Raw genomic sequence first — 57,671 nt, 5'->3', positions numbered from 1 at the left:
AGACGCTGAAGCCCGTACCCTGGACCCGCACCCTTACCTTGGACCCGGCCTGGATGACGTTGGGCAGGATCAGGTCGTGGATGAGGATCGGCTGGGCGGCGTTCATGGGCCTTTGGGTGGTGGAACCCGGGGGGACCTCCCTGACGTAGGCACCGGGGTCCTGTTCGTAGCGCACATTGGCCAGCGTAACGTCCTCCGGGCCCAGCAGGTGACGGGCTGGCAGGGGTTGCCGTGCCGTGAGGGCGGGGCCGGTGAGCTGAACCTGATAGGTGAGATACAGGGACCACGTGGCCGGGGCAATGCATTTCATGCCCAGCGACCCTCCGCTCCACAGGCGTGCGCCCGCGGGCAGGAAGAACCTGGCCTCCGCGCAGGGGCCAAGTCGCAGCCGGCTGTCCAGGGGGCCCAGCTCAACCCGGGCCAGGGCGTCGGGAAAGGCCTGTTCCACCTGCCGGGCCAGCCAGGCGCCTGCGTCCTGGCGCCAGGCCTGGACAGGCTTGCCTTCGGCCTGGGCGGGGGGCATGGCCAGCAACGCCAAAAATGAGAACAGCCAGAGGGGGGGGCGGGTATCAGGAAGGGGCATGGGGCGAGGAGTGGCTATGGCGCATATGGGTACAAGACGCTTAAATTGCGACAAAGTTTACCGAGACTGCCATGGACAGGCCTACCCAACCCGCCGAAATCGCCCGAGAAGCCATCCGCCTGCTGGCCTCCCGCCGCAAGCCGCCCACGCCGGAAAATTTCCAGCGTGCCTACCGGGAAGTGGCGGGCGCGGAGGCGGAAGTCACGGTAGATGACATCGACGGGACGGAAACCAGGCCCGAGGCCAACTGGGCGACGCTGATGCGCGGGCTGGTCAAGCAATGGGATAGCCGTCAGGCGGGCCTGACCCAGACCCGCAAGCGGGAAATGCTGGAGCGGGTACTGATCAACTTCGGCAACAACAGTCCGCTGCTGCATGAAAAACTCACGGCCCTGACCCACTCCTGGGCAGGCAGTGGCACGGCGGAAAACCTGTTTGATGACGCGGTGCCCGAACCGCCGGACGCAGCAGCTGGGCCCGTCGAGGCCGGGGCTCCCGCTTCGGACGCCCCGGCCCTGGTCAGCACCCTGGCCGACCACCTGCGGCAACTGGCGGACACCTGTGACCCCATCTGGCCCGAACTGGCCCAGCGGGCCGGCGCCCTGTCGCGATCCCTGTCCGGACTGAGCGCACTCTCGCCCGAGCAGTTCGAGTCCTGGTCTGCCCTGTGGCGGGAGATCCTCATGCGGGCCGAGGATGACCACGAGTTGTCCGCAGGACTGAAGCGCCTGGTGGGCCTGCTGTTTCTGAACATCGGCGAACTGGTGGGAGACGAGGCCTGGCTCTCGGGCCAACTGGCCGCCATGCAGAACGTCATGGCGGGTGACCTCCAGGCCGAGGCATTGCTGGAGGCGGAACGCAGCCTGCGGGAACTGGCCTACAAGCAGGGGGTGATCAAGGGCAGCCTGGACGAGGCCAAGGCCAAGCTGAAGACCCTCATCACCACCTTCATCGACCACATCGGCGAAATGAGCCGCAGCACCGACGGCTACCATGCCCGCATCGGAGAGTATTCGGAAAGGATCAGCCAGGCCTCGGACATCACCGAGCTGGGGGATGTGGTGGAAGGCCTGTCCGCCGATGTGACCAGCCTGAGGGATGCCCTGGGCAAGAGCCACGCGGAACTGGTGGCCGCCCGGGGGCAGGCGGAAGACGCCCAGGCCCGGGTCCACGAACTCGAACTGGAACTCGCCCAGGTCTCCAACCTCCTGCGGGAAGACCAGCTCACTGGCGCCCTGAACCGTCGCGGCATGGAAGAGGCTCTGGCGCGGGAACTGGCCCGGTCCGAGCGGATGGATGCCCGCCTCTCCGTCGGCCTGCTGGACATCGACCACTTCAAGAAGCTCAACGACACCCTGGGCCACCAGGCCGGCGACGAGGCCCTGCGCCATCTGGCCCAGGTGGTGAAGGCCCTGTTGCGGCCCACGGATACCCTGGCCCGTTACGGCGGCGAGGAGTTTCTCATCCTACTTCCCAATACGGGCTTGGAAGAGGCAGCGGAAGTGCTCAAGCGCGTGCAACGGGCCCTGACCAAGCAATTCTTCCTGCATGACAACGAACGGGTGCTCATCACCTTCAGCGCCGGCGTCGCGGAGCGCCAGGGGGAGGAGGGCAGCACCGCCATCGTCGCCCGGGCCGATGCGGCCATGTACCGCGCCAAGCAATCCGGCCGCAACCGGGTGGAGATGGGGTAGGTGTTTGGTAAGTAGGAAGTAGGAAGTAGGAAGTAGGGGGAGGCTGCTGGGCGAATACGCTTTTCCCCATCCCCCATCCCCCATCCCCCATCCCCGTTCGCCACTCGCCACTCGCCACTCGCCACTCGCCACTACCCGGCAACTTTTGCCGCACCGGGCACGACTTGCCGGGCACGCATGCCGGTTTTCCTGTAAGGGCATTCGCATCCAATATAAATCAATGTGATAGCGCGTATTCTTGCGCTGGCACGCCAATTGCTCACCCAGGCTTAGTACTACGCTGCCAATTCTTGGCCCGGAGCCCGGATGCTGAACAAGATCGACAAGGAAATCGCCTTCGTGCAGTCCGCCCTGAACCTCAGGGCGCGGCGGCAGGAGATGCTTGCGTCCAACCTGGCCAATGCCGATACACCCAACTACAAGGCCCGGGACCTTGATTTCGCCTCCGCCCTGCGCAGTGCCATGGGTGCCGCCGGCGGCCTGGGCGGTCCACTGGCCATGCAGCGCAGCCATGCGGGCCATCTCGACGGCGCCGGGGCTGGCAGCAGCGCGGCTGCCGGCATGAAGTACCGTTCCGCGGTGCAGCCCAGCCTGGATGGCAACACCGTGGACCTGGACGTGGAACGGGCCCATTTCGCCGACAACGCCCTGCATTACCAGTTCCTGCTGGATCGTGCCGCAGCCGCCTTCAGCACCATGAAGCTGGCCGTGGGGTCGGAAAGATAGTCCTGAGGGAGCCCGCTGAATGAGCATGACCAACGTCTTCCACATCGCCGCCTCGGCCCTCACGGCCCAGTCCATGCGGCTCAACGCGGTGGCTTCCAATCTGGCCAACGCGGATTCCGCCCATGCCTCCACGGGGGAAGGCTACAAGGCCAAGCAGGTGTTGTTCCAGGCCGTGCCCATGAGTGGCAGCGCCCCCTGGGCCCAGGGCGTGCGCATGAAGGAAGTGATCGAGGACCCCGCGCCGCCGCGACTGGTGTACGACCCCAAGCATCCCCTGGCGGATGCCAAGGGTTATGTGGCCTACCCCAACGTGGACCCGGTGGAGGAGATGGTGAACATGCTCTCCGCCTCCCGTTCCTACCAGACCAATACCGAAGTGATGAGCACGGCCAAGTCCCTGATGCAGCGGACCCTGGCCGTAGCCCAACCCTGATGTGGCCGAGGAATAAGACATGACCGTTGCTGCGACCCAAGCCAACTATTCAGCCGAAGCGGCTGCCGCCATCAACGGCAATGCCGTCGGGGGCTCCACATCCAGCGTGCAGGAGATGAGCGACCGGTTCCTCAAGCTCCTGGTGACCCAGCTCAAGAACCAGGATCCCATGAACCCCATGGAGAACGCCGAGCTCACCACGCAGCTGGCCCAGATGTCCACGGTGGAAGGCGTGAACAAGCTGAACGACAGCCTGGATGCCCTCAACGCCCAGTTCCGCGCATCCCAGGTCATCCAGGGGGCCAGCCTGGTGGGCCACCAGGTGCTGGCTGAAGGCGACTACCTGCCCATGGCCAACGGCGCTGCGGTGGGCGGCGTATCCCTGGACGGCAAGGCGGACAGCGTCAAGGTGGACATCTTCGATGCCAACGGCAACCTTGTGAAAACCCTGGACCTGGGCAAGCAGGACGAGGGCCTGGTTCGCTTCGTCTGGGATGGCAAGGACACCGGAGGCAACCCGCTGGCAAATGGTGACTACAGCTTCCAGGTGGCTGCCACGGCGGGCGGCAAGGACGTGGCCGCCACCAGTTATGCACTGGGCCAGGTCATGAGCGTGGCCCTGAAGGACGGCACCATGGAGGTGGAGGTGTCAGGCCTTGGCAACATGGACATGGGTCAGATCAGGCAGATTTTCTAATACCCCCAGCCCCCCCGAGGGGGTGATGAACAAGCTCGGGGCGGCCTTTCGTTAAACAGAGGAGAGAGAGATGGGATTTCAACAAGGCTTGAGCGGGCTCAACGGGGCGGCCAAGAACCTGGATGTCATCGGCAACAACATCGCCAACGCGTCCACGGTAGGCTTCAAGTCCTCGGCAACCCAGTTCGCCGATGTCTATGCCACCTCCCTCTACGGGGCAGGCGGCCTTCAGGTGGGCATCGGCTCCAAGGTGGCCGACGTGGCCCAGCAGTTCAACCAGGGCAACATCAGCACCACCAACAACCCCCTGGACCTGGCCATCAGCGGCGAGGGCTTCTTCCTGATGAACCAGGGCGGGGCCACCGCCTACACCCGCAACGGCCAGTTCCACCTGGACAAGCCGGACGCCAACGGCCTCAGCTACATCATCAACAACCAGGGCCAGCAGCTAATGGGCTACGGCGTGGACGCCAACGGCAACATCGTCACCGCCAGTCCCGGGCCCTTGCAGATCACCTTTGCCGACATCGCGCCCAGCGCTACCCAGAATGTCTTTCTGGTGGCCAACGTCGATTCCACCGAGGCCCAGCCCGCGGGAGCCTTTTCCACGGCGAATGCCGCCACCTACAACGCCGCCACCTCGGTGACGGTGTATGACTCCCTGGGCAATTCCCACGCCCTTACGCTGTATTTCGTCAAGACGGCGGTGGCGAACGTCTGGGAGATGTATGGGGACATAGACGGCACCGGTATCGCCAACGTCGACTTCGACGGCGCCGCTTCGGTTGTCCTCGCGGCGGGCGACCCCTTGACGCTGACCTTCGACGCCACGGGCGCCCTGCAGACCGCCATGCCCATCGCGGGCATGGAAGTGGCCGTGAGCACGGGCGCCAACGACCCGCTGGCCTTCGACCTGGACCTGACGGGCACCACCCAGTTTGGCAGCCAGTTCGGCGTCAACTCCGTTTCGCAGGACGGCTTTTCCTCAGGGCGCCTGGCAGGTCTATCCGTGGCCGATGACGGCACCATCGAGGGCCGCTACACCAACAGCCAGTCCAAGACCCTGGGCCAGGTGGCCATGGCCTATTTCGCCAACACCCAGGGCCTGCAGCCCATCGGCGACAACCTGTGGGTGGATTCCGCCGAGGCGGGCCAGGCCGTCATCGGCGCACCTGGCAGCGGCGTGCTGGGGGGCATCCAGTCCGGCGCGGTGGAGGAATCCAACGTGGACCTCACCGCCGAACTGGTGAACCTCATCGTGGCCCAGCGCATGTACCAGGCCAACGCCCAGACCGTGCGGGCCCAGGACCAGATCCTGCAGACCCTGGTCAACCTCAGGTAAGCGGTGAATGGCTAGCGCTAAGCGGAGCACAGCATGGATCGCGTGATCTACATCGCCATGACCGGGGCGCGGGAGGTTACCCGCCAGCAGGCGGCTGTATCCAACAACCTGGCCAACGTCTCCACCCACGGTTTCAAGCAGGAACTGAACGTGTTCCGCGCCCTGCCGGTGGTGGGGGAGGGGGCGAAGACCCGGGCCTTCGTGCTGGAAACCACCCCCCGCAGCGACTTTACCAGCGGCGCCATCCAGGAGACTGGCCGGTCCCTGGACGTCGCGGTAAGGGGCGAGGGCTGGATCGCCGTCCAGGACGCCAAGGGCCAGGAGGCCTACACCCGCATGGGTCATCTGCAGGTAAGCGTCAACGGCCTGCTGCAGACCACCAACGGCTACAACCTGCTGGGTGAGGGCGCGCCCATCGCCGTGCCGCCCGAGCAGGACGTACTCATCGGCAAGGACGGCACCATTTCCACCGTGCCCGTGAGCCAGAACCGGAATGCGGTGACGATCGCCGGGCGCATGAAGCTGGTGAATCCACCCGAGGCCGACCTGGTGCGGGGCGAGGACGGTCTGTTCCGCACCAAGGACGGCCAGCCCGCCCTGGCCGACGCCAACGTCCAGGTCGTCTCCGGCGCCCTGGAGACCTCCAACGTGAACCCCGCCGAGGCCCTGGTTTCCATGGTCAGCCTGGCGCGGCAGTTCGAGATGAACATGCGCGTCCTGCGCGCCGCCGATGAAAACCACCGCAGCGCCGACAAGGTGCTCTCCATGAACGGCTGATAGGAATACCCAATGCTGCGTTCCCTGCACATCGCCCGCACCGGACTGGAGGCCCAGCAGACCCAGCTGGACGTGATCTCCAACAACCTGGCCAACGTCTCCACCACGGGCTTCAAGCGCGGGCGGGCCATCTTCGAGGACCTGCTGTACCAGACAATCCGCGGGGCGGGTGCCAATTCCAGCCAGCAGACCCTGCTGCCCTCCGGGTTCCAGCTCGGTGTCGGCGTACGCCCCGTGGCCACCGAGCGCATCCACACCCAGGGCAGCCTGCAGCAGACGGGCAACGCCCTGGACGTGGCCATCAACGGCCGGGGCTTCTTCCAGATCCAGATGCCCGACGGGTCCGTCGCCTACACCCGGGACGGCTCCTTCCAGGTGAACGACCAGGGCACCCTGGTCACCGCCAGCGGATACATCCTCCAGCCCCAGATGCAGATACCCCAGGACGCCCTGCTGGTCACCATCGCCCGGGACGGCGTCGTGTCGGCCACCCAGCCCGGCAACCCCAACACCATCACCCAGCTGGGCCAGATCCAGCTGGCCACCTTCATCAACCCCACTGGCCTGCACAGCGTTGGCGAGAATCTCTACCAGGAGACGGCCGCCTCCGGCCCGCCCCAGGTGGACAACCCGGGCAACAACGGCATCGGCGTGCTCAACCAGAGCTTCGTCGAGACATCCAATGTGAACGTGGCGGAGGAACTGGTGAACATGATCGTCACCCAGCGGGCCTATGAACTTAATTCCCGCGCCATCACCACTTCGGACCAGATGCTGCAGCGTCTGACCCAAATCTGAGGGCGTGGGGTGAGGAGCACGTCATGAGAGCCATCGCCCTGCTTGCCGCCACCATCCTGCTTGCCGGCTGTGCCGCCACGCCCGAAACTCAGATCAGAACCCCCCTCACGGCCCGTCCCCAGCCGGCCGCCCCGCGGGCGGACAGCAACGGCGCCATCTTCCAGGCTGCCGCCAGCCAGGCCAGGCCGGGCATGGGCCTGTTCGAGGACCGCAGGGCCAAGCGGGTGGGCGACATCCTCACCGTGAACCTGGTAGAAAAGACGGAAGCCAAGCGCAAGTCCGAAACGACTGACGAACGCAAGGCCAACGGCAGCATCGACATCCCCTCACCCACGGTGCTGGGACGTTCCTCGAGCCTGCTGGGGGCCACTAGCTGGGACCCCTCGGCGTCCAACAAGATCGAGCTGAAGGACAACGAGACCAACACCAACGAAGTGAAGGGCTCCATCACCGTCACCGTGGTGGAGGTGCTGGCCAACGGCAACCTGCTGGTGGCGGGGGAAAAGCAGGTGCGCGTGAACCAGGACACGGAGTACATCCGCCTGGCCGGCGTGGTGAACCCCAACCAGATCACGGCCGGCAACACCGTCAACTCCACCCAGATGGCGGACGTGCAGCTGGAGTCCACCAATTCCCAGAAATTCGACAAGAGCCAGATGGCGGGGATGCTCGCACGCTTCTTCCTGACCATCCTGCCGTTCTGAGGAGGCTGACATGAAAGACATCTTCGTCCTCCTGATCGCCGCGGCATCCTTGCTTGCGGGTACGCCGGCACTGGCAGAGCGCATCAAGGACATCGCCAACATCGACGGCGTGCGCGCCAACCAGCTGGTGGGCTATGGCATCGTCGTGGGCCTGGACGGCACTGGCGACACCTCCCCGCTGACCAACCAGGGCCTGGCCAACCTCATGGGCAACCTGGGCATGACCACCGGACAGAACCTGGCCACCAAGAATGCGGCCTCCGTGATGGTGACCACCCAGCTGCCCCCCTTCGTCAAGCCCGGCCAGACCATCGATGTCACCGTTTCCTCCCTGGGCGGTGCCAAGAGCCTGAGGGGAGGCACACTGCTCATGACCTCCCTGAAGGGCGCGGACGGGCAGATCTACGCCATGGCCCAGGGCAGCCTGCTGGTAGGGGGCGCGGGCGCCTCTGCCGGCGGCTCATCCACCACGGTGAATCATCTTTCAGCCGGGCGCATTCCGGCCGGCGCCACCGTGGAACGGGCCGTGCCCAGCCGGGTGGGGCAGGGCGATTTCATCCACCTGGAACTGAGGGAGATGGACTTCACCACCGCCAACCGGGTGAGCGAGGCCATCCAGCGCCAGTTCGGGCGGGGCAGCGCAACCCCCCTGGACGGCAGGGTCATCCAGGTGAAGGCGCCCGCCGACCCGGGCCAGCGGGTGGCATTCCTGTCCCAGCTGGAAAACCTGAACCTGAACCCGGGCACGCCCACCCCCAGGGTCATCATCAATGCCCGTACCGGCTCCATCGTCATGAACCAGCTGGTGAGCGTGGAGAAGTGCGCCATCGCCCATGGCAACCTGTCGGTGACGGTCACTGCCGAGCCCCAGGTATCCCAGCCCAATCCCCTGGCAGGCGGCCAGACGGTGGTGACGGAAAAGGCCGACATCCAGGTCAAGACCGACAAGGGCGAGCTCATGGTGCTGCCTGCCTCCGCCTCCCTCAACGAGGTGGTGAAGGCCCTCAACGCCGTGGGCGCCACGCCCCAGGACCTGCTGGCCATCCTCCAGGCCATGAAGGCCGCCGGCGCCCTGAAGGCCGAGCTGGAGATCATATGAGCCAGTTGATAGGGACAAGGGGCAAGGGGCAAGGGACAAGGAAAGCCGTTGGTTTTCGCCGTTCCTTGGCCCTTGCAGGCGCGCGGCGCCGTCCTTGCCCCTTGCCCCTGCCCATGGGGAAGGGCGCCTCAAAATGATGTCCGCCGGTTTTGTCCCCGATCGCCTGGCGGTGGACGTGGCCGATGCCCAGGCCCTGCGCCTGAAGGCCGCCAATGGCGACCGCGAGGCCCTGGTGGGGGCTGCCAGGCAGTTCGAGTCCCTGCTCGTGTCCCAGATGCTGAAGGCCATGCGCCAGACCCGGTTCAGCGATGAGGACGATCCCATGAGCGGGGGCGAAGGCATGAAGCTCTACCAGGATCTCCTGGACCAGCAGTGGGCCACCCAGATGGCCAAGGGCAGGGGACTGGGCTTCGCGGACATGATGGTGAAGGCCCTCGAAAAGCACTCGGCAGCGGTCGGTGGGCAGTCGATGGCCGGTGGTGGGTTGTCGGCGACGGGAGTGGGCCAGCCGGGAGTGGGCCAGCCAGGAGTTGGTCAGCCATTGGGCGCAAGCGATGCGCCGGCTGTGGGCGAATCAGGGTTGGTGACATCGGCGCCCTCGCCGAAGGCCTCTCCGGGGATGCAACCGCCAACTGCCAACCCGGATATTAAGGCTGGTTTCATCGCCCGCATGCGACCCCACGCCGAAGCCGCGGCTGCCGCCACGGGCGTGCCGGCGGACTTCATCCTGGCCCATGCGGCCCTGGAGTCCGGTTGGGGCCGCCACGAGATCAAGGATGGTGCAGGCAAGTCCAGCCACAACCTGTTCGGTATCAAGGCAGGCCGTAGCTGGGATGGTGCCGTGGCGGAAACCCTGACCACGGAATACCGGCAGGGCCTGCCCATGAAGATGACCCAGCGGTTCCGCGCCTACGCGGATTACGACAGCGCCTTCGGGGATTACGCGAACCTGCTCAAGACCCGTTACGGCGATGCCCTGGAGGCCGGCGCAGACGCGTCTGCCTTCGCCAGGGGTTTGGTGGCCGGAGGCTATGCCACCGACCCGGCCTATGGAAGCAAATTGCAGTCTGTCATCGCCAGGGTGGCGATGAGCGGAGTTTGAGCTGTGACAGAACGTCACTTCGAAGGTAACAGGAGGTTGCCATGCCATCAGGGATACTAGGCGTTGCGTTGACGGGCCTGAATGCGGCCCAGGTGGGCATACGCACCACGGAACACAACATCGCCAACGTCAACACCGCCGGCTACCGGCGCCAGGAGGCGGTATTCGCCGCCACCAAGGCCCAGTACTCGCCCACCGGGTATATCGGCACGGGTACCAGCACCACTTCGGTTCGCCAGCTCTACAGCCGCTTCCTGGACAACGAGGTGCTGCAGAACCAGGCCCAGCTCAGCCGCCATGAGACCTATGGCGCCCAGGCCAGCCAGATCGACAAGATGCTGGGGGATGCGGGCAGCGGTCTTTCCACGGCCCTGGACAATTACTTCGCGGCCATCAACGAGGTGGCCAACGACCCCACGTCCAACGCCGCGCGGCAGAACCTGCTCTCCGCCGGCAACAACCTGGCGGGGCGCGTCAACACCCTGGACAACAAGCTGAAGTCCATGCGTGCCGCCACCAACTCGGACATCGAGGCCATCGCCCGGCAGGTGAATGCCCTCTCAGCCCAGATCGCCGGCCTCAACAACACCATTGCCCGGGACGAAGGCGTGAACGGGCGAACGGCCAACGACCTGCGCGACCAGCGGCAACAACTCGTCTCGGACCTGAACAAGCTGGTCAACGTATCCACCATCGAACAGTCGGACGGCAGCCTCAACCTCTTCATCGGCAGCGGCCAGCCCCTGGTGGTGGGAACCCTGGCCTACGGCCTGTCCGCCGTGACCGACCCAAGCGACAGCACCCTGAAGGTGCCGGCCCTGACCCTGGGGGCCAGCACCATCACCCTGGATTCCAGCCTGATCTCCGGTGGCCAGCTGGGCGGCGTGCTGGCCCAGCGGGAGGACATCCTCCTGCCCGCCCTGGACGATCTCAACGTCATCTCCATGGCCGTGGCCAGCAGCGTGAACACGCTGCATCGCGGCGGCCTGGACTACAACTTGAACGCTGGCGTGGACTTCTTCACCAACCCGGTGGTGGCCCAGGGGGCCACGGTGGGTGAGCTCAACATGACCATCACCAACGACCTGCTGCTGGACCGGGTTGGATACCGGATCGACTTCAACGGCCCGGACTATGACGTGACCGTGCTATCCACGGGCGTGACCACGAACTACGCCAACCTCGCGGCCGTCAATGCCGCCGGACTGGGATTCACCGTGGCCGCCGGCGTGCCGGCGCCCGCTGCGGGGGAGAGCTGGCTGATCGGCGACTATGCCGGCCAGATGAGCATGGAGCTGACCAGTACCAGCCAGGTGGCGGCAGCCGGCGCGGCGGCCATCGGACCGGGGGACAACAGCAACATGCTGGCCATGGCCGACCTGAGGACCAGCCAGGTCCTCAACAACGGCACCCGCAGCTTTTCCGAAGCCTACGACGAGTCCGTCAGCCGCACGGCAAGCCTGACGGCAGAGGCGGACCTGTCCCAATCGGCCTTTTCGGCCTTGGTGGAGCAGGCCACGGCGTCCCAGCAGGAGATATCCGGCGTGAACCTGGACGAGGAAGCGGTGAACCTGATCCGCTACCAGCAGGCTTATCAGGCCGCTGCCCGGGCCATGCAGATCGCCTCGAGCCTGTTCGATGAAGTGCTCGGCATCGTCCGGTAAAGGAGAGCACCATGCGTATTGACAGTTTTTCCTACTTCAACTCGAGCCTGCCTGGCATCCGCGAGAACCAGCAGGCCATCTCCCGGCTCAACCAGCAGATCGCGACGGGCAAGGCGTTCCTCGCCCCCAAGGACGATCCCCTGGCGACGGAAAAGATCCTGCAGTTGTCCAACAGGGTGGCGGTGCGATCCCAGTTCGCCTCCAACCAGGACCGGGCCACCATCGGCCTGAGTTATGAAAGCACCGTGCTGGCGGAGATGCGCAAGACCCTGGAGGACGCCCATGACCTGATCTCCGGCGTCAGTCCTTCCCACGACAGCGGATTGCGGGACACGATCTCCCAGCAGTTGCGCAGCGTGACCCGGCACCTGCTCAGCCTGGCGAACACCCAGGACCCCCAGGGCAACTACATATTCGCCGGCGAGGCCACCACCACGGTGCCCTACGCCCACCCCCTGGACGGCACCGCCGTGGCCACCACCTACAACGGCAGCCCGTTGCTGCCCAATGCGGCGGCGCCGGATGGCCAGACAGGTCCTGGTGGTTCCCGCTGGCTCGAGGTGGACACGGGACGCTACGTCCGCGTCAACGACAACGTGGATTCGGTTTTCCAGACCGGGACCGCCAACGACCTGCTGCAGCAACTGGACGACGCCGTCGCCACCATACCGGGCGCCGCCCTCACCGTGGCCGACATCGCTGGTTGGACGTCCCTGCTCAACAGCGCCCTCACCAACCTGGACAACATCAGTCATCGGGTGGCGGCGGCCTATGGCGAGGTGGAAGACGTCCGCACCACCACCAATGCGCTCCTGCTGCTGGAAAAGAACGCCTTGGGGGACATCCAGCAGGTGGACCAGGCCTCGGCCATCGTCGAGCTGCAGTTGCGACAGACTTCCCTGGAGGCCGCCGAGCGCGCCTATGCCCGTACGGCGGGGCTGACCCTGTTCAACTTCCTGGGCTAGTAAAGGACTCCAGCAGGGCTGCCCGGACCTGGAGATCCGGACCCGAGCCGGGCAGGGCGCGGCCGCCGCCGCTACCGTATTCCCCGGGCTTCCCGAACAGATAGCCCTGGCCGTGAGAAAAGCCCAGGCGCACCACCTTGTCCAGCAATGTCTGGCTTTCGATGCCCTCGGCCACCAGGTCGTAGCCCGCGGCGATGACCATGCGGGCAATCTCCTCGATCATGAGCTGTTGCCGCGCGTTGCCGGACTCCAGCATGCGCACCATGGAGATATCGAATTTCACCAGGTCCACGGGCATGGAAGCCAGGTAGCGCAGGGAAGAATAGCCGCTGCCGAAGTCGTCCAGGGCCACGAGGGCGCCGACAGACCTGAGCCTCTGGATGTTCGCCGTGGCGGTTTCCATCTGCGTGATCAGGGCTGTCTCCGTGATTTCCACCACGATCTTGCGGCGTTGTTCCGCCTCCAGCAGGGCCACCATGGCATCCACGACCTTGGCGTTGACGATGCCCTGGGCGGAGATGTTGATGGAAACCCCCTTGCCTGGCGGCAGGGTTTCGGTGTCCATGTCGCGGTTGATGGCCCGGATGATGGCCATGTCGAATTCCGCGTCCAGGTTGCGGTCCTGGATGATGGGGAAGATGTCCCCCGGAAAGATCAGCTGGCCCTCGAAGCGGATGCGGGTCAGGGCCTCCGAGTATTCCTGCTCGATGCCCGGCAGGCGAACCACCGCCTGGTAGGCGATCTCGATGAGGTCCGGATCCTGGATGGCCCGGAACACGGCGTTGATGGAGCGGTTGGCCACCAGGGACTCCACGCTGCCGATGTCCGGCGTGTAGAACACGATCTTCTGGCCACCGGGGCGCTTGGCGGCGTACATGGCCAGGTCAGCGCGCTTTTGCAGTTCCGTGAGGGTGATGCGTTGACCTTTGCCAAGGCCGTCATCGGACACGGCCACGCCGATGCTGATGGTGACGGGCTCGGACAGTCCATGCTGGCGGAAGTCGTGGGCAAATATGTGCTCCAGGCAACGCTCGGCCACGCTCTGGGCATGGCGCGCGTCCGTATCGGTGATGAGGGTGGCGAACTCGTCGCCGCCCAGGCGATAAAGGCGGTCATCGGCCCGCAAGGCCTGTTGCAGGCATGCGGCGATGGCCTGGATCACGGCGTCGCCCACGTTGTGCCCGTAGGTGTCGTTGATGGCCTTGAAATGGTCGCAGTCGAAGAGGATCAGGGCCATGTTGTCCAGGCGCCGGTCCAGAATGCCTTCGCGCCAGTCCTCGTCGAAGGCGCGACGGTTGAAGGCGCCGGTGAGGGCGTCATGGCGTGCCTGGTCGAAGAAATCCTGGCTGGTCTGCTCCAGGTCCTGGTGCAGGTCCGCCAGCCTGGCCTGGTAGTCGTTGAAGGAGCGGCGAACATTCTCCAGTTCCAGCACGGGCAGGCTTTCCAGTCGCTGCGCCGTTATGTCGACGCCGGCATCCCGCATGGTGTCTATCTCCTCCGACAGTCGGCGCAGGGGACGGACGACCAGTCGGTTGACCAGCAACGCCGCCAGCGCCAGGGTGAGCAGCAATGCCAGGGCCAGGCGGGTCAGGCTGTTTTCGAGCAGGCGCTGGAATTCCAGCAGCTCGGGGTTGGGCTGGGCCTGGACCTGCAGATATTCCAGCGCGGAGGACGCATCCACCGCGCTGTTGGGGTCCATGCTCACCCTCAGCGTCGCCATGTCCGCATAACGGTAGGCCCGGGCATGGGTCAGTTCCACCACGAGGTCGAATTTCAGTCCCAGGTAACCCAACAGGACACCCTTGGCCGGGTCGGCGAAGACCGGGGTGTATTGATACAGGTGGTCATGCCCCGCATCACGGCGAAACAGCGTGAGGGGCGGGGAGCCCGGCAGCTTCAGCGGCATGGGGTCCGGGCTGTCGGAGTTCATCAGGATGTTGCCCGCCTTGTCGTAGAGGGCGACGCTGTCCACGGTGGGGGGAACGATGCCCACATCCCGTACCCGGTTGTCCCGCCACAGCGTGTAGTACTCGGGGAAAACCAGTTGCTGCTTGGTCTCGTCCCAATTGGCCAGGGCGCTGGAAATCTCGGTCATGCGCTTGCGCACATCGCCGATGGCCTCCGCAAGCTCGGATTTGGCCGCCTGGGTCTCGTGCAGGTGGAGCTGATGGGTGGTCTCCTCGATCTCGCGCCAGAAATAGGTCGCAATGGCCAGCAGCAGCACTGCCGAGAGTGCCAGATACAGCAGGGCCAGCCTGCTGATGCTGAGGGGCTTCAATGAGATCGGGGCCATTGCAGGCTCAGAGGGCCCTCAGTTCATCCAGGAAACGGTCCAGCAGGTCGAACTCGTACTGGCCGTCCATGAAGTGGTTGGCGCCCTCGATGACGATGACCTTGGCCCTGGTGCGCTTGAGCCGGTCCAGCCAGCCTGCCCCCAGCCGGTCATCCCGGCTGCCCATGATCATGGTGACGGGTATGCCGGTCTTGTCGACGGCATTCAGGATCTTGTCCGGCCCCCATTCCATGTAACTGAGCAGGCCTTCGGGCGTGGAGACGTACTTCTGGCAAAAGGAGAACTGGCCTTCCACGACCTTCCTGTTGCCTTTGTGCACGGACTTGCGCAGCTTGCGCACCATGCCGGCCCTGGAGGACTCGCCGTCCTTCAGGCGCCCTTCGACGATGCTGATTCCCACGAACTTGCTCACCGACCGGTCCGGGAAGTTGGATAGGTATGCCAGGTTGTAGACGTTGCCCAGGCTGTGTCCCGCCAGGATGATGGGGCGGGGATTCTTTGCCTTGAGCCACCTGATCCAGGCGCTGATCTCCTCGGTGCCGCTGGTCACGGTGTGGGTGTGGATCGACTCGCAGGCCAGGCTGCGGATCCGGTGGGGCACGCCCAGGGAAAGGGTGGGAGCCAGCACGGAATAGCCTTCCTCGGCCAGGGATTCCACCAACCTGTTGATGGTATGGAAGTTGTGGGTCTGGAGAAAGCCATGGACCAGCAGCACCGCTGGCTTGGAAGAATTTCCCTCCCGGTATTCCGCCTTCACCACCACGCGATTGGGCAGGGTCAACTCCACCAGTTCCCCCCGTGCTCCTGCGCTGAAGCAGGCGAAAAGGCAGAGAATCAGCCATCGGATCAAGGTATTCATGCTCCTCTCCATATTGTTCTGTTAAGGCCGCTAAACTCCTGCCATGAAGTTGGACGAATTTTTTTCCAGCCAGGGCCCCCTGGCCCAGACCATCACCTGTTATCGGCACAGAGCCCAGCAACTTGAGTTGAGCGGCGCAATCATGGCCGCCCTGGAGGATCGGGCGCGTCTGGTGGTGGAAGCCGGCACGGGCACGGGCAAGACCCTGGCCTATCTGGTGCCCATCATGCTGTTCGGCGGCAAGGTGATCCTGTCCACGGGCACGAAAACGCTCCAGGACCAGCTCTTCCAGCGGGACATACCCGCCGTGCGGGAAGCCCTGCGGCGGCCCATCACCGTGGCCCTGCTTAAGGGGAGGGCCAACTACGTCTGTCACTATCACCTGGAGCGGGGCCTGCTGGATGCGCGCCTGAAGAGTCGCGAGGAGGTCCAGCATCTGCAGCACATCGCCCGCTTCGCATCGGTCACCGATAGCGGCGACCGCATGGCCTGCACCGACGTGCCCGAGGACTCGCCGGCCTGGGGCTGGGCCACTTCCACCCGGGACAACTGCCTGGGGGGCGAATGTCCCCGGCACAAGGAATGCTTCGTGCTCAAGGCCCGCAAGAAGGCCCTGGAGGCGGACCTGGTGGTGGTCAATCACCACCTGTTCTTCGCCGACGTATGGCTCAAGGACGAAGGGGCCGGGGAACTGCTGCCTGCCAGCAATGCCGTCATCTTCGATGAGGCCCACCAGTTGCCCCAGACCGCCAGCCTGTTTTTCGGCGAGACCGTGACCACCGGGATGCTGGTGGACCTGTGCCGGGACGTGCGGGCCGAGTCCGCCATCTCCGCTCCGGATTTCCCGGACCTGCCCGTGGCCGCCGGCGACCTGGAAACAGCCGCCCGCCAGGTGAGGCTGGGCCTGGGCCCCAACCTGGCCAGGCTGCCGGCGGCCAAGGCCCTGGAGCGGACCGCGTTCCAGGACGCCGTGGATGTCATGGTCCAGCGCCTGGCCAGGCTGGACACCCTGGTGGAAAGCCAGGCGGAGCGGGCCGAGGCCCTGGCGCGCCTGCACGAGCGTTGCAGGGAAGCCTCCGACAGGCTGGCGCGGTGGCTTGCAAGTCAACCGCCGGGCCACCCCGGGGTTGACTCGGCCCCCTTGTCGGAGGCGGGCATGGTGCGCTGGCTGGAGGCCACCGCCCATGCCGTGCTGTTTCATGCCACGCCCCTCAACGCGGGCGAGCTTTTCGCCCGCCAGATCGAGGACGACCCCCGGGCCTGGATCTTCACGTCCGCCACCCTGTCGGTGCGCGGGGACTTCTCCCACTACCTCTCGGAGGTCGGCCTGGCGGAAGCCCAGACGGGCGTCTGGGACAGCCCCTTCGATTACCCCAGCCAGGCGCTGCTGTATGTGCCGGAGGGCATGCCGGACCCCAATTCCCCGGGCTACACCGAGGCCGTGGTGGAGGCTACCTGGCCTGTGCTGCAGGCCAGCGGCGGCCGGGCCTTCCTGCTGTTCACCAGCCTGCGGGCCATGAACGAGGCCCACCGCCTTGTCCAGGCCCGCATGACCGGGGCGGGCGAGTCGTACCCCCTGCTCCTGCAGGGGGAGAAAAGCCGCAGCGAATTGCTGGACGAGTTCCGCCGCCTGGGCAATGCCGTGTTGCTGGGCAGCCAGAGCTTCTGGGAGGGCGTGGACGTGGCCGGCGAGGCCCTGTCCCTGGTGGTCATCGACAGGCTGCCGTTCCAGCCCCCGGACGACCCCGTCCTGGCCGCCCGGGTGGACGCCCTGAAGCGGGCGGGAAAGAACCCCTTCTTCGACTACCAGCTGCCCCACGCAGTCATCAGCCTGAAGCAGGGAGCGGGGCGCCTCATCCGCCGGGAGTCGGACCGGGGCGTGCTCATGATCTGCGACCCCCGCCTGGTGGAAAAGCCCTACGGCCGCCGCATCTGGCAGGCCCTGCCGCCCATGCGCCGCAGCCGCAAGAGGGAAGACGCCATGGGTTTCTTTTCAGCCAAGGCGGAATGAAGGGGGCCCCGACATTGTTGCCAGTCCACCCGGGCGGGCAGGGTGAGGCCAGCGTCTCGAGCGGCTGCCTTGCCATGGCCTGTTCGATAGCCCTGATCTTCATGCCCATCGACCGAGCCATCGCCTTCGACAAGGTGGCCCAAATTCTCCAGACCTCCCCCGTGGCCGGGTTCCAGCATTACGCCGGCGCGGCCTTGTTCCCCTTGATGCGGCAGGGGGATGTCCTGGTGCTCAGCCGGGAACCCGACAACCCCCATGACCCCCGCGCCGTGCGCGTGTTCTGGCACGGGGTGCAGATCGGCTATGCCCCTCGGCTGGACAACGCGGACCTGGCACGGATCATGGATCGTGGCGTGGGGGTGGAGGGACGCATCCTCCACCTGCAGATCTCCCGGGATCCCTGGAAGCGTGTTCTGATGGAGATCGTCATCCCGGACCAATAGGCAAACCCCGTAGCCCCTCCGTTAAAATTCCGCCGTTCTACCCTTCACCCTTCATCCCCATGCGCCTCATCGCTTTCGACACCGCCACCGAATGGTGCACCGCCGCCCTTTGGCTGGATGGCGAGGTGGCCGTGCGCGAAGAAAGGGCAGGGCAACGCCATTCGGACCTGCTGGTGCCCATGGTCATGGACCTGCTTTCTGAAGCTGGCCTGAGCTTGCGCCAGCTGGACGGCCTGGCCTACGGCATGGGCCCGGGCTCCTTCACCGGCCTGCGCATCGCCTGCGGCGTGGCCCAGGGGCTCGCCCTGGGGGCAGGCGTTCCGGTGTTGGGCGTATCGACCCTGGAGGCCCTGGCCGAGGAGATCTGGGCGGCCCGGGGCGCGGATCGCGTGCTGGCCTGCCTGGACGCCCGCATGAACGAGGTCTACGCCGGGCTCTACCAGCGTCGAGATGATGAGTGGAGCTGCCTCATGGGCCCGGTGGTGTGCCCTCCTGATGCCGTCGCCATGCCCTCAGAGGCCGGGGTCACGGGCGGTGGCCCGGGATTTCAGGCCTATCCCGCACTGAAGGAAAGGGCAGAGAGGCACCTGCAAGCCCTGGAAGGCGATGCAATCCCCCATGCCCGCTCCGTCGCAAGGCTGGCCGCTCCCCGTTTCGCCCGCGGCGAAGGCTTGCCCCCGGAGGCTGCCGAACCGCTGTACATCCGCGACAAGGTGGCCCTCAAGATATGCGAACGTTGAGACGGGCATGAGCGCCGTATTGAAGCCCCTGGCCATGCAGTTCCGCCCCATGCGGGAGGAGGACCTGGACGAACTCCTGCGCATCGAGCGGGCCGTCTACCCCTATCCCTGGACCATGGGCAACTTCCGCGATTGCCTCGGCGCGGGCTATTCCTGCTGGGTAGGAGAGATCGAGGGACGCCTGGCTGGCTACTGGCTGATGATGTCCGTGGTGGACGAGGGCCACATCCTCAACTGCTGCATCGCCCCCCACTGGCAGCGCCAGGGGTACGGCCGGCAACTCATGGCCCATCTTTTCCAGGTGGCCCAGGACCACAACAGCCATAGCCTCTACCTGGAGGTGCGGGTTTCCAACGAAGCCGCCAAACGCCTCTACGCCAGCCTGGGCTTCGAGTTCATCGGCCAGCGCAGGAACTACTACCCCACGGACAATGGCCGCGAGGACGCCCTGGTGATGAGGCGGGTGCTGTGAGGACTACATCGTGAGCCTGGGACGGGAAGACCGCCTGCGGGAACTGGGCCTGTGGCCGGCATGGCGTCTCAAGGATGGCCGACAGCCCGCGGTGGGCACTGGGCAGCCGGACGAGCACCAAGCTCCCGAACCGTCCTCTGCGGATGCCCCATGCCCCGTTTCCCGGTCCCCACTTCCCACTGTCGACCTGGAAGATTGGGATACCCTGGCGGCCGCCGTAGCCGCCTGCACCCGATGCGACCTGCACAAGACCCGCACCCAGGGCGTCCTGGGGGTGGGGGACCGCAATGCCGACTGGCTGGTGGTGGGGGAGGCCCCGGGCGCGGAGGAGGATCGCCTGGGCCAGCCCTTCGTGGGCCAGGCGGGCAAGCTGCTGGACGCCATGCTTGCGGCCATCGGCCAGGCCCGGGGCCGCAACGTCTACATCGCCAACGTGCTCAAGTCCCGGCCCCCGGGCAACCGGGACCCCAGGCCGGATGAAGTGGCCGCCTGCGTGCCCTATCTTGAGCGCCAGATCGACCTGATCCGGCCGAAGATCATCCTGGCCCTGGGACGCTTCGCCGCCCAGAGCCTGCTGCTCACCGACACCCCCATCGGCCGCCTGCGGGGCAAGGTGCACGAATACCGGGGCGTGCCCCTGGTGGTGACCTATCACCCCGCCTACCTGCTGCGCAATCCGGCCGACAAGGCCAAGGTTTGGGAAGATTTGTTGCTGGCCCAGCGGACGCTGCGCGCTTTGTGAGGAGCAAGGAGCAAGGTCGGCGCTTCGCGCCTGCAAGTCACAAGGAAAACCTAGACTTGCCCCTTGCCCCTTGCCCCTTGTTACAGATCGCCGTTGGCGGCGGCCTGCATCATGTCGTCCATGCGGGCGTTCAGGTCGATGGCGCCCTTGACCAGCTCCGGCGTCAGGCCCAGCTGGCGCTCGAAGCCCTTCACCCAGTCCAGGCTCCAGTCCAGCATCATGACCCAGATGTCCTTGTTGGCGTCTTCCATGACGACGATGCGGCAGGGCAGGAAGACCACGAATTCCGGGCTGATCTTGAGCAGGTCGCGGCCCACGGAGATGTCGCAGAAGGAATAGACCTCGATGCGGGGGGCGTCCTTGTCGTCCAGCACCGCCTTGAAGTCCATCCACATCAGGTTCTCGCCCACCTTCTTCACGTTGTTAACGTTGGCCCGCAGGAACAGGGAGTCCCGCACGTCCTCGAAGGTGAGGCCCTTCTTCGCCTTGTACTTGCGGGCGAAGTAGTTCATGGAGTCGGCCATCTGCATGCCCATGAGGTTGGTCATCATGGGCATGGCCATCTGCATCATCTGTATCTTTTCCTGCTGGGTAACCACACGTCGCATGGTATAGGGCTTGGCGGGTGCCCCAGGGGCGGCCTGGGGCTGCAGGATGCTCAGGGGGTTGAAGGGGAAGGTGGGGGGCGGGGTGTACTGCAGGTAGGGATTGCTGGCGGGGTTGGCGCTCGTCACCAGGACCGGGGGGTTGCTGGGCACATAGCCCGGTGCCGGCTGGGGCGCGGCCTGCTGGGCTTGGGCAGGGAAGCTAAGAACCAGCAGGATAAGGGCCGATTTCAGGGTGCGCATCATTGTTGTCTCCTGTCTGTATGGGTAATGAAAAAAGGGGGCCGAAGCCCCCTTGCCTGATGCGAATTACGCGAGCAACTGTTTCAGGACGTAGGGCAGGATGCCGCCCGCCTGGAAATACTCGATCTCGATGGGGGTGTCCAGCCTGAGCTTGACGGGAACATTCTGACTGGGACCGTCGCTCCGTTTGATGACCAGGGTCAAATCCTGCTGCGGCGTGATGCCGTTTTCCAGGCCCACCAGGTCAAAGCTTTCGTCCCCTTTCAGGCCCAGGCTGGCGGCATCGGTGCCGTCCTTGAACTGGATGGGCAGCACGCCCATGCCCGCCAGGTTGGAGCGGTGGATGCGCTCGAAACTCTTGGCGATCACCGCCTTCACCCCCAGAAGCTGGGTGCCCTTGGCGGCCCAGTCCCGGCTGGAACCGGTACCGTACTCCTCGCCCGCGAACACCACCAGGGGCGTGCCCTCGGCCTGGTAGGCCATGGCGGCGTCGTAGATGGAGGTCCGTTCGCCTTTGTGCAGGGTCACGCCGCCTTCGCTGCCGGGGATCATCAGGTTCTTGATGCGCACGTTGGCAAAGGTGCCCCGCATCATCACCTCGTGGTTGCCCCGGCGAGCGCCGTAGCTGTTGAAGTCCTTCTGGGCTACGCCGTGGTCCACCAGGTACTTGCCGGCGGGGGCGGCGGGCTTGATGCCGCCGGCGGGGGAGATGTGGTCGGTGGTGACCGAGTCGCCGAAGATGGCCAGGGCGCGGGCGCCGCGGATCACGGCGTTGGGCTTGGCGGCCAGCTTGAAGAAGGGAGGCTCTTGTATATAGGTGGAGGCTTCGTCCCAGGCATAGACCTGGCCGGCGGGGGCGGGCACCGCGTCCCACAGGGGGTTGTCGGCGCCCACGTTCCTGTAGGACTTGTACACACCGGCATCGGCGGCGAAGGGCAGGGCGGCGGACACTTCCTCGTTGGAAGGCCACAGGTCCTTCAGGAACACCGGACCGTTGGCGCCCTGGCCGATGGGCTCACTGGCCACGTCGATGTCCACCCGGCCCGCCAGGGCCAGGGCCACAACCAGGGGCGGGGACATGAGGAAATTGGCCTTCACGTTCTGGTGCACCCGGGCCTCGAAGTTGCGGTTGCCGGACAGCACGGAACAGGCCACCAGATCCTTGTCCAGGATTTCTTTTTCGATGGTTTCCGGCAGGGGCCCTGAGTTGCCGATGCAGGTGGTGCAGCCGTAGCCCACCACGTTGAAGCCCAGTTGCTCCAGATAGCCCAGCAGGCCTGCGGCCTTCAGGTATTCGGTGACGGCGCGGGAGCCGGGGCCCAGGGAGGTTTTCACGTGGGCCGGGGTCTTCAGCCCCAGTTCCACCGCCTTCTTCGCCACCAGGCCGGCGGCCAGCATGACGCCCGGGTTGGAGGTGTTGGTGCAGGAGGTGATGGCGGCAATCACCACGTCGCCATGCCGCAACCCTTCCCCCTTCCCCCTTCCCCCTTCACTCTTCCCGTACCCCCCCTGGTCCTTCGGCAACTCCAGCAGGGTCTCGAAGCTTTCCTTCAGCGCGTACAGGTTGATGCGGTCCTGGGGCCGCTTGGGTCCCGCCACGGAGGGCTTCACCGTGGACAGGTCCAGCTGCATGACCTGGCTGTAGTCGCACTGGCCGGCGGCGGGAATGCCGAACAGGCCCTGGGCCTGGTAGTAGGCCCGCATGGCGTCCACCTTGGCCTTGTCCCGGCCCGTGGCCAGGTAGTACTGGCAGGTGGCCTCGTCCACGGGGAAGAAGCCCATGGTGGCGCCGTATTCTGGCGCCATGTTGGCGATGGTGGCCCGGTCGGTGACGGGCAGGGCGGCGGCGCCCGCGCCGAAGAACTCCACGAACTTGCCCACCACCTTGGCGCGGCGCAGCATTTCCGTGATGGTCAGCACGATGTCCGTGGCGGTGATGCCGGCCGTGGCCTGGCCCACCAGCTCCACGCCCACCACGTCCGGGGTCAGGAAGTACACGGGCTGGCCCAGCATGCCGGCCTCCGCCTCGATGCCGCCCACGCCCCAGCCGACCACGCCCAGGCCGTTGATCATGGTGGTGTGGCTGTCGGTGCCCACCAGGGTGTCCGGGTAATAGACCCCGTCCTTCTCCATCACGCCCCGGGCCAGGTATTCCATGTTCACCTGGTGCACGATGCCCACGCCGGGGGGCACCACCTTGAAGGTGTCAAACGCCTGCATGCCCCACTTCATGAACTGGTAGCGCTCCCGGTTGCGCTGGAACTCGATCTCCATGTTCTGCTGGAGGGCGTCGGCCTTGCCGAACACGTCCACCTGCACGGAGTGGTCCACCACCAGTTCCACCGGCGCCAGGGGTTCCACCTTCTTGGGGTCCTTGCCTTCCCGGGCGGCGGCGGAGCGCATGGCGGCCAGGTCGGCCAGCAGGGGCACGCCGGTGAAGTCCTGCAGCAGGATGCGGGCCACCACGAAGGGGATCTCTTCCGTGCGATGGGCGTTGGGCTGCCAGCCCGCCAGTTCGCGCACGTGCTGCTCGGTGATCTTCACGCCGTCGCAGTTGCGCAGCACGGACTCCAGCACCACGCGGATCGACACCGGCAGGCGTGAGATGGCGCCCAGGCCGGCCTTTTCCAGCTGGGGCAGGGAGTAGAAGGTACCGATGGTGCCGTGGCCGGCGTCGAAGGTCTGGCGGGAGTCGAATGGGCTATGCATGGCGGTGGGGCTGTTGATGAAAGACATTAAATTTTAACCAAGCAGCCGGGGCGGCGCATGGTTAGGTTGTAGGCGTCATTGCGAGGAATCGGGGCCGATGCGGCAATCTGCCTCGAGAACCTGTCTGTTTTTTTGCATTGCAGCAATATAAACTCCGGCCACGGGCGCCCTCGCGATGGCCTATAAAGGGCGCTGCCACCTGACAAACCGCCATCCAGAGGAAGACATGAGCGACCTGAAGCAACGCGCCCTCGACTACCACGAGTTCCCCCGTCCCGGAAAAATCTCCGTGGAATCCTCCAAGCCCTGCGCCACCCAGGCCGAGCTCTCCCTGGCCTACACCCCCGGCGTGGCCGAGCCCGTACGGGCCATCGCCGAGAACCCGGAGAACGCCTACAGGTACACCGCCAAGGGCAACCTGGTGGCGGTCATCACCGACGGCACCGCCATCCTGGGCCTGGGCAACCTGGGCCCCCTGGCCAGCAAGCCGGTCATGGAAGGCAAGGGCATCCTGTTCAAGCGCTTCGCCGGCATCGACGTGTTCGACATCGAGGTGCAGGCCCCCAGCGTGGAAAGCTTCATCGAAACCGTGGTGAACATCTCCCCCACCTTCGGCGGCATCAACCTGGAAGACATCGCCGCCCCCCACTGCTTCGAGATCGAGGAAGCCCTGAAGGCAAGGCTGGACATCCCCGTGTTCCACGACGACCAGCACGGCACCGCCGTGGTCATGTGCGCCGGCCTCATCAACGCCCTGGAAGTCCAGGGCAAGCAGCTTTCCGACATCAGGCTCACCTGCCTGGGCGCCGGCGCCGCCGGCCTGGCCTGCATGCGCCTGCTCATCGCCATGGGCGGCAGGAAGGAGAACATGACCCTGGTGGACAGCAAGGGCGTCATCCACAGCGGCCGCGCCGACCTCAACGCCCACAAACAGGAATTCGCCAAGACCACCGACATGCGCACCCTGGCCGACGCCATGGCAGGCGCCGACGTCTTCATCGGCGTCTCCGGTCCCAACCTGGTGAGCCAGGACATGGTGAAAAGCATGGCCCCCAGGCCCATCCTCTTTGCCATGGCCAATCCGGACCCGGAAATCACCCCCGGAGAGGTCCACGCCTGCCGGGACGACGCCCTCATGGCCACCGGCCGCTCCGACTACCCCAACCAGGTCAACAACGTCCTGGGCTTCCCCTACATCTTCAAGGGCACCTTCGACGCCCGCGCCAAGGCCATCACCCAGCCCATGATGATCGCCGCTGCCAAGGCCCTGGCCGGCCTGGCCCGGGAACCCGTCCCGGCGGAAGTGCTTGAAGCCTACAAGCTGGACAAGCTGGAATTCGGCCGCGACTACATCATCCCCAAGCCCTTCGACCACCGCCTCATCGAACGGATACCCAAGGCCGTGGCGGAAGCTGCACAGGAGTAGAGCAGCGAACTTTCACAGGTTCACGCTTGAATGCTCGCCTAGAAATGCAGCCGTCTCGATGACGACCCTCACCCCCGCCAATAACCCCAGGAAGCGTGGCAACTGCATCAAATCAATGGGTTCTTGGTTGTGGGGTTTCAAGCAATGACCTCCTTGAAAGAGCTTGCTCATACAGGTTGGCCGGCCATTATTGGCTTGCTACTCGGCTTGTCTTGTATTCGTGTTGGATGGGCCGCGCCGCCTGCGCCCGGAACCATCCAGCAACAGGCCATTCCTCCCAGGCCCTTGCCAGCCATACCCGGCCAAGTGCTGGATCTGCCCCAGGATGCACCCCCGGGCCCCCAGGCCAGCGTCAGTCTCAAGCTCACCCGCATCCAGGTGGAAGGCAATGTCCTGATCGACGAGGCGGAACTCGTGCCCCTCCTGCGGTCTTACCAGGGCCGCACCGTGACCCTGGGGGACCTGCATGAGGCCACCCGTCGCATCACGGACCACTACCGCGAGCGGGGCTATCTCCTCGCCTATGCCTATCTGCCGCCTCAGACCATTCGGGACGGGGTGGTGCGCATCGCGGTGGTGGAGCCCCGCTATGACCGCATCGCCATCTCCGGCGTTTCGCGGCTCAAGCCTGAGCAGGCGGCACGCACCCTGGGCCTGGTGCCCGGCTCGCCTGTTGAACAATCCGCCCTGGAGCGGGGCCTGCTCCTGCTGGACCAGACCCCGGGCGTGCGGGTGGCGGGCACCCTGGTGCCGGGCGCCGAGCCCGCCACCACGAGCCTTGATGTGACGCTTGCAGACACCTCGCGCCTCCGTGCCGACCTGGCCCTGGACAATCACGGCAACGACTACACCGGCCGGGCGAGGGGCCTGGCCCAGGCCAGCCTGGACAACCCCTTTGGCCACGGCGGCCAGCTCGCCGTCAACGCCCTGGCCACGGAGAGGGGGCTGCTGCGGGCGGGTGGCCTGAACCTGCTTTCGCCGGACATCCGGGGCGGGTTGCGGGCGAGCCTGTACGGGTCCCGCACGGATTACCGGCTTGGCGGAGCCTTCGCCGGCCTGGGCCAGGAGGGCTGGGCCACCCAATGGGGCGTCGGTCTCGGTTACCCGGTGCTGCTTCACCCCGGGCGCGTCATGAACGTGCGCCTGGACCTGATGCGCAAGGCCTACACCCAGACCAATACGGTCGTCGGGCTGGATGACCGATCCCACGTGAACCTGGCGCGCCTGTCCGTGAACGGCGCCTTCGCCCATGCGTCCGGCGGCATGACCCTGGGAAGCCTGAGCCTGGGCCGGGGCAGGCTGGGGCTGGACAGCAACGACGCCCGTCTGGCGGACGCCTCGGGGCCCGGCGCGGCGGGCGGTTTCTGGGTGGGCCAGTTCCAGGTGCGCCGCCACCATCTGCTGCCCGCTGACTTCCGCCTGGAAGCTGGCCTCAGCGGGCAGGTCGCCTCGCGCAACCTGGCGCCCGGCGAGAAGTTCTACCTGGGCGGTCCCGACGGGGTGATGAGCTACCGGCCGGGGGACGGCGGTGGCGATGCGGGGGCGTTGCTTTCTCTGCGCCTGGCCAGGAGCCTGCCGGTGGCGGGCCCCGACAGGCTGGAGGCCGCCCTGGTGGGGCAGTACGGGGTGGTCTGGCAGAACCACGCCCGGTTTCCCGGTTCCGCGACCCCTAACCACCTGGGGCTTGGTGGCGTTGGCATCGAACTTGCATATCAAATGACAGAGGGACTGAGCGCCCGCCTGGATGTCATGCGTCGAATCGGAGATTCGCCGCCATCCATCGGCACAAGCCCCAGGAACCTGCTCTGGGCCCGCCTGGATTACGCTTTTTGAGCGTTCCGGTCCACGGCGTCGGAGCTTGAGCAGACCGCTTCCGGCTTTTGAAGCGGTGTCGATTTTTTTTACATCCGGCCCATGGCCGGGGCCCGACGGCCGCGCCGTCGAGGCAGGATGAGTTGTCTGGAAGGGGCGTTTCATGAACCACGTTGACCGTCTGATCTGGAACCAGGGCCGGAAAATGTGGATCGCGGTGGCAGAGGACGCGGGCGAAGCCTGCAAGGGCGTTTCCCCTCGGTCGCATCGGGACCCGATACGACTGGTCCTCTCCCCCTTCGCCGTTGCCGTGATGGCCGCCTTGGCAAGCTACTCCGCTCCCGTGCTGGCCCTGCCCACGGGGGCCCAGGTGGTGGCCGGCCAGGCCCGGGTGGACCAAAGTGGCCAGGCCCTCACCGTCACCCAATCCACCGACAAGGCCATCCTCAACTGGCGGAGTTTCGGCATCGGCGCCGGAGAGATCGTCAGTTTCCAGCAGCCCGGTACCGGCAGCGTGGCCCTCAACCGGGTGCTGGGCAGCGAGGCCAGCGCCATCTATGGTCGCCTCGACGCCAACGGCCAGGTTTTCCTGGTGAACCCCAGTGGCGTCTATTTCGCCCCGGGCGCCCAGGTCAATGTGGGCGGCCTGGTGGCTTCCACCCTGGATCTTACCGATGCCGACTTTCTTGGAGGCAACTACCGCTTTCAAGGGCAAGCCACGGTCAAGGTGGTCAACGACGGCACGATCACGGCTGCTCCCGGCGGCTACGTGGCCTTCATCGGCCGGCGCGTGGAGAACAACGGCAGCATCAGTACCCCCGGCGGCACCACCGCCCTGGGAGCGGGCAGCAGGGTGGATCTCACCCTGGCGGGCAACAGCCTCCTGAGCTTCAACGTCAACGCCGGGCAACTGAACGCCCTGGCCAGGAACGGTGGCGTGATCCAGGCCGACGGAGGACGGGTCATTCTGACTGCCCAGGCCAAGGACGCGCTGCTCAATACCGTGGTGAACAATACCGGCATCATCCGGGCCCAGACCGTGGCAGAGCGCGACGGGATCATCGAATTGCTGGGGGGGGACGAAGGCGTTACCCGGGTGTCCGGCACCCTGGACGCTTCCGCGCCGCACGGCGGCGACGGCGGATTCATCGAAACCTCGGGTGCCCACCTCAGGGTGAAGAACGGCACGGTCATCACCACCCGGGCCGCCGGCGGCCGGGACGGCACCTGGCTCATCGATCCGGACGGCTTCACCATCGCCGCCAGCGGCGGTGACCTGAGCGGCGCCACGCTGTCCGCCAGCCTGGGCAACGGCAACGTGACCATCGAGAGCGTCAACGGCAGTGGTACGGGCGGCGACATCCTGGTGAACGACACGGTGTCCTGGAGCGCCAATACCCTGACGCTGGACGCCACCAACGACATACTTATCAACGCCGAGATGTTCGGTTCAGGCACAGCCAGCCTGGCCCTGGAATACGGCCAGGGGGCGGTGGCGGCGGGCAACATGGCCACCTACCACGTCAACGCCCCGGTGAACCTGCCGGCAGGCAACAACTTCAGCACCAGGCTGGGCAGCGACGGCGTCACCCTTGGCTACACGGTCATCACCGGCCTGGGGGCCGAGGGCAGCACGACGGCGACGGACCTGCAGGGGATCAACGGCGGCCTGGGCGGCCGTTACGTGCTGGGCGCGGATATCGACGCCACGGCCACCTCGGGCTGGAACGCCGGCGAGGGATTCGCACCCATCGGCAGCAGCGCCACCAAGTTCACCGGAACCCTGGACGGTCTGGGGCATGTCATTACAGGACTGAGCATCGCGCGTGCCAGCACGGACAACGTGGGCCTGTTCGGCTACGTGAACGGCGGCAACATCCGCAACCTGGGCCTGGCGGGCGGCAGCGTCGACGGCAACGACAACGTGGGCGCACTGGCGGGATACATCAACAACGGCAGCGTCAGCAACGTCCATGCCTCGGTCAACGTCAGCGGCAACCTGGTTGTGGGCGGGATGGTGGGAGAGCATGGCGGTGGCTCGATCAGCGACGCCTTTGCCACGGGCAGCGTCATCGGCAAGAACGAGGTCGGCGGACTCGTGGGAATCAATTCCGGCGGCGGCGCCATCCGCGACGCCTACGCCACCGGCGACGTCACGGGCACCGGCCTGGACGTGGGCGGCCTGGTGGGGTACCTGGCCGACGCCAGCACCATCAGCCATGCCTACGCCACCGGCACCGTGTCCGGGAACGGGAAGTTCGTTGGCGGACTGGTGGGCTACAGCAACGCCGGCAGCGCCATCAGCGACGCCTACGCCACCGGCGCCGTCGTAGGGGGCAACGATTACGTGGGCGGCCTGGTGGGGTACAACGCCGACAGCTCCATCAGCGACGCATACGCCACCGGTAGCGTTACGGGCAACGACTACTACGTGGGCGGCCTGGTGGGCACGAACGATGGCGGGCAGATTAGTACCTCTTACGCAACTGGCCTTGTCGATGGCGCAAACACCTTAGTCGGTGGCCTGGTCGGCCAGAACAGGAACAGCGTGAACAACGATGGCACCATCACCAACTCCTACTGGGACAAGAACACGACAGGCAAATTCATCGGCGTCGGCATCGGCACCTCCACTGGCGCCACGGGCCTGTTCAGCGACGAGATGAAGCAGCAGGCCAAGTTCGGCGGGTTCGACTTCACCAACGACTGGTTCGTTTACGAGGGCCGCACCACTCCCCTGCTCAGGAGCTACCTCACACCTGTGAACCTGATGCCCAAGTTCAACGGCAACACCCAGACCCTCAATCGCATCGGCGACTACGTCACCAACCTGGCCGGGGCGGATACCAGCCACATCTTCCGTTCCTCCTCCAACCTGACCTTGAGCAGTACCACCACGGCCGGGCGTGAAGTGGCCCAATTGGTGGGGGAATTCTGGAGCGACCAGCGGGGTTATCTCATCACCGTGAAGAGCCGCACCATCACTGGTACCGGCAGTGCCGCCAACAACCTGACCATCAAGAATCCCCTCACCTGGACCAGCGGCACCCTGACCCTGAACGCCAAGGGGGCCATCCAGCTCAACGGCAACGTCCAGGGCGCCATCATCACGGCCACCGCAAAGGGCGGCGCCATCACCCAGGCCACGGGCAAGACCCTGAAGCTCACCGGGGCCAGCACTTTCAAGGCGGACAACGGTCTCTCCGGTGCGAGCAACGTGCGCTACAACGTCACCCTGAACCGGGCCGGCAACAACTTCTCCACCGTGTCGGCCACCGGCAAGAGCATCAACGTACGGGACGACACCGGGGCCCTCAACCTGAAGACGGTGGATGCCAAGGGCACCCTGGTGGTGAAGGCCACCAAGGGCGCCATCGGCTCGGTGACCGGCGCCTCGGTGAAGGCCACCGGGGCCACCACCCTCACGGCGGACAACGGCGTGGGCGGGGCGGGCAACGTGCGCTACAACATCACCCTGAACCGGACCGGCAACAAGTTGGCCACCGTGACCGCCAAGGGCAAGAGCGTCAACCTGCGGGACGACAACGCCCTGACGGCCAAGCTGGACGCCAAGGGCACCGGCACCCTGAGGGCCGGTGGGGCCCTGGTGGTGTCCGGCACCGTGACGGGCAACCTGACCACCACCACCACCGGCACCAATTCGCCCACCACCTTCGGCGCCACCACCGTGGGCAGCAATCTCACCATCACCAGCACCGGCGCCGTGAAGAAGCAGAGCGCGAGTACCGTGGTGAGCGTGGGTGGCACCACCACCATCAATGGCAGCCTGGGGTCACTTTGATGCGGTCCTCCCGTTGAGGACATGGCTTGCGGACTCGGCTGGACGCGGTTGCCCGCCGTAGGTGTCTGGCTGGAATCAGACTCGATAGGCAGAGGTGCATGGCGCTGCAGGTCGTACTTCAGTCCGACACGGCTGGGGGCGTGTTACCATGCGCCGCGTTCCTGCGCTGGAGTGTGTTTGGATGTGGACGCAAATGAAAAAAGCCGGCAGGAAAGCCGGCTTTTCTTTATTGCCTGGTGCCCAGAAGAGGACTCGAACCTCCACACCCTTGCGGGCGCTAGGACCTGAACCTAGTGCGTCTACCAATTCCGCCATCTGGGCAACGAAGGCGCGCATATTAGCGATCTCAACAAACACATGTCAACGAAAAAAACCACCGATACCCAATCCAAAGACCAAGCAAAAACCAAGTCCGACAAAGGTGCCCACCGTGGCCTGAAGGGAGCCAGGAAGGCCCTGCGCTGGCAGGACCCCTACCTGGAGCGGGAACGCGAGAAGTACGGCCAGGCCATGCCCAGCCGCGAGTTCGTCCTGCAACTCCTGGAAGAGGCGGGCGAGCCAGTGGACGCCGAGGACCTGGCCTTCCGCCTGGGCCTGGAGACCGAGGAATACGACACCTTCTTCAACCGCCTGCGGGCCATGCAGCGGGATGGCCAATTGCTGTTCAACCGCCGGGGCGCTTTGTGCCTGCCGGAGAAGATCGAGGTCAAGAGCGGCCGGGTTGAAGGCCATCAGGACGGCTTCGGGTTCTTTGTGCCCGACGACAAATCCGGCGACATGTATTTGCCCGAGAAGGAGATGCGCGGCGTCCTGCATGGTGACCGGGTCATGGTGCGGGAGCACGGCCAGGACCGGCGGGGCCGCAAGGAAGGCAAGGTGGTGGAAATCCTGGAGCATGCCAATACCACCCTGGTGGGCCGCCTGTACCGGGAACGGGGCTACCAGTGGGTGGTGGCGGAGAACAAGAAGATCAGCCAGGACATCCTCATTCCGGACCACGCGGACATGGGCGCCAGTTCCGGCCAGGTGGTGATGCTGGAGGTCACTGCCCAGCCCACCAAGCAGGCTCCGCCCGTGGGCAAGGTGACCCAGATCCTGGGCAACTATGCCGACCCGGGCATGGAGATCGAGATTGCCCTGCGCAAGCACGACCTGCCCCACGACTTTCCGGAGGACGTGCTGGCCCAGGCCAGGAAGCTGCCCAAGAGCGTGGTGAAGAAGGACCTGGCTCCCGAGGCTGGCCTGGAGCGGGAAGACGTGAGGGAACTGCCCCTGGTGACCATAGACGGCGAGGACGCCCGTGACTTCGACGACGCCGTCTACTGCCAGCCCGAGGGCAGGGGATTCCGCCTGTGGGTGGCCATCGCCGACGTGTCCCACTACGTGAAGCCTGGCGCCCCCCTGGACCGGGAGGCCTACGACCGGGGCAACTCCGTGTACTTTCCCCGCCGGGTCATCCCCATGTTGCCGGAGGAACTCTCCAACGGGCTCTGTTCGCTCAATCCCAAGGTGGATCGTCTGTGCATGGTTTGCGAGATGGAGGTGGCCAGCACCGGCAGCATCAAGAAATACCGCTTCTACCCGGCGGTGATGCATTCCAAGGCACGGCTCACCTACACCCAGGTGTGGGACTGGCTGTCCGACGCCAGCAAGCCGCCCAAGGACCAGGCCTGGCTGCTGCCCAACCTGGAGAACCTGTACAAGCTGTTCAAGGTGCTGCTCAAGGCCCGGAGCAAGCGGGGGGCCATCGACTTCGAGACCCTGGAAACCAAGATGCTGTTCGACGAGCAAGACAAGATCGAGCGCATCATCCCCTACGCCCGCAACGACGCCCACAAGGTCATCGAGGAATGCATGCTGGCGGCCAACGTGTGCGCCTCCGACTTCCTGCAGAAGAAGAAGCACCCGGCCCTGTACCGGGTCCACGAGGGCCCCACGCCGGACAAGCTCAAGGCCCTGCAGGAGTTCATGGCGGAATTCGGCTTCTTCCTCACAGGCGGGGAAGACCCCCACGCCAAGGACTATGCAGAGCTGCTGGCCAAGATCAAGGGACGGCCCGACGAGCAGTTGCTCCAGACCGTGTTGCTGCGTTCCCTGCGCCAGGCCCAATACAGCCCGGAGAACGTGGGCCATTTCGGTCTGGCCTACGAGTCCTACACCCACTTTACCTCACCCATCCGCCGCTACCCGGACCTGATGGTGCACCGGGGCATCAAGGCCTGCCTGAGGAACGAGACCTACGCCCCCGGCGACTGGGAAAACATCGGCGCCCACTGTTCCATGACCGAGCGCCGGGCCGACGACGCCACCCGGGACGTGGTGGCCTGGCTCAAGTGCTACTTCATGCAGGACAAGATCAACGAGGAGTTCGACGGCGTCATCTCCGCCGTGGTGAGCTTCGGCGTGTTCGTCGCCCTGAACGAGGTGTTCGTGGAGGGCCTGGTCCACGTGTCAGAGCTAGGCTCCGACTACTTCCACTTCGACGCCGCCCGCCACCAGATGATGGGCGAGCGCACCGGCCGCCGCTATCGGCTGGGGGACAAGGTGCGCATCCGCGTGGTAAGCGTGGACATCGAGACATCCCGTATCGATTTCGCCCTGGTGGAGGAGGGGAGTGGCCTTAAACCTGACTCTGCCGCGAAGCGTAAACGGCGGCAAAATAGGTGAAAATCCGAGTGTGACTTCGACGAGGTGCGACATGCAGGCGGTGGAATTCAAGAGCACACCCCATGACAATGTGGTTGACCTTCCTCCTGACTTGGCACCATGGAATGGACGCAAGGTCAGGGTTATCCTCCTGGCAGAGGACGATCCGGGCAAGACGGCTCCTGCGCCAACTTTCAAGGCAATTTCCTTGAACACTCGCGGGTTCAAGTTTGACCGGGAAGAGGCCAATGACCGTTAAGGTATTCGTCGACAGCAACATTGCCATCTACCTTTACTCTGGAGACGAGCCGGATAGACGCACGGTCGCTGAATCCCTGATGCGTGCGCATGAAAGGCCCTGGGTCAGCACCCAGGTACTTTCGGAACTAGCCAACGTTCTGCGGCGCAAGTTCAAGCTGGACTACGAAGCGATTTCGGAGGTTGTGAAGGAAGTCGGAAGTGCCTGTGCTGTCCATTTGGTAACCCAGGCTACTATCGCCCATGCACTGCGGCTTGGTGTCAGATATGGCTATTCCTACTATGACAGCCTGATCCTGGCTGCTGCCCTTGAATGTGGCGCCGAAACCCTGGTAAGCGAGGACATGCAGCACGATCAGGTGATCGAATCCAGGCTATTGATCAAGAATCCATTCGCATGACCCCAAGCACCCTGACCCACGGCTTTGGCTGCGGCCGCTCCCCAAGCTTGGTTAACCTGCCCGCCGGCAGGTTGGCTTTCACCGAAACTTCCCCTCATTGTCATAAGCGCCCTCGCTAGGGCAGGACTTATCGAGAAATCATGAGCCAGCGGTCTCTCATACACGGTTTTCACGCCATTACAGCCCGTCTGCGGCATCACCCGGAAAGCCTCCAGGTCATCTACCTGGACGAGGCCCGCAAGGACAAGCGGGCCAAGGAGTTCCACAAACTCGCAGAGGACAAGGGCGTGCGGGTAGTGATGGCCCCCGCCGCGCGAATAGAAGAGATGGCCCGGGGCAAGTCCCAGGGCGTGGTAGCCATGGCCGACCCCATCCAGCTGGCCAAAGACCTGGACGAGGTGCTGGAAGGTCTGGCCGAGCCGGCCCTGCTCATGGTGCTGGACGGGGTCACGGACCCCCACAACCTGGGGGCCTGCCTGCGCAGCGCCGATGCCTTTGGCGTCCATGCCGTCATCGCCCCCAAGGACCGTTCCGCCGGCCTCTCCGCCGTGGCCATGAAGGCCGCCAGCGGCGCGGCGGATTCCGTGCCCTACATCACCGTCACCAACCTGGCCCGCACCCTGCGGGAGTTGAAGGACAAGGGCGTCCTGCTCATCGGCACCGACGATTCCGCACCCGCAACCCTCATGGACGCGGACTTTTCCGTGCCCGCCGCCCTGGTGCTGGGTGCCGAGGGCGCGGGCATGCGACGCCTTACCCGGGAGCATTGCGACATGCTGGTGCGCATCCCCATGTTCGGCCAGGTGGAAAGCCTGAACGTCTCTGTTTCCGCCGGCGTCTGCCTCTACGAGGCCCGGCGCCAGCGCAGCATTTTGTGAACATGGATCGCAACATGGCCTGGAACCTGATCAACAAGGCGGACCTGCTGGTGGGGGCCACGGAAATCGAGTTGGCCCTGGACCGCCTGGCCGCCCGTATCACCGACGCACTGGCGGACCGCATGCCCCTGGCCCTGTGCGTCATGGGGGGCGCCGTGGTCTTCGCCGGCAAGCTGCTGCCGCGCCTGGCATTTCCCCTGGAGTTCGACTACCTGCACGCTACCCGTTACCGGAACGGCACCCGGGGCGGCGAGATCGAGTGGTCGGCACTGCCGAAGAAGGAAGTCAAGGGGCGCTGCGTGCTGCTCATGGACGATATCCTGGACGAGGGCCATACCCTGGCGGCGGCCAAGGCCAAGCTGCTGGACATGGGCGCGGCGGAGGTGTGGATCGCCGTGCTGGCGGAGAAGGACCTGGGGCACGAGAAACCCGTGCAGGCGGAATTCGTGGGCCTGACCCTGCCCAACCGCTACGTGTTCGGCATGGGCATGGACGCCTACGGCCTATGGCGCAACCTGCCCGCCATCTACGCTTTGAGGGAAGAATGAACAACATGCTCGGCATCATCGGCGGCACTGGTCTCACCAAACTGCCCGGCCTGTCGGTCACCCACAGGCAGGTCATCCGCACACCCTACGGCGAGCCTTCAGGCCCACTGACCTTCGGTGACCTGGACGGACATCCCATCGTCTTCCTGGCCAGACACGGCTATGGCCACACCATTCCGCCCCATCTGGTGAACTACCGCGCCAACATCTGGGCCCTGCACAACCAGGGGGTGAGCCACGTGGTGTCCGTGGCCACTGTGGGTGGCATCCACCCTGACCTGGGGCCGGGGCGGCTCTGTCTGCCGGACCAGATCGTCGATTACACCCACGGGCGGGAATCCACCTTTGCCGAATACGACGGCAAGCCCGTGAGTCACGAGGATTTCACCTGGCCCTACTGCCAGGACATGCGCCAGCGCTGCGGGGCTGCCCTGGACCGGGCCGGGGAAGTCTATCTGGACGGTGGGGTGTATGCCGCCGTGCAGGGACCGCGCCTGGAAACCAAGGCGGAGATCGACCGCCTGGCCCGGGACGGCGCCGACATGGTGGGCATGACAGGGATGCCAGAGGCCTATCTGGCGAAGGAAATTGGTCTCTGCTATGCCGCCGTGGCGGTATCGGTGAACTGGGCCGCGGGTCGGGGCGACAGCGCCCAGGGCATATCCCCGGAGGTGATCGAATCCACTCTGGCCAACGTCATGGAGCGCCTGCGGGCCGTGCTGAAGAACCTGGCCTGCATGGAATATGGCAAGGCCGTGGCGGTGATTCCGGGCGGGGCCTGCGACGTTTGAAAGGTAGTTGCAAGGGGCAAGGTCGGCGCTACGCGCCCGCAAGTTTCAAGTAAAACCCATAGCATCTGGCCATATCACGGTCATTCAGGCACAGGCCGGTTCAAGGCAAACAGAAGATCACAACCCCGGCCTTCGCCGGGGCAACTACGCATTTACTTGCAACTTGCAACTACCTTATTCCACCTTGGCTTCCGCCCGCAGGGCCTGGAGATGCCGGCGGATGGCCAGTTGCTGCAGCTGGCCGGCGATGCGCCCCTTGATCTGGTCATAAGGGGGGAAGGCCAGGTCCCTCACGTCGTCCAGGCGGATGATGTGCCAGCCGAACTTGGTCTGGACCGGCACGGATGACGTCTCCCCTTTCTTCAGGGCGGTCATGGCCTGGGCGAATTCCGGCACCAGGTTGGCGGGCAGGGTCCAGTCCAGGTCTCCCCCGTTCTTGGCGGAGCTGTCCTTCGAATACTTCCTGGCCAGATCCTCGAACTTGACCTTGGGTTTCTTCAGCTGGGCCAGGAGCGTCTTCGCTTCCTTTTCGGTTTTTACCAGTATATGGCGTGCGCGATATTCCTTCTCGCCGGCCTTGACCTTGGCCTTGTCGTATTCGGCCTGGACGAGTTCCTCGCTCACCGGGTTCTTGCGGGCGTAGTCTTCCAGGGCGGCCTTGCCCAGAATTTCCCGGCGCTGGAACTCCAGGGCGGCGGCCACGGTGGGTTCCTTGTCCAGGCCCTTTTTCAATGCCTCCTGGACCATCAGTTCCGAAGCCACCAAGGCTTCCCGCAGGGATTCCTCCGAGAGCAGTTCAGCGGGCATGTTGCGGGCCAGGCGGTTCTGGCGCACGAATTCGGCGTAGATGGCGGGGATGGCCACGCCGTTCACCACGGCGAATGGGGCCTTGGGATCTGCCTCCTGCCGGGCGGGGGCGTCGGCGGCCAGGGCGGAGAAGGCCAGGCTGGCCAGGAGGGGCACTGCTAGAAGCGAACGGTGCATGGTGTTCCTTTGCATGGGAAAAACAATGTCTGCGGGATGGACGTCTATTGGGCCTGGGAGTTCCGGCGGGGCTAGAGTTCTTCCGGCGTCAGGGCGGTGATGGACAGGGCGTGGACGCGGCCGCGCATCAGGTCTCCCAGGGCCTGGTAGATCAGGCGGTGGCGGCCCACGGCGTTCTGCCCGGCGAAGGCGGCGGAGATGATGGTGAGCTGGTAATGCCCGCCACCGGAACGGGCCCCGGCGTGGCCCGCGTGGAGGGCGGATTCGTCCACGACCTCCACATGCTGGGGGTCGAGGCCGGCCAGGCGGGCCTTCATTTCCGTGATGGTGTCCGTTGCTGGCGCGGTCAAGGCAACACCCGCTTGAAGGGTTTCACGCTTACGCGGGCATATACCCCCGCTGCCATGTAGGGGTCGGCGTCAGCCCAGGCCTGGGCCGCTTCCAGGCTTTCGAAGGCAGCGACGATGAGGCTGCCGGAAAAGCCGGCGGGCCCCGGGTCCGGGCTGTCGATGGCGGGGAAGGGGCCGGCCAGCAGCAGGCGGCCTTCGTCCTTCAACCTGTTCAGGCGTTCCAGGTGGGCGGGTCGGGCGGAAAGCCGCATTTCCAGACTGTCGGGCACGTCCTCGCCGACGATGGCGTAAAACAGGTTCATTCCTTTTCCTTTATGCCTTCTTTTTCATCCATGGCATCCATGTGCCGGGAAAGGTACAGGGTCTGGCCGATCACGAAGACCAGCATGAGCCCCAGGGAGCCGAACATCTTGAAGTTGACCCAGGCGTCCGTGGAGTAGTTGAGGGCCACGTAAAGGTTGGCCACGCCCATGAAGGCGAAGAAACCTGCCCAGCCCAGGTTGAGCTTGGCCCACACCTCGTCAGGCAGGCTGAGCTGCTTTTCCATCATCACGCGGATCAGGTTGCGCTCGAAAAGCAGTGGCGCCAGGCCCAGGGCCAGGGCGAAGATCCAGTACAGCACCGTGGGCTTCCACTTGATGAAGGTCTCGTCGTGGAGGAACAGGGTCAGGCCGCCAAACCCGACGATGAGCACCAGGGACACCCAGAGCATGGTGTCGATCTTGCGGTATTTGAGCCAGGCCCAGCCCAGCTGGATGAAGGTGGCCGCGATGGCCACCAGGGTGGCCAGGAACACGCCGGGCTTGGTGGCGCTTTCCAGTTGCACGCCCAGGGCCAGCAGGATGGCGTTGGCCTGTTCCGGGAACATCTCGCCCAGTTCGTAGGCGACGAAGAACAGGATGATGGGGAATAGATCGAACAGGAATTTCAACTGGATCACCGCTGAATGTTGGAAAACGCCCACGCTGTAACGGGCGGGCGCGGGCATTTTGCTATGATTGCCAGCTCAGTCACAAGGGCGCGGCCGGGAATTGTCCGGGGCCGCGTGTTCATGCCGGTATACGACCTACATTGCCATTCCACCGCCTCGGACGGTGTCCTGACCCCCGTGGCCCTGGTGCAGCGGGCCATCGCCCAGGGGGTGGACTTCCTGGCCCTAACGGATCACGACGAGCTTGCCGGGCTGGGAAATGCGCGCAAGGCCACGGAAGGAAGTGCCCTGAAGCTGGTGCCCGGGGTGGAAATCTCCATCACCTGGGGCAAGGCCACGGTACACATCGTGGGCCTGCACGTTAACCCGGAGGACGCCGTTCTCCGACAGGGCCTGGCGCAGAACCGGGGCGGCCGCCGCCTGCGGGCCCAGCGCATGGCCCAGGAACTGGCCAGGATCGGCATCCATGGCGCCCTGGAGGGTGCCTATGCCCAGGCCATCAACCCGGAGCTCATCGGCCGGACGCATTTCGCCCGCTTCCTGGTGGAAGAGGGGGTGGTGAAGGACGTGAAGACCGTGTTCAGGAAATACCTGGTCAAGGGCAAGCCGGGCTACGTGTCCCACGAATGGGCCAGCCTGGAGGAGGCCGTGAACTGGATCCACGCCGCCGGCGGCCAGGCAGTCATCGCCCACCCGGGGCGCTACAAGTTCGGTTCAGAAAAACTTCGTCTGCTGCTGGCCGAGTTCCGGGACGCGGGCGGAGAGGGCATCGAGGTGGTCACGGGCAGCCAGCCCTCCGACCAGGTGCCTTATTTTGCCGACCTGGCGGTGGAATTCGGTTTGCTGGCCTCCGTGGGCTCGGATTTCCACGCCCCCGGGGAAGGCGGCCGGGAGCTGGGCAGCATCATGGGGCAGCCCATGCACCTGCCTTCCCGCTGCACCCCCGTCTGGTCCCGTTGGTGAGTGGTGCGGCAGCCATGGGACAGACCTTCAACCTGCATCCGGACAACCCCCAGGAGCGGTTCATCAAGGAGGCGGTGCGCATCCTGCGTCGCGGCGGCGTCATGGTCTATCCCACGGACTCCTGCTATGCCCTGGGCTGCATGATCGGCAACAAGGAAGGCATGGAGCGAATCCGCCTCATCCGGGGCGTGGACGACCGGCACCATTTCACCCTGGTATGCAGGGACCTGTCGGAGATCGCCCGCTATGCCCGGGTGGACAACAAGCAGTACCGCATCCTCAAGGCGGCCACCCCCGGTGGCTACACCTTCATCCTGGAAGCCACCCGGGAAGTGCCCCGCCGCCTGCAGCACCCCAAGCGCAGCACCATCGGCCTGCGGGTGCCGGATAACCATGTGGTGGCCATGCTCCTGGAGGAGTTGGGAGAACCCATCCTGTCCGTGACCCTGCAGCTGCCGGGGGACGAGTACCCTCTCAATGACCCGGACGAGATCAACGAACGGCTGGGCAACCGGGTGGATGTCATACTGGAGTCCGGGTTCTGCAGCCTGACTCCCACCACGGTCATCGACCTCCACGTGGACCCGCCGGAATTGCTCCGCACAGGGGCAGGTGATCCGGAAAAACTTGGCTTTTAACAAGGGTTTATAGTTGGAACTTAACCTGATACAAAAGATTGCGGTGTTCGCATTGCCGGTGATCTTCGCCATCACCCTGCACGAGGCGGCTCACGGTTATGCCGCCCTGCGCTTCGGCGACCGCACCGCCCAGATGATGGGCCGCATCAGCGTGAATCCCCTGCGCCACATCGACCTGGTGGGCACCATCATCGTCCCCGCCATCACCATCGTCCTGGGAGGCATCCTGTTCGGTTGGGCCAAGCCCGTGCCGGTGAACTTCGGCAACCTGCGCAATCCCAAGAAAGACATGTTCTGGGTAGCGGCGGCGGGGCCCCTGGCAAACCTGGCCATGGCCGTGTTCTGGGCCGCCATGATCAAGTTCGCCTTTTCCGTGCCCAGCGCCTACTCCCACCCCCTGGCCCTCATGGGCATGGCGGGCGTGACCATCAACGCCATCCTGGCCACCCTGAACCTGTTGCCCATTCCACCCCTGGACGGTGGGCGCATCGCCGTGAGCCTGCTGCCCCACAAATGGTCCTACAAGCTGGCCCAGGTGGAGCCCTATGGCCTGTTCATTCTCATCGGCCTGCTGGCCACCGGTGTTTTGGGCCTGATCATCGGCCCCTTCTACCAGACGGTGGAGCAAGTGCTTTTGAAAATTTTCAATATCATTCCCTAACCCGCTGAATACATTATGTATGCTGATCGCGTTCTCTCAGGCATGCGCCCCACGGGCAGCCTCCACCTGGGCCACTACCACGGCGTCCTGAAAAACTGGATCCGCCTCCAGCACGAGTACGAGTGCCTGTTCTTCGTGGCCGACTGGCATGCCCTCACCACCCACTACGACAACCCCCTCACCATCCACGACAGCACCTGGGAAATGGTCATCGACTGGCTGGCCGCCGGCGTGGATCCCTCCAAGGCCACCCTGTTCATCCAGTCCGAGGTCATCGAGCACGCGGAACTGCACCTTCTGCTGTCCATGATGACCCCCCTGGGCTGGCTGGAAAGGGTGCCTACCTACAAGGACCAGCAGGAAAAACTCACGGAAAAGGATCTGTCCACCTACGGCTTCCTGGGCTACCCCCTGCTGCAATCCGCGGACATTCTCATCTACCGGGCCAACCAGGTGCCCGTGGGGGAGGACCAGGTGCCCCATATCGAGTTCGCCCGGGAAATCGCCCGCCGCTTCAACCACCTTTATGGCAAGGAGCCGGGCTATGAGGAGAAAGCCCAGGCGGCGGTGAAGAAACTTGGCGGCAAGAAGGCCAAGCTGTACCAGGAGTTGAAGACCCGCTACCAGCAGGAGGGGGACGACGAGGCCCTGGACTCCGCCAAGGCCATGCTGGCCGAAACCCAGAACCTGAGCCTGGGGGACAAGGAGCGCCTGTACGGCTACCTGGAGGGGGGCGGCAAGATGATCCTCACCGAGCCCGAGGCCCTGCTTACGGCCGCATCCAGGATGCCCGGCCTGGACGGCCAGAAGATGTCCAAGTCCTACAACAACACCATTTCCCTGCGGGAAGACCCGGAAGCGGTGAACAAGAAGATCCGCACCATGCCCACGGACCCGGCCCGGGTGCGCCGCACCGACCCGGGCGAGCCCGGACGCTGCCCGGTCTGGCAGCTGCACGAGGTCTACTCCGGCGAGGACGTGAAGGCCTGGGTGCGCCAGGGCTGCACCACCGCCGGCATCGGCTGCATCGAGTGCAAGCAGCCGGTCATCGACGCCGTGCTGAAGGAACTGGCTCCCATCCAGGAGCGGGCCCGGGCCTATACCCAGGACCCTGACACGGTGAAGAATGTCATCGCCGACGGCTGCGAGAAGGCCCGGGACCTGGCCCGGGAGACCATGCGGGACGTGCGGGAATCCATGGGGTTGTACTACGGCTGACAGGTGAGGAGTCGGTGCTACACTGATACCGTGAATATGTGAGTCTGTGAATCTGCGAGTGATCATGAAGAACATCACGGTTTCAATCGATGACGAGGTCTATCGCCAGGCACGCATAGCCGCAGCGGAACGGGATACCTCCGTGAGTGCCTTGGTGCGGGATTTTCTCGTCGGCCTCGGCCGTTCTCGTGGTGACGAGGTTGAAGCCGCGAACAGTCTGTTCGCAGCCCTGGATCAAGCCCGCGAGTTTCGCGCCGGTGACCGCTTGAGCCGGGACGAGTCCCATGCCCGCTAGCTTCGTCGACACCAATATCCTTCTGTACGCCATTTCCACGGACCCCGCCGAGGCCCTCAAGAAGCGGGTTGCCAGAGATATTCTTGCGGGCTCGGGCTGGGGTTTGTCCGTCCAGGTGCTGCAGGAGTTCTTCGTCAATGCCACGCGGGGTTCTGCACCTGCCATGACACATGAGGACGCGGAGTCCGCGATACGTCAGCTGGCCCTGCGTCCGATGGTGGAAAACGATGTTGCGCTGATGCTGGAGGCGCTGCGCGTCAAGGCGCGCTACCGGATAGCTTATTGGGACGCCGCCATTGTCGCAGCAGCAACACGCCTGGGCGCTACGGTCCTCTATTCGGAAGACCTGGGCGATGGCCAGGATTATGGTGGGGTGAAAGCTGTTAATCCTTTCGGTGCACGGCTGGCTTGAAACACCGCCCTTCGGCCATACCCATGTAACTGGCACAGCCTACAAATAGAAGCATGACCGAAGACACCACCCCCATCGAAGGCGAGATCGTCGGACCGGCCGAGGAGGGCAGCGGCACGCCCAACCTGCCGGCCCAGACCCTGCCTTCCGCCATCTATATCCTGCCCCTGACGGAGAAGCCCTTCTTCCCGGCCCAGACCCTGCCCCTGATCATGAACGAGGGGCCCTGGATGGAATCCGTGAAGCGCATCGGCGACGCCGGCCACCACCTGGTGGGCCTGGTGTGCGTGCATGGAGATTCCTCCGACGACGCCCGGCCGGAGGATTTTTATGGCGTGGGCACCCTGGTGCGCATGCATCACCCCATGCGCTCCGAGGGCAAGATCCAGTTCATCGCCGAAGGCATCACCCGCTTCAAGGTGCAGGAATGGCTGTCGCCCAAGCCACCCTATTTCGCCCGGGTGACCTATCCGGCCGAATCGCGCCAGCTCAACACCACGGAGGAGGAGACCAAGGCCTACGCCCTGGCCATCATCAACGCCATCAAGGAGTTGATGCCCCTCAACCCCCTTTATTCAGAGGAACTCAAGTTTTTCCTCAACCGGTTTTCGCCCAATGAGCCGGCCCTGCTCACGGACTTTGCCGCCAGCCTCACCACCGCCCCCAAGGAAAAGCTCCAGGAGGTGCTGGAGGCCTTCAACCTGCGCAAGCGCATGCAGAAGGTGCTGGTGCTGATCAAGAAGGAACTGGAGGTGGCCAAGCTCCAGACCCAGATCCGCGCCAAGGTGGAAGAGAAGATGACCCAGCAGCAGCGGGAGTTCTTCCTGCGCCAGCAGCTGAAGGCCATCCAGCAGGAACTGGGCATCGCCAAAGACGACCGCACCGTGGACCTGGACCTGTACCGGGGCCGGGTGAAGAAGCTGAAGCTGCCGCCCCATGCGGAGAAGAAGATCGACGAGGAGATGACCAAGCTCTCGGGCCTGGAGCACGGCTCCCCCGAGTACACCGTCACCCGCAACTACCTGGACTGGCTCACCTGCCTGCCCTGGGGCAAGTACACCCGCGACAAGCTGGACCTGGCCCGGGCCCGCAAGATCCTGGACGCCGACCACGACGGCCTGGACGACGTGAAGGAACGCATCATCGAGTTCCTGGCCGTGGGCGCCATGAAGGGGGAGGTGGCGGGCTCCATCCTGTTGCTGGTGGGGCCGCCGGGGGTGGGCAAGACCTCCATCGGCCGGTCCGTGGCCCGGGCCCTGGGGCGCAAGTTCTATCGCTTTTCCGTGGGCGGCATGCGGGACGAGGCCGAGATCAAGGGCCACCGCCGCACCTACATCGGCGCCCTGCCGGGCAAGTTCATCCAGGCCATCAAGGAGGTGGAGTCCCAGAACCCGGTGATCATGCTGGACGAGGTGGACAAGATCGGCGCCTCCTACCAGGGGGACCCGGCCAGCGCCCTGCTGGAGGTGCTGGACCCGGAGCAGAACAGCGAATTCCTGGACCACTACCTGGACGTGCGCTTCGACCTTTCGAAGACCCTGTTCATCTGCACAGCCAACCAGCTGGACACCATTCCAGCGCCTTTGCTGGACCGCATGGAGACCATCCGCCTCTCCGGCTATCTCATGGAGGAGAAGGTGGCCATCGCCCGCCACCACCTGTGGCCCAAACAGCTCAAGAAGTCGGGGCTCAAGCGGGGCCAGGTCAGCATCACCGCCGCCGCCATACGCAAGATCATCGAGGGCTACGCCCGGGAAGCGGGGGTGCGCCAGCTGGAGATGAACCTGGGCAAGGTCATCCGCAAGTCCGTGGTGAAGATCGTGCGCCAGGAAGCGGACAAACTCCACGTCAACACCGACAACCTGGACACCTTCCTCACCGACCCGCCCTACCTGCCGGAGAAGCCCATGACCGGCGTGGGCGTCATCACCGGCCTGGCCTGGACGCCCCTGGGGGGCGCCACCCTCACCATCGAGGCCACCAAGGTCCACACCCTCAACCGGGGCTTCAAGCTCACCGGCCAGCTGGGGGACGTGATGAAGGAATCCGCCGAAATCGCCTACAGCTACATCTCCAGCCACTTGAAGCTTTACCAGGCGGACGTGAAGTTCTTCGACGAGGCCTTCGTGCACCTGCACGTGCCGGAAGGCGCCACCCCCAAGGATGGGCCCAGCGCCGGCATCACCATGGCCACGGCTCTGCTGTCCCTGGCCCGCAACCAGAAGATCGATCGCCCCCTGGCCATGACCGGCGAGCTCACCCTCACCGGCAAGGTGCTGCCCGTGGGGGGCATCCGGGAGAAGGTCATCGCCGCCAAGCGGGTCGGCATCCACGAGCTGATCCTGCCCGCCGCCAACCAGCCGGACTTCGAGCGCCTGCCGGATTACGTGAAGGCGGGCCTGGAAGCCCACTTCGTCAAGCATTACCGGGACGTGGCCAGGCTGGTGTTTGCCGGCTGACATCCCATGTCCTGGCTCCATCCCAGCGGCGGCCTGGTCTATCACCTGCGCGCCTGGCGCCATGGCAAGGGCCTGTGGCGCCCTTTCCATGACCAGGTGCGCCAGTGGCTGTCCCGCTGGCGGCCCGCCGAGTCCCATCTGGTGCTGGTGGGCCCCAGCGGGGGCTACGCCCTGGACCTGGCGTTCCTGAGCCGCTTTGACCGCGTCACGGCTCTGGAGCCCGACGGCCTTGCCCGGTTCATCCTGTCACGGCGCTTTCCCGGCCTGGGCATTCGCTTCAATTCGGACTTCCAGGTGGCCCGGCCCCAGGGCTTCACTCGTCTTGCCCAGGCATATCCGGACGCCGCCTTCCTGTTCTGCAACCTGCTGGGCCAGCAACTGGTGGGGCAGCGCGCTGATTTTCAGCGCCGTGCCTGGCTGGGCGACATGGCCGGGGACCTGGCCGGACGCACCTGGGCCAGCTGGCATGACCTGGCCTCCGCCCACAGGGCGCCGGACGGTCGGGATTGTCTTCGCCTGGAAAAGTCCGAGCCCCTGGAGGACGTTCTGGGCCATTTCTGGCAGGGCGGTGAACTGGCCATCCACGACCACGAAGTCGGTGGCCTGGTGCCGGCGCTACCCAGGGAATACGCCCTCTGGCAGCTCAGGCCGGGCCAATACCATCTGGTGGAATGGCTGGCGTCCACGCCGGACGGGGGGGAGGAACTTGCATTTGTTCTGCGTCTCCCTAAAGTTCTATCCGGCAAGTGCCGATAGGTCAGGCACTCCCTCCAAGGAGTGTCTCCATGTAGTCACACCTCTCCCGGCCTCGCGCCGGGATTTTTTTGCCGGCTTCGCTGATCCCAATACTTTTGCGGCCCTACCGACCCGTGCCTTTCCGCCCAACGCTGCTCCCAAGACTCAAGGATCGCCAGCCGCGCATCCCCGCCACGGGCCTGCTCATCGCCGCAAACTGCCTGGTCTTCGCCGCCATGGTATGGGCTGGGGCAGGGTATTGGCATACCTCCAACGACGTCCAGCTTGCCTGGGGGGCCAATTTCGGCCCCGCCACCAAGGACGGAGAATGGTGGCGCCTGGGCAGTGCCCTGTTCCTGCACTTCGGCCTGTTCCACCTGGGCATGAACATGCTCTCGCTATGGGACGGCGGCAGACTGGTGGAGCGGATGTACGGCAGCGGCCGGTTCTTGCTGGTGTATTTCGCCTCCGGTCTGGCGGGCAACCTCCTGTCCCTCATCATCCAGGGCGACCGGGCCGTTTCCGGCGGCGCCTCGGGCGCCATCTTCGGCATCTACGGCGCCCTCATGGTCCACCTTTGGCTGACCAAGCACAGGAACGAATCCCGCGAACATCGGCAATTGCTCTGGGGTGCAGCCCTATTTTCCGCCTTTGCCATCCTGCTGGGTTTCACCATCGAGGGCATCGACAACGCCGCCCACATCGGTGGCCTGCTGGGCGGACTGCTGACTGGGGTGGTCCTGGCCAGGGCAAGCAATGGCGATAGGGTCGCGCCTGCCCGTAGCCGTTGGGCGGCCGCTACCTTGTTCTCGCTATGGGTTGTCCTCATGGTCGGGTTCATGCCCCAGCCCCGTTACCGCTGGAGCGAAGAAGTCCAGGCCCGGGGCGAAATCCACGCTTTTATTGGGGAAGATGCCCGCATCGCCGCCCAACTCGAAGCCATCCTGGGCAGCGCTCGCCAAGGGGCCAGCTTTGACGAACTGGCCGGCCGGGTCGAATCCAGCGTCGCCAGCCCATACGCCGACAGTTTCCATAGCCTGTCCAGGTTGCACCTGGACCCCACCGCGCCCTCGGCCTCCGCTCTCGCCCGGGTACGCCAATACGCGGAAGAGCGGCGCGACGCTTCGCTAGCCCTGGCGGAAGGCCTGCGTGCCAAGGACTGGGAGCAGATCAGGGAAGCCCTGGAGAAGGTCACCCAGGCAGGCCGACAGGCCGGTGCGAAAGCAAGGAGCCAATCCGAGGACCAGATTGGTGAGCCGGCCGAATAGAATGAGGGCGTAACTGCTGATCTGCCAAGGCAATTACATGCAAAGCTAACCCTTAACGCTTTCCCCAACTCTAGTGAACTGCAACGGGTGGGCAGGTCACATCGGGCAATTGGCATGTACCCCCTGGTGATGATCTAGAGTTCTACTATCAACCTGCCCAGGTCAGTAACAGCTTTTCGTAATCCCCCAGAATCTTCTCCCAGGTAAAGGCTTCTGCATGGCGAGCCCGGCTTGCCGCCTGCAACCGGCCTAACAACTCTGGGTCGCCCAGCAGACGCGTAATGGCCTGGGCACAGGTTTGCGCATCCTTGAAATACACCCCGGCAACCCCCGCCACCCAGCGGTTATAGGGGTTGTCGTGGCCCAGAACCCCATTGCCCGCACCCAGCGCTTCCACCAGGGAGGGATTGGTGCCCCCCACCTGGTGGCCATGCACATAAAACCGGGCATGGAAGCGCAAGGCCTGAACAACCGCCTTGTCGTAGATGGCGCCAGGGAACAGCACTTCATCCGATGCTGCATCCTTAACCGCCCTTTGGTAAGCATGGTTCGGGTCGTACTTGCCCAGCACCACCAGCTTGCAATTCCGCTTTTCACTCGACCAGGCCTGCACCACTTCCAGAATCGAGTTTTCCGGCTCGGCCCGGGCGATAAGGATGGCATAGGTACCGGGAGTCAGCCCATATGGCGCAATGGGCTCCGGGCTGGCTATATCCACTCGGTCAGAGCCATAGGGAATCATGGTGATCTTGCCGAGGCGTACCCGGGTACTGAGATGGCGCTTGATTTCAGGGTGGTCTGCAACCAAATGGTTGCCCAGCCAGCAGCCAGCCCAGTCGTTAAGCCAGAACCATAGCTTGGCAACACTACCCCATTTCTGGCGGCGCCACTCCACACCATCCATATTGATGACGTTGCGCAAGCCCTTGAGGCGGTACAACGCGGAGAAAGCCGCCGTGTTGTAGCCCAGGGTCAGCAGCAGACCTTTTTCCCTTGCAGCATGCACGGTGGATTTCCAGTCGAAAACAATAGTGCCGGCAGCCCCCTGGGTGGCAACGGGCATGCGCACCCGGCGCACGCCATGCCAGTCATCCTCAAAAACCGGGCCGGTGCCGTCTTCCTGGCAATACACCGTCACCAGCCAACCGTGATCCACCAGATAAGGCGCCAGATGTTCGGCGAAGGTTTCAAAGCCACCATGGGCAGCGGGCACGCCACGCGTGCCCAGAATACGTAATACTCGTTCATTCATTGAGCGGGATTTCCAAAAACATCACGTACTTGTTCGAGGAAACTGAAGCCCATATTTTCAGTCGGCTCTATGAAAGACCCCTCCCCGTACTCATTCCAACAACAAATAACCCCCATACCTCGAGTTATTGTCGGATTGGAATCAATAAATGCCTTAGCAGCCTCCAAATGTTTTCTGAACTCCACAGGCTTGGCCAAAGAATTGTCATGCCAAGGGTCTTTGCTCCCCCCCCAGGGACGTTTGTCCCAGCCAGACGTCATTGGAACAATTAGTGGCAGGTTTCCCACCTCAGCAAATCGTTTCCAATGCCCTCGATACCCTTTATCAAGCTCTTCATAACTATGGGAAGGCAACAAATCGTTTGGCCCACGATGGAAGTTATACGCAGAGAATGCCTCGTAACCTGCAGCCTTAGCATATGAATTAATCATCGGCGTGCTAGCGCCTGTTCCAGCAACAAAGTTTATACCGGGGAAGCCTGCTGCCCGAGCCAATTCTTGTGCATTATCGAATAATTCTTTGGTTGATATTCCAAAAGAAGCCGCTTGCTGCTTTAGATAATCCGCATAAAAAATGTATACGACGGGTTTTTCATCTAAACGGAAAAACTCTGGGCGTGGGAAGTAATATTTCACCCAATATTTGACCATCGATTCCCAATGCGCTTTACTTTTAAGCGCTTTGCCATGATTGGACCAGAGAATGGAGAATTTCACGCGATCACGGTTAGGCGCACGTAAATAAGCTGCAAGCGCATGTTCCAGATATGCCTTGTTATCTGAACCAAAATACCAATCAAACACGACATAATCAATACCGTAGGAATGCATCCAATCGAGTTGCTGGCGCATTACATCATCGTTGCTTTCGTCATACCAGCCTAGCAATGGCTTCCGATCAGGAAATTTTGTTATTGGCAACCATGGATAATCAGAAGGTGCGCCGAGTTGTTTGTTTTTCCATCCGGGAAAATAATAAACACCAATCTTATAGGTTGAGTTAGGTAAGGCACTGCCAGAGTTTTCAGTTGCACATGCAGGCAACATAGTTGCCAGCATTAACACCAGCCACCATTTAAAAACATTCTTCATAAAGCGCCTCCCCCAATTTGCGTCAAGTACTGTTTTCTTACACGGTGCGCTGACTCCTGCCAGCTGAATTGTTTCGATTGAAGTAAACCCTGACTGACAAGCCTAAGAGCCAAAGATGGATTACCCAATACCTTACGCATTGCCTCTGTCAATGCGGATTCGTCATTTGGCTCAACAAGCAGTCCGGCGTTCCCCACGACTTCTGGCATTGACGTAGAGTTTGAGCACACAACGGGCACCCCAGAAGCTAGTGCTTCTAATGGCGGCATGCCAAATCCCTCAGCAAGCGCTGGGTAGACAAACAGAAGAGCATTGCGGTAAAGGGCGGGTAATTCCCGATCATCGGCATCCTCAAATATTAAAACTTGGCCCGAAAGATCTAGCCTACTTACTTCTTTGAATAACTCCCCGTAAGAAAAATCCCTCTGCCCAACGATAACTAGTGGCGGGGCATTATTGCCTAATTGTTTATAGGCACGCACCAGCATTGCATGGTTCTTGCGTGGCTCTAGTCGGCCCACGCTCAATATATAATTACGCGGGCTTAGGCCGCGCGCCATCACATGCTCATACCCTGCATCGCCAGGGAAAAATCTATTAGGATCAGCTGCATTAGGTATCACAGTAATTTTGTCAGCAGTCACATCATATCGCCGAGCAATTTCATCTCGGGAATACTCGCTAACAGTGAATATATGCGCAGCTTTTTTTGCCGAATACCGCATAAAAATCATTGAGCGCAGACGAAAAAAATACTGGAAGAATTGTGGGTGCGACTCGAACAATACATCATGTATTGTTACCATTCCTTTGCAATCAAAGAATATAGGCAGAATATATTGTGTGTGAATAACATCTAGACTGTATTTTTTCTGCATATCTGGCAGCTGTTTAATCAAACGTGCAACGGGATTTGTATGTGGCATTCTTACCCGTACAACATTGAAGAAAGAAAACACTGGGGATATGTTTATCAACTCATCTGGATTGTCTAATAATAGATAGAACTGTATATCCGGTGACTGCCGGATAACTTCTGCAAATAGCTCTAACACATGCGTGCGTGAACCTTGGAACTTTCCATCTACTACGTGAAAGTCAATTCCTACCCGCAGGGAAAAAGAATGGCTCACTTAAATTCCCCTGCCTGTGTATTTGGCACCTTTTCTGACCTAAATCGCTCGACCTCACTTAGCATCACGCCAATCAGCCTATTTACCTGTAAAGACACGAAAATACTTCGCACCTGAACCCGCTCCATATCGTAATCACCAATCGGAGCATCGAGACCATCTAATACCGCCGCAATAAATGCCTCTGACGTATCCGCACGGCGGAAATGCTGGGTTACCTCTTTTGGCAAACCTGCTAGCCCCTGATTGGTAGATACCAGTTGTGCCGGGCTAAACAACATCTCCACCGTTTTGATATTGACACCGCTACCCGCAAACACAGGATTCACCAGTACCCGCGAACTTTTCAGCAACGGCGCCATGTTTTCTGGGTTGGCGACCAACTTCACCTTCAAGCGTGCGGTGGCGTCCACGATCTGCGCCACAGGTCTGGAACCTGCGACACAAATTCGCAGACTAGGCCGAATCACACGTAACTGACTAACCACCTTCTCCAACCACCAGAGCACACCATCCACATTGTTTGGCGTGTTCAGATTCCCGAAATAGAGAACGTCAATAGAGTCATCATGGGCGGCAGAACCGCTCATTGCCCGGACAAAATCATCATCGACTAGGGGCGGCAACCATTCCACGTGCTTATGCCCTTGCGCTTGCCAGAATTGCAGGTCATCCAGAGAAATATCAAATACGCGCTTGGCTGCGCGGATGATCCCCCGCTCAAACCGTGCAAGGCCAACCAGATTGGCCAAGAGCCCGAGTCGTCGAGATAAGTTCAACTCCCGTTCATATTGCTCACGCATGTACCGATGCTCAATGTTGTGGGAGCGAAACAGCAGAGGCACTTGAAGCCGCTTGCTCAGCCACAACGCCACAGCCCCTCCATAAAGGCCATCAAGCAAGATTGCATTGGGCTTAAAAGCCTGCGCCCATGAAATCAGCGCCGCATGATCGGTGGTTACCCAACGTGCAGCTGCGTGCGAGGGCATGCGCCACAAATTCAGTAAACGCGAGAACACTTCGGAGAAAGAGCGGCGAATTGGCTGCACCTTTACTTGAGCGCACACGTTACCCAATTCACCCAATAGATCCGCTGAAGGCGGTTGAGACCGCCCCACGTCATACCAACACAGCAGCGCAAGTTCCACGCCCCCCGCTTTCAATGCCTGCAAACGGCGCCAGACATCTACCCGACCACCTGAGTTCGCAGGCAGAGGAATATCACTGGCGATACAAAGTAAGCGAATGGGGGTTAATCCCATGGGAGTGGTTTAAAATCAGACACTTGAATTACTCCCAGAAAGGCCCAAAAGGATGCCTTGAAAAGCTGCATAGGCATGCTTGAAACGGCCTTTAAGCATCAGCTTGATCGGCTGTTTAATTGCGTTCACAAGCACCAGGGGCATGTAATAACCCGGTAGAAAACGGTGAGCAAACAATAACCGACTCCGGTTTAAGTGCTTGAGCGACAGCGCCGATCCACCTGACGGATCGGTACCAATAGAAGCCCCTTCCTTGTGCAGGATCACGCAGGATGGTGCGAAACCGAGTGGCAGAAGGCCACGTGCCTGTTCTGCCCAATCCAGTTCCTCGTAATAAAGAAAGTAGCGTTCTGAAAGCAGGCCCACGCGGTCCAGCCATGCCCGAGTGGCGAACATCGATGCCCCCAGGACATAGGCCATTTCCGCCTCAACTTCAGCTACAAAAGCGGCATCGCTGCGTACCTCCGTTAATGGCAGGAATGCGCGCAGATGATGTGTCTCAGCGGTGTATCGATTGACGCCTCCCCCACCCAAGGCCTGCACAACATCTGGGCGGTCGTGATAAACCACGGTACAGCCCCACAGCCCCACCTCGGGACGTTGCTTGGCTGCCTCGCAAAGCGCATCGAGGGCATCCGTGCGCACTTCGGTATCGTTATTCAACAGCCAGAAATAGCCGATGCGATTGTTCCGCTGTGCCAAGCGCAGACCAACGTTATTCCCTGCCGCAAAACCCAGGTTGCCCTGGTTGTCCACCAATACGATAGGCGCTTGGCATGAACTGCCTGCCTCAATGGCCACCCGGTCTGTTTCGGCTAGTGACAAATCAACGGTTCGCCCCCATCCGCACCATGCTTCTGCATAACGAGGCAGGCGCTGGTTTAGCCCTTGGCGCAATTGTTCCAGTGAGGCATCCGTTGATCCGTTGTCACACACCAGCAACTGGTCGAACGGAGTATTCATGGCAAACAGGCTGTCGATACAGGTAAGCGTGTCACGCCAGCCGTTGTAGTTGAGCAGAACGATGGCCACACCCTGACCTGCCAATCCAGCGGGTGAGGCGCTCACACCCCTCTCCCCAAACGCCTGTAGGTTCCCCACATGTTGCGGAGTACGGGTAACCAACCGCCACGGGTAGCACACTTTAAAAGTCGCAGGCCTTTGAAACGCGGCCAGACACCCCGTCGCAAAAACAGTGCAAACAACCGGCCGAGTACAACACGCTTTCGGGTTAGCTGGTACGGCTGCATGAGTGCAACCTCTGCCACAGAACTTTCCTCAACGTAGAGCGCACCCGCCAGAATTGCAGCACTGACAATTTCCTCGCCCAATGTGGTTCGGCTCAAAATCAGGCTGCGCCCTTCCCGTTCCGTGAAATCGGGGTAGCCACTTGCCCCATACCAGGCATCGGCACAAACCACATCTGCAAATTCACCTGTACCGTCCGGACACAATTTGCAACGCAACTGCAAATGCTTGCCGAGTATCTTTCCCCATGAGCTGTTGTAATCCATGGTCAATTCAAGACCGTCACGCGTCACCGCAGTAGCGAAACCAGGCCATCCGTTACCCCGGTAGTTGAATCGCACCAGTTCCTTAGCTTCAGTACCTAACGCTGCCAAGACCTCATGGGTGCCGACTAGGCTCGGCACACCGGCACACATAAAGGAAACCATTGCCACCACTTGGCTTGCTCGTTCAGGCTGTACATGGATAAAAGCCCGCAGTGCAGCGACATCGCAGGGCTTACCCACAAAGGCAAAGCGTTCGCCGCTGGCAAACAGGCTTTCGATATCCTCCAGCGGAGCAGCTGGAGCATAGCGCGACCCTGCACCAGTCAATATCTCGGCACGGGTTCGGCTTATGCGCCGGACATTCAGCAAAGGGTCATTCGGCGACACAGCGACATGGGCGACGAAATCCGCTCGGCCGGATTCCACTAAGAAAACCAGTAGCGCAGAAATTCCGCCGCCAGAAGAACCCCGGAAGCGGATTTCGGTATCCGTAGCCCAGCCTGTGCGGACAAAGTGAACCGGCCCCCATTCTGAATGTATCTGCTTCCCATCGGGTCGAAAGTCATCTGGCAACTGCAAGTGCACGCCTGGGCAGATTTTTGAAAATACACGCAGTTCCAAGTCTGAAAGCGCACCACTCATGACCGGACGGAGACAACCATCCGCACCCAACTGCATGTGAACCTTGCCAATGGCACCGTTTGCCGCACAAGCGCCGCAGCCCATGCAAAGACCTGTACTGACAACCTTATCGATACTAATGAGCATGGTTGCCCTTGAACAAACCAGCCAAAAAATCTTCGTAACGCTGAAGTTTTTCTTGCGCCAACGCATTTCCCTGGGCCACTTCGTCGCGAAGCAACTGCCGATTATCCAGGCCATGCAAGATTTTCAACCAAGCCTGTTCAGCGTCTTCCGCCTTGAGATCGGCGATATGCATGTAACCCAGTGAGTTGAACAAGCCATTGAATTTACGGCTGTAGGCCTGGGGTACCACCGGCACTCCGGCAGAAAATGCCGCAATGCAGGCATGCATACGCGCACCTGTAAAAAAATCCATGGCCGCGATATAGCTTTTGGCAGCACTCGCCGAACTGAAGAGCGGTGCAACAATTACCCGAGGGAAACGCGCTTGGAGCTTGAGTAAAACGGCATAGTCATCCTCTACAGGCATGCTTTCTGATTGCACATGGGCAACCAGATGAACCTCGCAATCTTCCCTGGCGGCGAGGCGCTCAACCAGAGTCTCAATGAATTTCTTGTATTCCAGTTTCAGTCCGAACTGATTGTTCCGGGTATAGCCCCCGTTATAGAGCAGGCCAGAAACATTCACGCCCACCCGTATCTTGGGGGAGGGTGTCAATACCAGCCTTTGAAATGGCAACCTAAAAGCCACGTCCGTCACTTGCTCAGCATTGAACGTCAAGCCGTTTGCAACCAAATAGGACTGCGAAAGGCCATCCCGTGTGAAGATTCGGGTCGCTCGTCGCATCAACCAAGCGGCGACAGTGCGGCACCAACGGCGTTCAAATGGCCCAATCGTCTGTGGACAAAGTACAAGTTTTCGATTTGCGACGAGCGCCAACAACTTCGTGAACGATAAAAAGAAAAAGCGTTTTTCACCATAAATATCCGAGAAGCTGTCTCCTTCCCCAATATCAAGCACCACATCACATGTTCGTAGAAACTGAAAATACTTAGACTTACCCAATAGCATACGTTTTATCGACAGTGGGTCGGCAAAAGTAAGTTCATACCCTCCCTGGTCGGCAGGAATTCTTCCATTATTTGGGCAGAATTCAACGAAACGAACATGCATATTCGCACGTTCGGCTGCACGCTTGGCGATAGCCATATTGGATTCAGCCAAAGCACGCACACCCAGGTTATCGGAAGCAATGGTTTGCCATGCGACACCTAACACTAAAGTTTTATAATTCATCTTATTTAAATGGTTGACTTGTATTTGAGGGCAAGCTGGCCGCACAAGCCAAACCAACGAACAAGTAAAATAATGGGAAATTATGCGGTGTACCGAGAACGGCTTTGACTGACCAGAAAGCAACCAAACCCGTACCAATACTGGCATAGAGCCATGCACGCTTTGGATCTTGATCGCCAATCAAGCGAAGACTCTTGATAAATGCGGCAAGTGCTAGGGAAATTAATATTATCAAATAGGGGACACCCGACTCAAGTGCCGCCGCCAAATAATAATTATCAAGCGTGATAATGTCATATGTATTGGCGAATCCTAAAGTGCGGGCGCCAAGGCCGGGCCCATACCCAAGAAGGGGTTCTTTTGCAACCAAAGGAAGGCCTTGATCAAGCATTTGAATTCGCGCTAAAGAACTACCATATTCAACATTCGTGCGGCCTTTTAAAATTTCCTGCATAGGCCCGGAAAATAACACTGCCGTAAAAATCGCCAACGGAAATAAAAATATTGCACCAATCATTGGCCAAGGATTCCGCCCGCCACTTTTTGCATTACGCAAAACAGCAATAAACAACAAGAGTGCCAAAACAATCATTGAAGCAGCCAGTGACGAACGAGAGTTGGTAAAAACAAGAGCTCCACCAGCCAAGGCAATAATCATTGCAATAAACCAGCGTTTCTTGCGTAACACCAAAAAACTGGCAATAGCCCATGGCAAAATTGTTACGATAAATTCCGAGAAGGTGAGTGGGTGATCAAACGCTGATTGCGATCGATAAATGCCACCACGAAATTTTGCCGCAGTTACCAAACTGGCCTGAACTGGGTCAACTATATCCAAAGTACTAATGCTTTCAAAAAGATTTCGTTTGAACATGACCTCTGGTACGGCATACAAGCTGGTTACAACAAGCGCGGCAAGCAGCCAATTCATAATCGTGCGTACATCTTCACCACATCGCACCATCGACATAACAACCGGCAACAAGATGTAGTAGGTGAGAAAATCATCAGTAAACCGGAAAAAGGAAAAAAGCGGCTCTTCAGAGGTAAAGACCGTAACAAATCGCCATAAAACCAAACTCACCCATAACCAAACTATGGTTCTATTGTTTACAAATGAAACATAGAACTGCCGACGCATTTCGCCACTCTTAACCAAAAAAGCAAACCACAAAACCAAGAAAATTATATACAGAATCTTTTGAGGGTGCTTTACTGGTAATGCTTCAATTGGAATGAATACGTTTTTTGGCCAGGCGAAATAGAGAAATAGGCAAAGACCAAGAGTGCCTATGAAATACCTATAAGGTACCGACTTTACCGATGGCAACGCCAACAACACTGCTCCGCCGATAGGGAGCAGCAATAGCATTGAAAAAACCATTGAGATAGTTAAAGGCAACAATGCCACTGCAAGACCAACAAGTGGTGCTGCTATCATAAACAATAAGATCAATGGGATTTGGTTTGTTGATTTGATCATCGGTGCATGGTTTGTTAAAAAAACCTAAATTAATGATACTTCACGATATTCACCATGGCATTTGCATTGCCATTGGCAATGGTTCTCAATTTTATCAACTTACAACGAAACCAATAATCAGTTATGTAAAATTGGCATAAATGCGATACCGGCCACCACTGTCATCGCCACAACCTTCCAAGGCGAGTTGACACGTCTTGCGCCACGCAAAGCATAAAGAAACCCAAGCAATCCGTTACCGATGATCACTGCGATCAGCCATCCTGCTATTCCCATGCCGGGTACCAGAATTGAAGCAATACCTCCAATCAATATCCAGTGAGCGATCGTGGCGAATGTTCGATATCGTTGCTCCCCTCCTGCCGTTAGAACGACACCCCACGCTGCAGCCGCAAACCGAACAAAAAAGAGTAGACCGAAGAGAGGTAATAGTTCGACCAAATCACCGTAAGCCGGACCAAAAAGAATTTGAACAATGGGGCCAGAAAATATGCCTAGCGCGATACCAAAGGCTGCACCGAATGCAAGAAAGGCCATTTGAATTCTCATGCTCTCCTCACCAAATGCTGTAGCACTTTTTTCTTTTGCAGCTGCACGCGGCAAAAAAACATTCGCAAGCACCTGCACTGCCGTAGCCCCACCTTGAAACACCCTCATACCCGCTTGGTGCAAGCCAACAGCAACCGGGCCAATGAAGTAATTGAGAACTACGCTATCTATCTGCCCGAACAAGCTTTGGAAACCAAAGTCGATTGCGTAATTTATCGACTTGCGCAGGCGTGTAATAGACACCCCAATATCCGCCAGCCGAGGAGCA

At 62.4% G+C, this 57,671-nt stretch carries 53 protein-coding genes and 1 tRNA gene (2 of these 54 cut by a window edge); 35 read left to right on the top strand and 19 right to left on the bottom strand.

Annotation, left to right across the window (positions count from 1 at the left end):
• Positions 1-523: the 5' portion of a flagellar basal body P-ring formation protein FlgA gene (flgA, locus tag H6935_03080; GenBank protein ID MCP5277326.1), read on the bottom strand. The gene continues 122 nt to the left of window position 1, outside the view; the window shows 523 of its 645 coding nt (coding positions 1-523); its start codon is at positions 521-523; its stop codon lies off the left edge, out of view.
• Between the two features lie 131 nt (positions 524-654).
• On the opposite strand from flgA, the gene H6935_03075 reads away from it, so the two are divergent.
• From H6935_03075 to H6935_03020, 12 genes are all read left to right on the top strand, one after another.
• A complete protein-coding gene (locus H6935_03075; GenBank protein ID MCP5277325.1) occupies positions 655-2,277 on the top strand; it encodes a diguanylate cyclase in 1,623 nt (540 codons plus the stop codon).
• A gap of 306 nt (positions 2,278-2,583) precedes the next feature.
• Positions 2,584-3,003: a flagellar basal body rod protein FlgB gene (flgB, locus tag H6935_03070; GenBank protein ID MCP5277324.1), complete on the top strand. Its 420-nt coding sequence runs from the start codon at positions 2,584-2,586 to the stop codon at positions 3,001-3,003.
• A gap of 19 nt (positions 3,004-3,022) precedes the next feature.
• Positions 3,023-3,436, top strand: coding sequence for a flagellar basal body rod protein FlgC (gene flgC / locus H6935_03065; GenBank protein MCP5277323.1), 414 nt, complete (start codon positions 3,023-3,025; stop codon positions 3,434-3,436).
• Between the two features lie 19 nt (positions 3,437-3,455).
• On the top strand, positions 3,456-4,133 hold the full coding sequence (locus H6935_03060; GenBank protein MCP5277322.1) for a flagellar hook assembly protein FlgD: 678 nt from the start codon (positions 3,456-3,458) through the stop codon (positions 4,131-4,133).
• A gap of 70 nt (positions 4,134-4,203) precedes the next feature.
• Entirely contained in the window at positions 4,204-5,475 is a 1,272-nt protein-coding gene (gene flgE / locus H6935_03055) for a flagellar hook protein FlgE (protein ID MCP5277321.1), read from the top strand.
• Between the two features lie 33 nt (positions 5,476-5,508).
• Positions 5,509-6,252, top strand: coding sequence for a flagellar basal-body rod protein FlgF (flgF, locus tag H6935_03050; protein ID MCP5277320.1), 744 nt, complete (start codon positions 5,509-5,511; stop codon positions 6,250-6,252).
• A 12-nt stretch (positions 6,253-6,264) separates the two neighbouring features.
• Positions 6,265-7,050, top strand: coding sequence for a flagellar basal-body rod protein FlgG (flgG, locus tag H6935_03045; GenBank protein MCP5277319.1), 786 nt, complete (start codon positions 6,265-6,267; stop codon positions 7,048-7,050).
• A 23-nt stretch (positions 7,051-7,073) separates the two neighbouring features.
• On the top strand, positions 7,074-7,754 hold the full coding sequence (locus tag H6935_03040; protein MCP5277318.1) for a flagellar basal body L-ring protein FlgH: 681 nt from the start codon (positions 7,074-7,076) through the stop codon (positions 7,752-7,754).
• A 10-nt stretch (positions 7,755-7,764) separates the two neighbouring features.
• The gene (locus H6935_03035; protein ID MCP5277317.1) at positions 7,765-8,853 is read left to right on the top strand and encodes a flagellar basal body P-ring protein FlgI; all 1,089 of its coding nucleotides are present in this window, start codon (positions 7,765-7,767) and stop codon (positions 8,851-8,853) included.
• 133 nt (positions 8,854-8,986) lie between these two features.
• Entirely contained in the window at positions 8,987-9,955 is a 969-nt protein-coding gene (flgJ, locus tag H6935_03030) for a flagellar assembly peptidoglycan hydrolase FlgJ (protein MCP5277316.1), read from the top strand.
• A 41-nt stretch (positions 9,956-9,996) separates the two neighbouring features.
• The gene (gene flgK, locus H6935_03025; protein MCP5277315.1) at positions 9,997-11,619 is read left to right on the top strand and encodes a flagellar hook-associated protein FlgK; all 1,623 of its coding nucleotides are present in this window, start codon (positions 9,997-9,999) and stop codon (positions 11,617-11,619) included.
• 11 nt (positions 11,620-11,630) lie between these two features.
• The gene (locus H6935_03020) at positions 11,631-12,584 is read left to right on the top strand and encodes a hypothetical protein (GenBank protein ID MCP5277314.1); all 954 of its coding nucleotides are present in this window, start codon (positions 11,631-11,633) and stop codon (positions 12,582-12,584) included.
• Here H6935_03020 and H6935_03015 read toward each other — a convergent pair.
• Both H6935_03015 and H6935_03010 read right to left on the bottom strand, forming a co-directional pair.
• Positions 12,568-14,877, bottom strand: a complete 2,310-nt coding sequence (locus H6935_03015; protein MCP5277313.1) for an EAL domain-containing protein — start codon at positions 14,875-14,877, stop codon at positions 12,568-12,570. The two genes, H6935_03020 and H6935_03015, sit on opposite strands and share 17 nt — an antisense overlap.
• A gap of 7 nt (positions 14,878-14,884) precedes the next feature.
• A complete protein-coding gene (locus H6935_03010) occupies positions 14,885-15,736 on the bottom strand; it encodes an alpha/beta fold hydrolase (GenBank protein ID MCP5277312.1) in 852 nt (283 codons plus the stop codon).
• Positions 15,737-15,779: 43 nt separating this feature from the next.
• Here H6935_03010 and H6935_03005 point away from each other — a divergent pair, with 43 nt between their 5' ends.
• The 5 genes from H6935_03005 (at position 15,780) to H6935_02985 (ending at position 20,144) form a co-directional block, all read left to right on the top strand.
• The gene (locus tag H6935_03005; protein MCP5277311.1) at positions 15,780-17,747 is read left to right on the top strand and encodes an ATP-dependent DNA helicase; all 1,968 of its coding nucleotides are present in this window, start codon (positions 15,780-15,782) and stop codon (positions 17,745-17,747) included.
• A 74-nt stretch (positions 17,748-17,821) separates the two neighbouring features.
• A complete protein-coding gene (locus H6935_03000; protein ID MCP5277310.1) occupies positions 17,822-18,190 on the top strand; it encodes an HIRAN domain-containing protein in 369 nt (122 codons plus the stop codon).
• Between the two features lie 59 nt (positions 18,191-18,249).
• A complete protein-coding gene (tsaB, locus tag H6935_02995; GenBank protein MCP5277309.1) occupies positions 18,250-18,930 on the top strand; it encodes a tRNA (adenosine(37)-N6)-threonylcarbamoyltransferase complex dimerization subunit type 1 TsaB in 681 nt (226 codons plus the stop codon).
• 7 nt (positions 18,931-18,937) lie between these two features.
• Positions 18,938-19,402, top strand: coding sequence for a ribosomal protein S18-alanine N-acetyltransferase (gene rimI / locus H6935_02990; protein ID MCP5277308.1), 465 nt, complete (start codon positions 18,938-18,940; stop codon positions 19,400-19,402).
• 16 nt (positions 19,403-19,418) lie between these two features.
• Entirely contained in the window at positions 19,419-20,144 is a 726-nt protein-coding gene (locus tag H6935_02985) for a uracil-DNA glycosylase (GenBank protein MCP5277307.1), read from the top strand.
• 80 nt (positions 20,145-20,224) lie between these two features.
• On the opposite strand, the gene H6935_02980 is transcribed toward H6935_02985, so the two are convergent.
• Both H6935_02980 and acnA read right to left on the bottom strand, forming a co-directional pair.
• Entirely contained in the window at positions 20,225-20,797 is a 573-nt protein-coding gene (locus H6935_02980; protein ID MCP5277306.1) for a DUF302 domain-containing protein, read from the bottom strand.
• 261 nt (positions 20,798-21,058) lie between these two features.
• A complete protein-coding gene (acnA, locus tag H6935_02975; GenBank protein MCP5277305.1) occupies positions 21,059-23,701 on the bottom strand; it encodes an aconitate hydratase AcnA in 2,643 nt (880 codons plus the stop codon).
• A gap of 226 nt (positions 23,702-23,927) precedes the next feature.
• Between acnA and H6935_02970 the strand changes: the two genes are divergently transcribed.
• From H6935_02970 to H6935_02960, 3 genes are all read left to right on the top strand, one after another.
• Positions 23,928-25,127 carry a malate dehydrogenase gene (locus H6935_02970; protein ID MCP5277304.1) on the top strand — a complete coding sequence of 400 codons (1,200 nt, stop codon included), beginning with the start codon at positions 23,928-23,930 and terminating at the stop codon, positions 25,125-25,127.
• A 285-nt stretch (positions 25,128-25,412) separates the two neighbouring features.
• Complete coding sequence (locus H6935_02965) at positions 25,413-26,960, top strand: ShlB/FhaC/HecB family hemolysin secretion/activation protein (GenBank protein ID MCP5277303.1); 1,548 nt, start codon at positions 25,413-25,415, stop codon at positions 26,958-26,960.
• A gap of 142 nt (positions 26,961-27,102) precedes the next feature.
• On the top strand, positions 27,103-30,741 hold the full coding sequence (locus tag H6935_02960) for a filamentous hemagglutinin N-terminal domain-containing protein (protein MCP5277302.1): 3,639 nt from the start codon (positions 27,103-27,105) through the stop codon (positions 30,739-30,741).
• Positions 30,742-30,975: 234 nt separating this feature from the next.
• Here H6935_02960 and H6935_02955 read toward each other — a convergent pair.
• A tRNA-Leu gene (locus tag H6935_02955) sits at positions 30,976-31,062 on the bottom strand.
• Positions 31,063-31,098: 36 nt separating this feature from the next.
• Between H6935_02955 and rnr the strand changes: the two genes are divergently transcribed.
• The 6 genes from rnr (at position 31,099) to H6935_02925 (ending at position 36,263) form a co-directional block, all read left to right on the top strand.
• Positions 31,099-33,408, top strand: coding sequence for a ribonuclease R (rnr, locus tag H6935_02950; GenBank protein MCP5277301.1), 2,310 nt, complete (start codon positions 31,099-31,101; stop codon positions 33,406-33,408).
• Between the two features lie 31 nt (positions 33,409-33,439).
• Entirely contained in the window at positions 33,440-33,646 is a 207-nt protein-coding gene (locus H6935_02945; protein ID MCP5277300.1) for a hypothetical protein, read from the top strand.
• Positions 33,636-34,046 carry a PIN domain-containing protein gene (locus tag H6935_02940; GenBank protein MCP5277299.1) on the top strand — a complete coding sequence of 137 codons (411 nt, stop codon included), beginning with the start codon at positions 33,636-33,638 and terminating at the stop codon, positions 34,044-34,046. Before H6935_02945 ends, H6935_02940 begins: the two co-directional genes overlap by 11 nt.
• A 140-nt stretch (positions 34,047-34,186) precedes the next feature.
• Positions 34,187-34,924: a 23S rRNA (guanosine(2251)-2'-O)-methyltransferase RlmB gene (rlmB, locus tag H6935_02935; GenBank protein ID MCP5277298.1), complete on the top strand. Its 738-nt coding sequence runs from the start codon at positions 34,187-34,189 to the stop codon at positions 34,922-34,924.
• Between the two features lie 2 nt (positions 34,925-34,926).
• On the top strand, positions 34,927-35,472 hold the full coding sequence (locus tag H6935_02930) for a hypoxanthine-guanine phosphoribosyltransferase (protein ID MCP5277297.1): 546 nt from the start codon (positions 34,927-34,929) through the stop codon (positions 35,470-35,472).
• 5 nt (positions 35,473-35,477) lie between these two features.
• Positions 35,478-36,263: an S-methyl-5'-thioinosine phosphorylase gene (locus H6935_02925; protein ID MCP5277296.1), complete on the top strand. Its 786-nt coding sequence runs from the start codon at positions 35,478-35,480 to the stop codon at positions 36,261-36,263.
• Between the two features lie 174 nt (positions 36,264-36,437).
• On the opposite strand, the gene H6935_02920 is transcribed toward H6935_02925, so the two are convergent.
• From H6935_02920 to H6935_02905, 4 genes are all read right to left on the bottom strand, one after another.
• Entirely contained in the window at positions 36,438-37,247 is an 810-nt protein-coding gene (locus tag H6935_02920) for a peptidylprolyl isomerase (GenBank protein ID MCP5277295.1), read from the bottom strand.
• A gap of 71 nt (positions 37,248-37,318) precedes the next feature.
• Positions 37,319-37,564 (bottom strand): BolA family transcriptional regulator, encoded by a 246-nt coding sequence (locus H6935_02915; GenBank protein ID MCP5277294.1) that lies wholly within the window; start codon positions 37,562-37,564, stop codon positions 37,319-37,321.
• A gap of 29 nt (positions 37,565-37,593) precedes the next feature.
• Positions 37,594-37,893 carry a YciI family protein gene (locus tag H6935_02910; GenBank protein MCP5277293.1) on the bottom strand — a complete coding sequence of 100 codons (300 nt, stop codon included), beginning with the start codon at positions 37,891-37,893 and terminating at the stop codon, positions 37,594-37,596.
• Between the two features lie 2 nt (positions 37,894-37,895).
• Positions 37,896-38,528, bottom strand: coding sequence for a septation protein A (locus tag H6935_02905; protein ID MCP5277292.1), 633 nt, complete (start codon positions 38,526-38,528; stop codon positions 37,896-37,898).
• Between the two features lie 120 nt (positions 38,529-38,648).
• On the opposite strand from H6935_02905, the gene H6935_02900 reads away from it, so the two are divergent.
• From H6935_02900 to H6935_02860, 9 genes are all read left to right on the top strand, one after another.
• A complete protein-coding gene (locus tag H6935_02900; GenBank protein MCP5277291.1) occupies positions 38,649-39,491 on the top strand; it encodes a PHP domain-containing protein in 843 nt (280 codons plus the stop codon).
• A gap of 14 nt (positions 39,492-39,505) precedes the next feature.
• Complete coding sequence (locus H6935_02895; protein MCP5277290.1) at positions 39,506-40,129, top strand: threonylcarbamoyl-AMP synthase; 624 nt, start codon at positions 39,506-39,508, stop codon at positions 40,127-40,129.
• Between the two features lie 13 nt (positions 40,130-40,142).
• Positions 40,143-40,790, top strand: coding sequence for a site-2 protease family protein (locus tag H6935_02890; GenBank protein MCP5277289.1), 648 nt, complete (start codon positions 40,143-40,145; stop codon positions 40,788-40,790).
• A gap of 15 nt (positions 40,791-40,805) precedes the next feature.
• A complete protein-coding gene (locus tag H6935_02885) occupies positions 40,806-42,008 on the top strand; it encodes a tryptophan--tRNA ligase (GenBank protein MCP5277288.1) in 1,203 nt (400 codons plus the stop codon).
• 64 nt (positions 42,009-42,072) lie between these two features.
• Positions 42,073-42,303: a hypothetical protein gene (locus H6935_02880; protein ID MCP5277287.1), complete on the top strand. Its 231-nt coding sequence runs from the start codon at positions 42,073-42,075 to the stop codon at positions 42,301-42,303.
• Positions 42,293-42,715, top strand: coding sequence for a PIN domain-containing protein (locus H6935_02875; protein ID MCP5277286.1), 423 nt, complete (start codon positions 42,293-42,295; stop codon positions 42,713-42,715). Before H6935_02880 ends, H6935_02875 begins: the two co-directional genes overlap by 11 nt.
• Before the next feature lie 53 nt (positions 42,716-42,768).
• Positions 42,769-45,174, top strand: coding sequence for an endopeptidase La (gene lon, locus H6935_02870; protein ID MCP5277285.1), 2,406 nt, complete (start codon positions 42,769-42,771; stop codon positions 45,172-45,174).
• A gap of 6 nt (positions 45,175-45,180) precedes the next feature.
• On the top strand, positions 45,181-45,930 hold the full coding sequence (locus H6935_02865) for a hypothetical protein (GenBank protein ID MCP5277284.1): 750 nt from the start codon (positions 45,181-45,183) through the stop codon (positions 45,928-45,930).
• A gap of 215 nt (positions 45,931-46,145) precedes the next feature.
• The gene (locus H6935_02860) at positions 46,146-47,177 is read left to right on the top strand and encodes a rhomboid family intramembrane serine protease (protein MCP5277283.1); all 1,032 of its coding nucleotides are present in this window, start codon (positions 46,146-46,148) and stop codon (positions 47,175-47,177) included.
• A gap of 148 nt (positions 47,178-47,325) precedes the next feature.
• On the opposite strand, the gene H6935_02855 is transcribed toward H6935_02860, so the two are convergent.
• From H6935_02855 to H6935_02815, 9 genes are all read right to left on the bottom strand, one after another.
• Entirely contained in the window at positions 47,326-48,429 is a 1,104-nt protein-coding gene (locus H6935_02855) for a DUF1972 domain-containing protein (protein MCP5277282.1), read from the bottom strand.
• Positions 48,426-49,520, bottom strand: coding sequence for a glycoside hydrolase family 99-like domain-containing protein (locus tag H6935_02850; GenBank protein ID MCP5277281.1), 1,095 nt, complete (start codon positions 49,518-49,520; stop codon positions 48,426-48,428). The genes H6935_02855 and H6935_02850 overlap by 4 nt, the downstream gene beginning before the upstream one ends.
• Positions 49,517-50,653, bottom strand: a complete 1,137-nt coding sequence (locus tag H6935_02845) for a glycosyltransferase family 4 protein (protein ID MCP5277280.1) — start codon at positions 50,651-50,653, stop codon at positions 49,517-49,519. The genes H6935_02850 and H6935_02845 overlap by 4 nt, the downstream gene beginning before the upstream one ends.
• Entirely contained in the window at positions 50,650-51,915 is a 1,266-nt protein-coding gene (locus H6935_02840) for a glycosyltransferase (GenBank protein MCP5277279.1), read from the bottom strand. The genes H6935_02845 and H6935_02840 overlap by 4 nt, the downstream gene beginning before the upstream one ends.
• Before the next feature lie 15 nt (positions 51,916-51,930).
• Complete coding sequence (locus H6935_02835; GenBank protein ID MCP5277278.1) at positions 51,931-52,983, bottom strand: glycosyltransferase family 2 protein; 1,053 nt, start codon at positions 52,981-52,983, stop codon at positions 51,931-51,933.
• A complete protein-coding gene (locus H6935_02830; protein ID MCP5277277.1) occupies positions 52,980-54,071 on the bottom strand; it encodes a Coenzyme F420 hydrogenase/dehydrogenase, beta subunit C-terminal domain in 1,092 nt (363 codons plus the stop codon). The genes H6935_02835 and H6935_02830 overlap by 4 nt, the downstream gene beginning before the upstream one ends.
• A 115-nt stretch (positions 54,072-54,186) precedes the next feature.
• A complete protein-coding gene (locus tag H6935_02825; protein ID MCP5277276.1) occupies positions 54,187-55,371 on the bottom strand; it encodes a polysaccharide pyruvyl transferase family protein in 1,185 nt (394 codons plus the stop codon).
• A gap of 1 nt (position 55,372) precedes the next feature.
• Complete coding sequence (locus H6935_02820; GenBank protein ID MCP5277275.1) at positions 55,373-56,854, bottom strand: O-antigen ligase family protein; 1,482 nt, start codon at positions 56,852-56,854, stop codon at positions 55,373-55,375.
• A gap of 117 nt (positions 56,855-56,971) precedes the next feature.
• Positions 56,972-57,671: the 3' portion of an oligosaccharide flippase family protein gene (locus tag H6935_02815; GenBank protein ID MCP5277274.1), read on the bottom strand. Its footprint extends 635 nt past the window's final position; 700 of the gene's 1,335 nt are visible here — the last part of the coding sequence; its start codon lies off the right edge, out of view — the gene reads right to left on this strand; the stop codon is at positions 56,972-56,974.

Source organism: Thiobacillus sp., from assembly GCA_024235835.1.
In the GTDB taxonomy this organism is placed as follows: Bacteria; Pseudomonadota; Gammaproteobacteria; order Burkholderiales; family Thiobacillaceae; genus PFJX01.
This window is presented reverse-complemented; position numbering and strand designations above follow the sequence as displayed.

Excerpts from the sequence above, each read along its gene's own strand:
- H6935_02915 (MCP5277294.1), bottom strand. The coding sequence starts at position 37,564 with ATGAAGGCCCGCCTGGCCGGCCTCGACCCCCAGCATGTGGAGGTCGTG.
- flgK (MCP5277315.1), top strand. The coding sequence starts at position 9,997 with ATGCCATCAGGGATACTAGGCGTTGCGTTGACGGGCCTGAATGCGGCC.
- H6935_02860 (MCP5277283.1), top strand. The coding sequence starts at position 46,146 with ATGGTATGGGCTGGGGCAGGGTATTGGCATACCTCCAACGACGTCCAG.
- flgJ (MCP5277316.1), top strand. The coding sequence starts at position 8,987 with ATGATGTCCGCCGGTTTTGTCCCCGATCGCCTGGCGGTGGACGTGGCC.
- H6935_02875 (MCP5277286.1), top strand. The coding sequence starts at position 42,293 with ATGCCCGCTAGCTTCGTCGACACCAATATCCTTCTGTACGCCATTTCC.
- H6935_03075 (MCP5277325.1), top strand. The coding sequence starts at position 655 with ATGGACAGGCCTACCCAACCCGCCGAAATCGCCCGAGAAGCCATCCGC.
- rnr (MCP5277301.1), top strand. The coding sequence starts at position 31,099 with ATGTCAACGAAAAAAACCACCGATACCCAATCCAAAGACCAAGCAAAA.
- flgF (MCP5277320.1), top strand. The coding sequence starts at position 5,509 with ATGGATCGCGTGATCTACATCGCCATGACCGGGGCGCGGGAGGTTACC.
- H6935_03000 (MCP5277310.1), top strand. The coding sequence starts at position 17,822 with ATGGCCTGTTCGATAGCCCTGATCTTCATGCCCATCGACCGAGCCATC.
- tsaB (MCP5277309.1), top strand. The coding sequence starts at position 18,250 with ATGCGCCTCATCGCTTTCGACACCGCCACCGAATGGTGCACCGCCGCC.
- H6935_03020 (MCP5277314.1), top strand. The coding sequence starts at position 11,631 with ATGCGTATTGACAGTTTTTCCTACTTCAACTCGAGCCTGCCTGGCATC.
- H6935_02840 (MCP5277279.1), bottom strand. The coding sequence starts at position 51,915 with ATGGGATTAACCCCCATTCGCTTACTTTGTATCGCCAGTGATATTCCT.
- H6935_02920 (MCP5277295.1), bottom strand. The coding sequence starts at position 37,247 with ATGCACCGTTCGCTTCTAGCAGTGCCCCTCCTGGCCAGCCTGGCCTTC.
- H6935_02820 (MCP5277275.1), bottom strand. The coding sequence starts at position 56,854 with ATGATCAAATCAACAAACCAAATCCCATTGATCTTATTGTTTATGATA.
- flgC (MCP5277323.1), top strand. The coding sequence starts at position 3,023 with ATGAGCATGACCAACGTCTTCCACATCGCCGCCTCGGCCCTCACGGCC.
- flgB (MCP5277324.1), top strand. The coding sequence starts at position 2,584 with ATGCTGAACAAGATCGACAAGGAAATCGCCTTCGTGCAGTCCGCCCTG.
- H6935_03035 (MCP5277317.1), top strand. The coding sequence starts at position 7,765 with ATGAAAGACATCTTCGTCCTCCTGATCGCCGCGGCATCCTTGCTTGCG.
- H6935_02930 (MCP5277297.1), top strand. The coding sequence starts at position 34,927 with ATGGATCGCAACATGGCCTGGAACCTGATCAACAAGGCGGACCTGCTG.
- H6935_02865 (MCP5277284.1), top strand. The coding sequence starts at position 45,181 with ATGTCCTGGCTCCATCCCAGCGGCGGCCTGGTCTATCACCTGCGCGCC.
- flgG (MCP5277319.1), top strand. The coding sequence starts at position 6,265 with ATGCTGCGTTCCCTGCACATCGCCCGCACCGGACTGGAGGCCCAGCAG.
- H6935_02895 (MCP5277290.1), top strand. The coding sequence starts at position 39,506 with ATGGGACAGACCTTCAACCTGCATCCGGACAACCCCCAGGAGCGGTTC.
- H6935_03060 (MCP5277322.1), top strand. The coding sequence starts at position 3,456 with ATGACCGTTGCTGCGACCCAAGCCAACTATTCAGCCGAAGCGGCTGCC.
- H6935_02925 (MCP5277296.1), top strand. The coding sequence starts at position 35,478 with ATGCTCGGCATCATCGGCGGCACTGGTCTCACCAAACTGCCCGGCCTG.
- H6935_02945 (MCP5277300.1), top strand. The coding sequence starts at position 33,440 with ATGCAGGCGGTGGAATTCAAGAGCACACCCCATGACAATGTGGTTGAC.
- H6935_03015 (MCP5277313.1), bottom strand. The coding sequence starts at position 14,877 with ATGGCCCCGATCTCATTGAAGCCCCTCAGCATCAGCAGGCTGGCCCTG.
- acnA (MCP5277305.1), bottom strand. The coding sequence starts at position 23,701 with ATGCATAGCCCATTCGACTCCCGCCAGACCTTCGACGCCGGCCACGGC.
- lon (MCP5277285.1), top strand. The coding sequence starts at position 42,769 with ATGACCGAAGACACCACCCCCATCGAAGGCGAGATCGTCGGACCGGCC.
- H6935_02880 (MCP5277287.1), top strand. The coding sequence starts at position 42,073 with ATGAAGAACATCACGGTTTCAATCGATGACGAGGTCTATCGCCAGGCA.
- H6935_02970 (MCP5277304.1), top strand. The coding sequence starts at position 23,928 with ATGAGCGACCTGAAGCAACGCGCCCTCGACTACCACGAGTTCCCCCGT.
- H6935_02855 (MCP5277282.1), bottom strand. The coding sequence starts at position 48,429 with ATGAATGAACGAGTATTACGTATTCTGGGCACGCGTGGCGTGCCCGCT.
- rlmB (MCP5277298.1), top strand. The coding sequence starts at position 34,187 with ATGAGCCAGCGGTCTCTCATACACGGTTTTCACGCCATTACAGCCCGT.
- H6935_03005 (MCP5277311.1), top strand. The coding sequence starts at position 15,780 with ATGAAGTTGGACGAATTTTTTTCCAGCCAGGGCCCCCTGGCCCAGACC.
- H6935_02850 (MCP5277281.1), bottom strand. The coding sequence starts at position 49,520 with ATGAAGAATGTTTTTAAATGGTGGCTGGTGTTAATGCTGGCAACTATG.
- flgE (MCP5277321.1), top strand. The coding sequence starts at position 4,204 with ATGGGATTTCAACAAGGCTTGAGCGGGCTCAACGGGGCGGCCAAGAAC.
- H6935_02825 (MCP5277276.1), bottom strand. The coding sequence starts at position 55,371 with ATGAATTATAAAACTTTAGTGTTAGGTGTCGCATGGCAAACCATTGCT.
- rimI (MCP5277308.1), top strand. The coding sequence starts at position 18,938 with ATGAGCGCCGTATTGAAGCCCCTGGCCATGCAGTTCCGCCCCATGCGG.
- H6935_03010 (MCP5277312.1), bottom strand. The coding sequence starts at position 15,736 with ATGAATACCTTGATCCGATGGCTGATTCTCTGCCTTTTCGCCTGCTTC.
- H6935_02960 (MCP5277302.1), top strand. The coding sequence starts at position 27,103 with ATGAACCACGTTGACCGTCTGATCTGGAACCAGGGCCGGAAAATGTGG.
- H6935_02900 (MCP5277291.1), top strand. The coding sequence starts at position 38,649 with ATGCCGGTATACGACCTACATTGCCATTCCACCGCCTCGGACGGTGTC.
- H6935_02830 (MCP5277277.1), bottom strand. The coding sequence starts at position 54,071 with ATGAGTGGTGCGCTTTCAGACTTGGAACTGCGTGTATTTTCAAAAATC.
- H6935_03040 (MCP5277318.1), top strand. The coding sequence starts at position 7,074 with ATGAGAGCCATCGCCCTGCTTGCCGCCACCATCCTGCTTGCCGGCTGT.
- H6935_02940 (MCP5277299.1), top strand. The coding sequence starts at position 33,636 with ATGACCGTTAAGGTATTCGTCGACAGCAACATTGCCATCTACCTTTAC.
- H6935_02885 (MCP5277288.1), top strand. The coding sequence starts at position 40,806 with ATGTATGCTGATCGCGTTCTCTCAGGCATGCGCCCCACGGGCAGCCTC.